Origin of the sequence: Vibrio anguillarum (genome assembly GCF_001989995.2) — a bacterium.
Lineage (GTDB): Bacteria > Pseudomonadota > Gammaproteobacteria > Enterobacterales > Vibrionaceae > Vibrio > Vibrio anguillarum.
In genome coordinates, this window is record NZ_JAHGUP010000001.1 from 1 (window position 1) to 57671 (window position 57671).

Genomic DNA, 57671 nt, shown 5'->3' on the forward strand with positions numbered 1-57671 from the left:
AGAAGGCGGATTTTTACTTGAGCAAAATAGCATTTTATTTTTTATCACTCTCAGGACAGTCGTGTGGTAGCTACACTTTGTTCAATCTATTCTTATTCTTTTCGGTCTCTATGTCTTAGGTATAAAAAAGCCGATGTATTAAACATCGGCTAGAGATACATGGTTCAGGAGATTTAGCTACGCAAAGCGGCTTTGGCTGACAGTGCTTTTTTATCTGAGTCTGAAAGAAAGGCTAATTCTAATCCGTTAATTTGCGCTTGTCTGATCTGCTCTTGAGAAAGACCCGCTTGAGGTGCTGCAACTTCATATTCATATGGAAGTTCAATACCTTCAACCGCTGGGTCATCAGTATTTAAACAAGCAAGTATCCCATGCTCTAAAAACTGTTTTATAGGATGATGAGCAAGAGAGTTTACTGTGCTCGTTTGGAAGTTTGACGTTAGGCAAGACTCAATGCCAATACGGTGTTTGGCAAGATAATCCATTAGCTTAGGGTCATGGACGGCTTTTACTCCGTGTCCAATGCGTTCTGCACCTAGCTCTTTAATTGCTTGCCACATACTTTCTGACCCCGCCGCCTCTCCAGCATGTACTGTAACTCTTAGTCCTGCATCTCGTACTTGTTTAAAGTGAGAAATAAATCGCTCGCCCGGTTGCCCAAGTTCATCGCCCGCCAAGTCGACTGCAACAATGTGCTGCTTTTGAGTCAAAATAGCGTCTAGCTCCTGCTGACAAGCATCGGTGCCAAAAGTGCGGCTCATAATTCCTATTAGGTTAGCCTGAATACCGAAGTCTCGAACGCCCGCTTGTACCCCATCAACTACAGCCTCAACAACGCCAGCGATAGGCAGTTGATGTTTCATAGCCATATAGTAAGGAGAGAACCTCAGCTCGGCATAATCAATTTGAGCATTTAAGGCATCTTCGACATTTTCGTAGGCGACTCTTCGGCAAGCATCGAGATCACCCAATACGGCAACTCCCCAATCAAGTTTTGATAGAAAGGCGACCAATGATGGTTCTGCTTCGACGATTTGTACATGAGGTGTGAGCTCTTCTATGTTGCCAGCTGGCAGCGCTACACCAAATCGTTGCCCTAGTTCTAAGATAGTTTTGGTTCGAATGTTGCCGTCAAGATGGCGATGCAAATCAGTAAGCGGTAGGTTTTTAGTTATCATTATGTTTTTCCGAAAGTGTGTATGGCATCAAGTATAAAAATCAATGTGGCCAGTGTCAGCTAGCAAAGAGTATTAAATCACCCAATTCTGTTTATTTGGCTTTTATGTTTACCATATCTGTTGACCATTCGTTAAAAGGGATGGCTTTACTAAACAGAAAGCCTTGTCCCTGGGTGCAGTTAAGCATGGTTAGGAGATGGACTTGCTCTTTGGTTTCAATACCTTCTGCTACAATTTCGACATTAAACCCACGAGTCATGTTGATGATTGCCGCAACGACTGAGCTACTGAGATTTGTCTGTTCGAGCTGCGATACAAACGCCCTGTCTATTTTTAGACAATCGAATGGAAGTTGATGTAAATAAGAAAGGGAGCTGTATCCGGTACCAAAATCATCTATCGCGATATGGATGCCCAGCTCTTTGAGTTTGTTCATGTTTGCTAAAATAACTGGGTCGTTATCAACAATTCTTGATTCTGTGATCTCTAAAGCGAGGTTATTGGGTTCAAGCCCCGTTCTTTCCAAAGTCGCTTTGAGTTCATGAACAAACTGAGGTTGAGATAGCTGGTTCACTGAGAGGTTGACGTGCATTTTAAACGTCGATCCCCATTTACCCATCTTGATGCCTTGCATTGTGTCAAAACACGCTTGATACAAGATTTGCTCACCAATCAGGCCAATGAAGCCGCTTTCTTCAGCGATAGGAATGAATTCCAAGGGGGGAATGATATCACCGCTTGGTGTCACCCAGCGTGCCAAGGCTTCAGCTCCGATGATATCTCCCGTTGATAAGTTTACAATTGGTTGATAATGCGGAATATATTCTTTGTTCTCGATGGCAAGCTTAATTTGAGTGAGCATTTGCGTACGTTTACGAGAAACATCGTCCATCTCTGGAGAGTAATAGCCGATCCTTGAGCGCTCTTGCTTGGCGTGGCTGAGTGCGATGCTACCATTACGTAACCATAGCGCCATAGTATGGAGTGTGTCATTAGGGAGTACGATGCCAATGGAGGCATTGACGACCACTTTTTCATTATGCATTGAGAATGGGACAGCAAACATTTGTAATATGCTGTTAGCCGCGGATTGGGCTTCATTCTTTTGTTGTAAAGAGGGGATGTAAATAGCGAATTCATCACCACCTGTACGAGCAATACATGAGGTGCTTGCAAATAGTGTACGTAATTTTTCAGCAATAGTTTGTAATAGTAAGTCACCTTGCTGATGCCCCAAGCTGTCATTAATATCTCTGAATTTATCGATGCCGATAAGCAATAGGCTGCCATTAATTTGATTTGATTGGCTAAAGTTATCAATTAAACCTTCACGGCTATAGAGCTTGGTTAGGGAATCGTAGATCAATTGGGAATGCAGTGCCTTAAATGAGGCTTTTAGGTTATTGGCCATTTCATTGAATGAATAAACAAGTAAACTCGTTTCATAAATATTACCAGCTTTCGGCATGTTACTTTCCCAATCCCCTTTTGCTAGATGCTGAGCAGCCGCCGCGGTAGCGGTAATTGGAGTGGTGATTCGATTAAAGGCAATGAGCCCTATACCGATGCCGATAAGGCTGACAATACCGCCAATAATCCAACTGTTTTGTTGGTTTTCTGGCAATCGACCAAGTAGATCGGTTTCTGAAATCGAGACGCCAATAAACCATTCGATGCCATGCTTATCTTTAAAGGGAGTGAGATGATTAAAATAGCGGGTGCCATCAACTACCGTTTCGAATTTGTTGAGTGTTGCTGACAGCATTTTGTCATGGTTATCAATATAATGTGCACTGGCTTGGATCACTGGGTTGGCATTTTCGATAGCCAGTAGTCGCTCTCCTTTTGCCGACAGTTCGGTCCCCCAAGAGACAACGGTGCTGGTATTGGAGTGAGCTACCAATCTTTTTTCTGGATCAATAATATACACGTTGGCATGAGTTTTCTGTTGCAGTGAGGCCAGAAACGCATTGAACGTATCGATTTTCACATCAGTCACCAAAACACCGATGAATTTGTTCATAGAGAAAACGGGTGCTAAAGCAGAGAGCGTGATCTCTTGGCGTTCATCAACATTAGTGTAGATTGGCGACCAACTTGGGCTTAAACTTTGTGCAACTGGAGTATACCAGGGGCGAGTTCTTGGATCATAATCGGCAATGGTGGAGCGAATATCTTGATTGATGGTTTTTCCTGAGTAGATCACCAAGTTTTGCTGAGTTCGATTATCTTTCACCATCAAGGTAAAACTATCACCAATCTCTTTGCGAAAGCCCACGTACTCCGCCTGTTCGCCACCAAATCCGATCACATCAATTTGTTCTAGTGGTCGATAAAGCGTTTCAAAACTGGCAAGCAGATATCCTTCTATTTTACTGACATCGTCCGCAGAATAGAACTGACTAAAGCCGATCGTGTGGCTTAAAGCGAGGCTGGCTTGAAAAGGTTCATCGAGAAAACTGATCAGTCGCTGCTCTACATTGGCATTTAATGATGAAAGCTGTTTGCTGCTAATGTCATCAACCATCTCTTCATAACTGTATTTTTGTACACCCACAATCACTCCAATCGTTATGAGGAAAATCATAACAAATGGTAGAACAACGGCTGTTTTCAACGTTATTTGATTCGTAAATGACATGTCGTGTCTTCTGCATCCATACAAATTATCGGTAAAACACGCAAGGTGGTGGGTGATTGCATTGTGCCAGAAAGTGAATCACTACACCTGATCATTAAAAAATTCTCAGTAAAGTTCTTTTAACTTCCTTGTCAACGTATTGCGCCCCCACCCAAGCACCTTAGCTGCGTCTTGTTTGTGACCATTGGTGTGATGAAGTGCTGCTTCCAAAAGTATACGTTCAAATTCAGGAAGTGCATAAGAAAGCAGCTCTGTTTCTCCTGAAGCTAATGAAGATTTAGCCCAACTTGCGAGTTGTTGTTGCCAACTTATAGCACTATCAAAGTCACTATTTTTCTTTTCCGACAATAATTCGGAAGGAAGATCACTGGGTAGCACCTCGCTGCCACTGGCCATTACAGTTAACCAGCGACACATATTTTCAAGTTGTCGTACGTTTCCCGGCCACTCAAGACGATTCAAAATTTCAATGCTCTTAGGATGCAGCGTTTTCATTTCTACGCCTAATTCTTTTGCTGCAGAGGCGAGAAAGTGCTTGGTCAGTTTTTCTATATCTTGGCTTCGCTCACGCAGTGCTGGGATATGAATACGAATGACATTGAGACGGTGAAAAAGGTCGTCACGAAACTTTCCTTGATGAACGAGCTTTTCTAAGTTTTGGTGAGTAGCGGCGACAATGCGTACATCCACTTTGATTGCTGAATGCCCTCCTACACGGTAAAACTGACCATCGGCTAAAACACGCAGTAGCCGAGTTTGAATGTCGAGCGGCATATCGCCAATTTCATCTAAGAATAGGGTGCCACCATTGGCCTGCTCAAAACGCCCTTGGCGGACACTGTTTGCACCAGTGAATGCTCCTTTCTCATGACCAAACAGTTCTGACTCGATGAGATCTTTTGGAATTGCGGCCATATTGAGGGCAATAAACGGTTTTTGGGCGCGTGGGCTATGGCGATGAAGCGCGTGAGCGACTAACTCCTTCCCGGTTCCTGATTCACCATTGATCAAGACTGAGATTGAGGAACGTGATAAACGGCCAATCGCCCGAAATACCTCTTGCATTGAAGGGGCTTCTCCAATGATTTCCGGTGTACTATCAACGCCAATCTGTTGATTGGATTGTTCTTTGCGCTGCTCCTGACTATGAGCAATGGCACGTTCAACCAAGGTGAGGGTTTCATCGACATCAAAAGGTTTAGGCAGATACTCAAAGGCACCCTTTTGATAGGCATTCACCGCGGCATCAAGATCTGAGTGGGCAGTCATGATGATGACGGGCAACTCAGGAGATCGTGAATGAACTTGGTTTAGCAGCTCAATACCATTCATGCCCGGCATGCGAATATCGGAAACGAGCACATCGGGCGTTTCTCTTTCTAGCGCCAGTAACACACTTTCGGCATCGGAAAACGTTTCGCATTTTATGTTGGCTGATGAGAGCGTTTTTTCCATCACCCAGCGGATCGAACTATCATCGTCCACCACCCAAACGTATCCTTTACTCATAATGTTTATTCCTTAGCAGCAAACCCAATCTGACATCGGTCAAATGGGTAAATAAATAGTAAATGTGGTTCGACCTGGCCAGCTTTCAACATCGATTTTTCCATTGTGCTGATCGATCAGGTTTTGTGAGATAGAAAGACCCAGCCCCGTTCCACCTTCACGGCCGCTGACCATGGGGTAAAACAGTGTGTCTTGTAATTCGGTAGGAATGCCTGGGCCGTTATCGCTGATTTCTATGCGTGCCACTAACTTATGGCGCTGTCCGTGAATATTGGCTTGGTGCACTGTTCTGGTGCGAAGTGTGATTTTACCATGCGGATCATGAGATAAAATCTGCGCCGCATTGCTGACGATATTCAGTAATGCTTGCTCGATTTGATCGGTATCCATCAAAATATCGGGCAAGCTGGGGTCATAATCTCGTTCAATCACCAAGTGTGTGCTGGCTTCTAGCTCAACCAATTGGCGGACTTTTTCCAAAATTACATGGAGATTTTCAGAGCACTTCTTGCCCGGTTTTTGTGGGCCGAGCAAACGATCAACGAGCGCGCGCAGTCGATCGGCTTGTTCAATAATAATTTGGGTGTACTCAGTGAGACTGTGGTCCGGCAACATCTTTTCTAGCAGTTGCGCCGCGCCGCGTAGCCCACCTAATGGGTTTTTAATTTCATGCGCCAGCCCGCGAACTAAGAGTTTTGCCGCTTGCTGTTGGGCGTGCTGATTGAGCTCTTGTGTTAACCGTCGTTGTTGACCAATTTTGCGCATTTCGACCAAAAGCATCAGCTCGCGTTGCCAAGATATAGGGCTCACAGTCACTTCCAGCATCAGTGGCTTACCATCGACCACAAACGTAACATCGCTATCAGTAATACTTTGGCCACTTTGCAACGGCTGAGAAAGCAGCGCTAAGTCTAGAGAAGCGTGCTGGATGAGTTTTGACAGTGGTTGGTTGATAATTCGCTTAGCACTTTGGGAGAAGAGTTGTTCAGCCGCTGGATTGGCATAACGGATACAAAGAGACTCATCGAGCATCAAGGTGGCGGTAACGATATTATTTAAAATCGTTTGGCTTAGCTCACAATTCACGTTTTCATCCTTGTCCGTGTTCCCAAATGATGCAACGCACAACTTTGGTGCATTGCATGGCTAAGTATGGCGCATCGGTGTCAGAAGAAAAAGTGAAACCTGTTGTTATATCGAGCTTATTGGCGAAGAGTTCATCACTTGATGCTGGCTCGATGTAAATGCACCGTCACAGGGTTAGACGATGCAATAATCTTGCCGTTTACAACTACTTGAATTAAAAAGCGATGCGTTCCTCTATCTAGATTTTTCAGCGTCCAAGTAGGTTGAGTGGCGGGGGCGCCATAGGCCTTGTCATTCATGACCAATTGCAACTGTTCATTGACGGTTAAGTTGCGATTGAGTTCGGCGTTGATTGAAATAACGCCCGCATTGCTGCGTAAGGTTTCATCGTCAGCCGGAGAGCGAATTGCAATGGTCAGCGGTTCTATTTTGTTGACATGGGTTGCGGATTTTTCCAGTGGCTGCTCTTTGGTAAGGTTAGTGACGGGGTGAGAGGTTTCAAAGGTTGGCTCAGGCGCATCGGCCTGAAAATCAGGAATCGAAATTTGCTTTGCTCCCTTATCTTGTGGGACATCGCTAAGATGCAACACGCCGTTCGCATCCACCCACGTATAGACGTTTTGTGCAATTGAAGTCGCGGAATAAAGCATGATGATTGTTAGGAGTAAAGTTCGGATCAGATTCACAGTCATCCCCCTATATAGAGATGTTTTCACGTTAAGGGTATCGGCTTTTGAGTGCCGTTATTGTTGTAACGCTAATGTTACGACGTCCGGAATTAACCCCAAATATGAAAAAGGCTCACCTGCGAGGCGAGCCTAATAAATCCGTAACCTAAGTTACATTTTGTACTAAAGCTAAGAATTATACCGAGTAGTACAATTCAAATTCTAGTGGGTGAACGGCCATGTTGACGCGTTCTACATCTTTTGCTTTTAGCGTGATGTATGAGTTGATGAAATCATCAGAGAATACGCCGCCAGCGGTCAGGAATTCACGATCTTCATCCAGTGCTTTCAGTGCCACTTCAAGTGACTCGGCTACTTTTGGAATCTCAGCGGCTTCTTCTGCTGGTAGGTCGTACAAATCTTTATCCATCGCCTCTCCTGGATGGATTTTGTTCTTGATACCATCAAGACCAGCCATAAGAAGAGCGGCAAACGCTAGGTATGGGTTCGCTGCTGGATCTGGGAAACGAGCTTCGATACGACGTGCTTTCGGGCTTGGTACCACTGGAATACGGATAGACGCAGAACGGTTACGAGCCGAGTAAGCTAGCATTACCGGTGCTTCAAACCCAGGGACAAGGCGCTTGTACGAGTTTGTTGATGGGTTAGCAAATGCGTTGATGGCACGCGCGTGCTTGATGATACCGCCAATGTAGTAAAGCGCTAAGTCAGATAGACCGCCGTACTTGTCACCAGCAAATAGGTTTACACCATCTTTTGCAAGAGATTGGTGAACGTGCATACCTGAACCGTTGTCGCCAACAAGAGGCTTAGGCATGAAGGTCGCTGTTTTACCAAAGGCGTGCGCAACGTTGTGCACCACGTATTTGTAGATTTGGATCTCATCGGCTTTCGTGGTTAGCGTATTAAAGCGAGTGGCGATTTCGTTTTGACCTGCGGTCGCTACTTCATGGTGGTGAGCTTCAACGACGAGGCCCATCTCTTCCATGATCAAACACATGGCTGAACGGATGTCTTGTGATGAGTCAACCGGTGCAACAGGGAAATAACCACCTTTCACACCAGGGCGGTGACCTTTGTTACCACCTTCAATTTCAGCGCCAGTGTTCCAAGCCGCTTCGATATCATCAATTTTGAATGAGGCACCAGACATATTGTTGGTGTATTTCACGTCATCAAAAAGGAAGAACTCTGGCTCTGGACCGACAAGAACGGTGTCTGCGATCCCTGTTGAACGCATGTAATCTTCTGCGCGTTTTGCGATAGAACGTGGGTCACGATCGTAGCCTTGCATGGTTGCAGGCTCTAGAATGTCACAACGAATGTTAAGTGTTGCGTCTTCTGTGAACGGGTCAAGAACTGCACTTGATGCATCAGGCATCATCACCATGTCAGACTCATTGATTCCTTTCCAGCCAGCAACGGATGAACCATCGAACATCTTACCTTCTTCGAAGAAGTCTGCGTCGACTTGATGAGCAGGAATAGAGATATGTTGCTCTTTGCCTTTCGTGTCGGTAAAGCGCAGGTCAACAAACTTAACTTCGTTTTCTTGGATCAGCGATAGAACGTTTTCTACTGACATCTTGGATAACCTCCAGTGTTATTAAAGCGGTAATGGCCCGAATCGAATTGAAACTAGCATTGATTAATTTCATTCTAAACTTATTAATCGATGCTGTTTCTAATAAAGCTAAATTCGTGCCAATTAAATTAATCCTTTAATTTCAATTGCTTTGGTTGTTCTTTGTCGAATTTTAATGCTTCTCTGCACCAAAAAGATCCTTATTTGCACTATTTTGGTGCCTTGAGTTTTATGTTGCACCATTAACTACCAAAGCGCACACTATTCAGCCTAGGTTTACTAGGCTTGTCAATGCTGATTTAGTCCATTTTGATGCAATTTGTTTTAAAGCAAGTAGCGGACTAAGCTTGTGGTGAGCGAAAATCAGCGCGATAGATCACATATTTCTAGGTTTTTCGCCAAAATCTGGTACATTATTGACCGTTTTTTTAATCAAGTTCTATGCTCGTTGCGGCCTCATGCCGAAGCGAGTTACTCCCTTAATAAGTGAAGCAAAATCCATGGCTACTCCACAGATTGATAAATTAAGAAATATCGCGATCATCGCACACGTTGACCACGGTAAAACAACGTTGGTTGATAAACTGCTGCAACAGTCAGGTACGTTAGAGTCTCGCGGTAATACGGAAGAGCGGGTCATGGACTCGAACGATATCGAGAAAGAGCGCGGTATCACTATCCTTGCAAAAAATACAGCCATTAACTGGAATGATTTCCGTATCAACATCGTAGATACTCCAGGACACGCCGACTTCGGTGGTGAAGTTGAACGTATCATGTCAATGGTTGACTCTGTTTTGCTGATTGTTGATGCGGTTGATGGCCCAATGCCACAAACTCGCTTCGTAACACAAAAAGCTTTTGCTCACGGTTTGAAACCAATCGTTGTTATTAACAAAATTGACCGTCCTGGTGCTCGCCCTGATTGGGTTATGGATCAAGTGTTCGACCTGTTCGACAACCTTGGTGCAACGGATGAGCAGCTCGACTTTAAAGTGGTTTATGCTTCTGCACTGAACGGTTGGGCGACACTTAACGAAGGTGAAGTTGGCGAAAACATGGAACCTTTGTTCCAAGCGATCGTTGACAATGTAGAGTCACCACAAGTTGACCTTGATGGCCCACTACAAATGCAAGTTTCTCAACTTGATTACAGCTCTTACGTTGGTGTTATCGGTGTTTGTCGTGTGACTCGTGGTAGCGTAAAAGCGAACCAACAAGTAACAGTCGTCGGCGCTGATGGTAAGAAACGTAACGGTAAAGTTGGTACAGTTCTGGGCTATCTTGGCCTTGAGCGTAACGAAGTTGAACAAGCTAACGCTGGCGACATCATTGCGGTAACAGGTTTAGGTGAACTGAAAATTTCAGACACCATTTGTGACCAAAACTGTGTTGAAGCTATGGTGCCGCTATCCGTTGATGAACCGACAGTGACCATGACTTTCCAAGTCAATACTTCACCGTTTGCAGGTAAAGAAGGTAAATACGTGACTTCACGTAATATCCTTGAGCGTCTGCAAAAAGAGCTTGTTCATAACGTAGCATTGCGTGTTGAAGAAACCGACAACCCAGATCGCTTCCGCGTTTCAGGTCGTGGTGAACTTCACCTATCAATCCTGATTGAGAACATGCGTCGTGAAGGCTTTGAGCTTGCAGTTTCTCGTCCTGAAGTTATTTTGAAGGAAGAAGACGGCCAGAAAATGGAACCGTTCGAAACCGTAACAATCGATGTGATGGAAGAGAGCCAAGGCGGCGTGATGGAGAAAATCGGCCTGCGTAAAGGTGAGCTGACGAATATGACTCCAGACGGCAAAGGCCGTGTGCGTCTTGATTTCATGATGCCTTCTCGCGGTTTGATTGGTTTCCAAACAGAATTCATGACCTTAACCTCAGGTTCAGGTTTGCTTTACCATACGTTTGATCATTACGGCCTACACAAAGGCGGTAACATTGGTCAACGTAACAACGGCGTGTTGATTTCTAACGCGACAGGTAAAGCGTTGACTTACGCTCTGTTCAACCTACAAGAGCGCGGTCGCCTATTTACTGAGCACGCAGATGAAGTGTACGAAGGCCAAGTGATCGGTATCCACAACCGTTCTAACGACCTAACAGTGAACTGCTTGAAAGGCAAGCAGCTGACAAACGTTCGTGCTTCTGGTACTGATGAAGCGCAAGTATTGTCACCTGCAATCAAGTTTACACTTGAGCAAGCACTTGAGTTTATTGACGACGATGAACTAGTGGAAGTGACCCCACAGAGCATTCGTATCCGTAAACGTCATTTGACTGAAAATGATCGTAAACGTGCAAGCCGTGGCTAATACCGTCATGGTATAAGTTAACGAGTTAATCTAAGGGCGAGGAGTGTACTTCTCGCCTTTTGCTTATCTGCAATATAGTCAGTTTTAGGTATAGAATGGTGATTGATGATAAAAATAAGCAGGGAGAAGGCATTTGAAAATCAAAAAGCTTGGCAAACAATGTTTACTGTTTACGCGTTATTTACTCAGCCGGATGGATCATGACCGCGTCAATGTTAATGCGGGCTATTTGGCTTATATCACGTTGTTGTCGATCGTGCCTATGCTTACCGTGCTGTTATCAATTCTCTCCTCATTTTCTATTTTTGCCAATGTCGGTATGGTTATTCAAGATTTTTTGATCACCCATTTTGTGCCTGCCGCAGGCGATGTAGTGCGAGAGGCGTTGCTCGAATTTATCGCGAATACAGGTAAGATGACGGCCGTGGGCGGGGTATTTTTATTCGTTGCAGCTTTAATGCTGATTTCTAATATTGACAAGAATTTAAACTACATTTGGCGAGTTAAAGATAAACGGCGCATGGTGCTCTCTTTTTCAATGTATTGGATGGTTCTTACGCTCGGGCCAATTTTAGTCGGCGCGAGTATTGCGGCAACCTCGTATATTACCTCACTCAAGATTATTGACAGCGAAGCACTCTCTGGTGCTTATAATTTGTTGCTGCGCTGGCTACCTTTTATTTTGTCATTCTCTGCTTTTGTCGGTTTGTACCTGCTGGTGCCGAATAAAAAAGTGCATCTTTCACACGCCTTGGTCGGGGCAATGGTGGCGGCTATTTTATTTGAGTTCAGTAAAAAAGGGTTTGCTGCTTATATTACTCAGTTTCCCTCCTATCAACTGATTTACGGCGCACTGGCGGCGATCCCTATTCTGTTTGTGTGGGTCTACTTATGCTGGATGATTGTGCTCGTTGGGGCGGAGGTGACGGCGACTTTGGGTGAAAAAGAGCACTGGAGCAATGAGCAAGAAATGCTAAACTCATTGCCTATCTCCGAGCAAATGATAAAGGGAAATCAGAGTGATAGCGTTGATCCAGAGAGTGAGTGAAGCGGCGGTACGTGTTGATGGGGAAGTGGTTGGCGAAATCAATCAAGGCTTACTGGTGCTACTTGGGGTCGAAAGAGATGACGATGAGGCAAAGGCCAAACGTCTAGTCGAACGTGTGACTCAGTACCGCGTGTTTGAAGATGAAGAGGGAAAAATGAACTTGAACGTGCAACAAGTGAACGGTCAGGTTTTAGTGGTGTCTCAATTTACATTGCCAGCCGATACCAAAAAGGGGACGCGTGCCGGATTTTCAAAAGGTGCACACCCTGCTGATGCTGAGCGTCTGTATGATTACTTTTCGGATTTGTGTGAGCACATTTTGCCAACTCAGCGTGGCCGCTTTGCACAAGATATGAAAGTCTCGCTGATTAATGATGGCCCAGTGACATTCTGGCTTCAGGTTTAATAAAGAAATGGATAGAGCCTCCTTCGTTGGGATCATGCGGAGTATGAGAGGCTGTGATTTAGGGATAACCAAATGTTTAAACTGATTACGCCAAGTACCGACAACCAACTGAATAAATACTACCATTTTCGCTGGCAAATGCTGCGTGAGCCATGGCATTTACCGATCGGCTCGGAGCGCGATGAGTATGATGGCATGAGCCATCACAGGATGATTGTCGATGGTCGTAACCGACCGATTGCCATTGGTCGCTTGTACATTACGCCAGATTGCGAAGGGCAAATTCGCTATATGGCGGTTAAAAGTAGCCGTCGCAATAAAGGTATGGGTTCTTTGGTGCTGGTGGCGCTAGAGTCGCTGGCTCGTCAAGAAGGTGCAAAGCGCCTAGTCTGTAGCGCCCGTGAAGATGCGATTGCATTTTATGAAAAGAACGGTTTTGAACGCCGGGGCTCGCTCAATGATGAACGCGGTCCGGTTCGACATCAACAAATGGTCAAACCGCTTGATCCCATGGCCAATGTGATTCGCAAACCTGAATGGTGTACTGAACTGCAAGAACGCTGGGCCACGCACATTCCTATCAGCGAAAAAATGGGCATTAAGGTGACTCAATATACGGGCTACCAATTTGAGTGCAGCGCTCAGCTCAATCCGAATTTGAACCCACACAACACCTTATTTGCAGGCTCGGCATTTACCCTTGCCACCTTGACCGGATGGGGAATGGCATGGTTGCTGATGCGTGAGCGAAGCCTGAATGGCGATATTGTTTTGGTTGATAGCCGCATCCGCTATCGTCACCCTGTGGTGCATAACCCTTTAGCCTTCACTTCATTGGATGGCATCAGTGGCGATTTAGATCGTTTAGCCAGTGGACGTAAAGCGCGTATCGTCGTCAATGTCACTATCACCAGTGGCGGTAAACCCGCCGTTGAATTTACGGGAACCTATATGTTGATCCCCAATTACAAGGCATTGTTAGCTGCCGCATCATCGGCTGAGTAAGTGTCGGTTTCTGGATCACACGAATAGATGGTGTGCTGTGTGTTGTGGAGCAGTTCGAAGTGCATCTCACGGCACATCTGTTGGAGGTTAAGGTTAAGTTGTCCTTTCTCCAACTTGACCAAATCCACGTGACCATCAAGGTTTGCCTTGAGCGTCTTTCCAACCAGCGGCGTTGTATTAATCATCATCCGCCCTCTGTCTGAGTGAATGACTAAACCTTCGAGCGTAAAAGGCTCATGGCTGAGGTTTTGCTCAGGATCGCTTAGCGTTAATATGCCTTGTCGAATATTGAGCGTTGCTTCACCTGTGAGGGAGTGGGCGAAGGTGGCGTAGTCTCCGGCGAGGCCGTTGACCTGCGCTTCCAATTCACTGATACCCTCTATGGTAAAGGGAAGCTGGGTGACTTTATTGAGCACCGCTAGCGGTAGCCCATCGGCATGAATGTTGACTTGCCAAGGCTGACTTAACGTTTGGAAATTCCAACGCGCAGTGGCATCGATATAGCCGTTTTCTAACGGCATGAATAAACGATCTAGGTACCATTGGCCTTGCTCGCTGCGCATCTCAACGACGCTTTGTGTGCTCAATAGTGAATCGTAGCTGGCGCTGTTTGCGCTGATATTGAGCGTGCCTTGCCACAATCCCAAGCGTTTCTCTTTTACGAGAGTTAGCTGCTTTCCTTTGGCATGGACACCAGACAATTGCCAATAAGGTGGCGCAAACAATTGAATGAGTTGGCTATTGGCGATGGTGAGTTGCTCGATGGTGAGGTTATCAACCCACGGCCAATGCTGGCTCAGCGACGTAAAATCATCTTTGCTTTCGCTCACCCATTTTACACCGCGAATAGTGAGCTGTTGCAGCGATGCTGAGGTTGGGGTGATAACACCCGCCCATTGAATATCACCTTGCTTAAACTCACTACTAAAATCCTCAATAATCAGTTTACCTGGCTCGGTGCGCAGGCTAAAGGTCGGCTCCACCCACTGCTGACCTAGCCAAGTTGCATCGTCGGCTCGCAGCGATAATTTACCTTGTTGCTGCTGCCAAATATTGCTGTGTGGATAAATGTTCTCCAGCGAAATATCGACGTTACGCAAGCTGATATCCGCAAGCTCGATCTGACTGTTTAAAATATCTAAGCTATTGATATGGTCTATTTTGTCAAAGAGCTGAAACCAACCCGATTGGCGTAAGGAATGACTCATATCTCGGCTAAGATTGAGTTTTTCCAGTGTCACATTGATCAGCGACCAACCTTGAGGATACTGCTCGGCTTGACCTGAAATAGCCGCGCCGCGCCATGACAACGAGAGCCCATAGACGGTGCTGTTGGCAGGTTTGTAATCCATATCGAGCAGTAGGTTATTCAGCGCTTCTCCTTGCCAATAAAATTGTTCAGCTGAGAGTTGTATCTCGCCGAAAGGCAGAGCTGTTGGAGCATCCGGCCAATGTGGATTTTTAATCTGTAGGTTAACACCGCGCGCTAGCCAACCTTGTTGGGCGATGTCGGCGTGATTGAGCGCGATTTGGCTCACCGAAATGGGCCATGATCGCAAATCGGTAGGAAGGCCATTTTGTAGACTGATACCACTAAGTAGCACGCTATCAACGGCGATTTTTTGGTCGCGAATGAGCTGTGGGCTGAGCCAAATATCGGCTTGCTCTATCGGGATGTACTGCTTATTTTGCCGCAGTGTTAATTGGTTGAACTGAAAATGCAAAGGATACTGGTATTGAAGAGATTGAAACGTCACGTTTCCTTTCAAAAGTCGTTCAACGAGAGTTTGAGCAACGGGAGTAGCATAAGAGGTATGTAGCAGTGCAAACATACCCAGCATGAAAGTGAGAAATAGCGCGATGATCGCAATCAGCAATGCCAAAGCCTTGTTCATGGTGTCCTTACTCGTAAATCGTTACCTGCGACAGAGTGAAACAAATTACCTCACGCAGCAACAAAAAAAGCCCCTTATCAAAGGGGCTTGCTACTGACTTATCAGTTTTAGTCGAGTTGTGGGCCTGCGGCCACTAATGCTTTACCTTCTGCGTTATCAGTATACTTGGCAAAGTTATTGATAAAGCGCGAGGCGAGATCTTCAGCTTTGCTTGTCCATTGTAGAGGATCCACATAAGTATCGCGTGGGTCGAGAATGGTTGGGTTCACACCAGGTAGTGAGGTTGGCACTTCAAGATTGAAGATTGGAATATGCTTGGTTGCTGCCTTCTCAATCGAACCATCTAAGATAGCGTCAATGATGGCGCGGGTATCTTGAATCGAGATGCGTTTACCGCTGCCGTTCCAACCAGTGTTGACTAGATAAGCTTCAGCACCAGCTGCTTCCATGCGTTTTACCAGCACTTCGGCATATTGTGTTGGGTGGAGCGTTAAAAACGCTGCGCCAAAACAGGCTGAGAAGGTTGGTGTTGGTTCGGTGATGCCACGTTCAGTACCCGCTAGTTTTGCCGTAAAGCCAGACAAGAAGTGATACTTGGTTTGTTCTGGAGTCAATTTAGAGACTGGTGGAAGCACACCAAATGCATCCGCAGATAGGAAGATCACTTTATTGGCGTGACCACCTTTCGATACAGGCTTAACTATGTTTTCGATGTGGTAGATAGGATAAGAAACACGAGTATTCTCGGTTTTAGAACCATCATCAAAGTCAATCGAACCATCGCTACGTACTGTGACGTTTTCCAGTAGCGCATCACGGCGGATCGCGTTGTAGATGTCAGGCTCGGCTTCTTTGGAGAGCTTGATGGTTTTCGCGTAGCAACCGCCTTCAAAGTTAAACACGCCATCATCATCCCAGCCGTGCTCGTCATCGCCGATTAACGCGCGTTTTGGATCGGTAGAGAGTGTGGTTTTTCCTGTGCCAGATAGGCCAAAGAAAATCGCCACATCGCCATCTTTAGCCATGTTGGCTGAGCAGTGCATTGAAGCAATACCTTGCAGTGGAAGGAAGTAGTTCATCATTGCGAACATCCCTTTCTTCATTTCACCGCCGTACCAAGTACCGCCGATCAACTGCATTTTTTCCGTTAAGTTAAACACAGTGAAGTTTTCTGAGTTCAGACCTTGCTCTTGCCATTTGTCATTGGTGCATTTGGCACCATTCATGACCACAAAATCAGGTTCGAAGTTAGCTAGCTCTTCTTCTGTTGGGCGAATGAACATGTTTTTGACGAAGTGCGCTTGCCACGCCACTTCAGTAATGAAGCGCACGCAAAGGCGCGTATCTGCGTTAGCACCACAGTAACCGTCAAGAACGAATAGACGTTTAGCGGATAGTTGACGACCCACTAGTGCTTTTAGATCATTCCATACTTCTTGGTTAATCGGTTTGTTATCGTTTTTCGCTTGTTCAGATGTCCACCATAGGGTATCGCGTGTGGTGTCATCTTTGACAATGAATTTATCTTTTGGTGAGCGGCCTGTAAAAATGCCAGTATCAACGGCAACAGCGCTAAGTTCAGTGACGACGCCTTTTTCGTAGCCTTCAAGGTCTGGGCGAGTTTCCTCGGCAAATAACAGTTCATAGCTTGGGTTGCGAACCACTTCGACTACGTTGGTTATTCCGTATTTGGTCAGGTCTAGTTGTGCAGCCTTTGTATGTTCCATAACGGTCATAGGTGCTCCTTGTAAGAGATTTTGTAGGGATTTTGTAATAATGTTTGTAATTGTTATCTGCTCACCATGCTAGCAACGGGTGGGGGATAAAACAGGGACACAGTTCAAAAATTGCCCATGACACTCCTGTGGTTTTAGGTGTCCCGTCACATATTGGCGCAACTATTTTATCGCGTACGCAAACCTTTGCGCTAGATCAATAAGATTAATACTTTTAAAAAAATAAGTACGACATTCTGTTTGTTTAAAGCTTGATTTTACTGGGTTTTGATCACAAAAAAAGCCAGCGTAAAGCTGGCTCTGATACGTTTTCTTCGTGCTTGTTAATTCATGCAAATTAATGAATTGTGTCGCTTCCTGAGGAGGCTTGTGCGTAGAGTGTTGCGATCTCAGCCTCTTCAAATGAGTAGTTGGTGCCACAGTAATCACAATGTAAAGAAACGGATCCTTCAGACGATAAAATGTCGTAAATTTCCTCTTTGCCTATTGTGATGATGGCCGCCCCACTGCGTTCACGTGAACAACCACAATGGAATTCCACGGGTTGTGGGGTGAACAACTGAACTTTCTCTTGGTTATACAGGCGATACAACAGATCAGTGGCTTCTAAGGTGAACAGCTCTTCGTTTTTTACGGTGTTAGTTAACTGCTCTAAGTGCTCAAAATCATCGGGCGTACCCGTTCCGTCCGGAATGGTTTGCAGTAACATGCCAGAGGCACAGGCTTTTCCATCTTGCGTACCAATGCGTATCCAAAGGCGTGTTTTCAACTGTTCAGAGCGGATGAAGTAACCTTCCAGCACTTCCACTAAGTTATCACCCTCTAAACCGACCACACCTTGGTAGCGCTCGCCTTTCTTGGGCTCGATAGTGATAACTAAATGACCTTTACCCATCAAAGTGTGTAGGTCGGCATCATCGGCAATATCGCCTTTCCAGCGTGCGACACCACGCACTTTCTGTTCATTATCACCATTGATAACGACTAAGGAAACTGGGCCATTGCCTTGCAATTGCATGGTAATTGAGCCTTCAAACTTCAGCGTTGCGGTTAGCAAGGTCGTTGCGACGAGCAGTTCGCCCAAAAGTTTTTGTACTGGGGCTGGATATTCCTGGCTCGAAAGGATGTGTTGATACGCGTCGTCTAATTGTACCAACTCGCCACGTACGGATAGATCTTCAAATAAGTAGCGATTTAAAATGTTATTTGCCATTTAGCTATTTCCTCGGAACATGGTCCAGCTTTTATTGATGTTTAAATTTAATGATGTCACGACGCTCTTTTTTGTCTGGTCTGCGTTCGGGGCTTGGGTTGTGTGCGTTGAGCTTACGTTGCTCGGCATGATGGGCACGTTTGGTGATGCTTGCTGCGGTTTCCGAATACAGGGTTTGTGCTTCTGGCGCGCTGCGCCTTTGCCCTAACAGATTGATCACAGTGACGATTTTCTCTTCTTGGCCTTGGCGCAAGGTAATCGTTGCTCCAAGCTCGACAATTTTACTTGGCTTGGTGCGTTGGCCATTATAATGGACTTTACCACCATCGACCATACTGCGTGCGATCGACCGCGTTTTATAAAATCGTGCTGCCCATAGCCATTTATCCAATCTTATTTGCTCTGTCGCAGAACTCATACTACAAATGTGCCTCAAAGGGAGTTAGTCTTGTACGTTTTATGGCCTTTACAATGGTGTTTTGGTTCCAGATTTTCAAGCTACCCGACAAAATAATGTCAGTAAAAATGACGAGAATGTCTCCTATGATATATTAATGTGTTTTTGTAGCGCGATCTTCGCGGTCTTATGTATCTGTTCCATTTAAATGGAAGCATAGTTTAAATGAAATGGAAGTATAGTTTGAGGCCAATCCGCCGGTTTTCGTCTGGCTAACGGCTCATGAATGTGAAATATCATGGTTGAAGTAAGAAAATATCAGTAAGGACATCTTTTGAGGCGAATCGATTTTAGCAGTATGACCTCATCTCGCTTATGGCAAGCAGGTTTGCTACAAAAAATACCGCAATGGCAGAAACCAATCAGCCAATTTCTTACCTTAGTATTGCTGGTCACGTCGGCTTGGATTCTAGGAAAAATGGTGTGGCTGATTCAGCAAAACGCGGTTGATATAACGCCTTGGTCTCCAAGAGCAATCGCATCAACGCCGAATGCGGCGCGTTCGCTTGATCTCTCTTCTTTACAACAAGGAAGTTTATTTGGTCGCTATAGCGAGCAGAAGGTCGAAGCCGCACAGCCTGTGGTCAAAGATGCACCTAAAACCAGCCTTAGCTTATTATTGGTTGGGGTGGTGGCGAGCAATGAACCGAGTAAGAGTCTAGCGGTAATCGCAAATCGTGGCAGTCAAGCGACCTATGGTGTTAACGAAGTCATCGAAGGAACCCGTGTCAAATTGAAAGCGGTGTTCAATGATCGCGTTATTATTGATAACTCAGGGCGCGATGAAACCTTGATGTTGGATGGAATTGACTATCATAAACCGAGTGTGGCAACGCCTGAGCGCGTTGTTGCGTCGAATGTGCGTGGTAATAACCCAGCGTCTGCAGAAGAGAAGTTGGATGACATTCGCGCCGCTATTGCCAGCAATCCGCAAGAAATCTTTAAATATGTACGCCTGTCGCAAGTGAAACGTGATGACAAAGTGCTTGGATACCGAGTGAGCCCCGGGCAATCTCCTGAGCTGTTTGAGTCGGTAGGGCTACAAGATGGCGATGTCGCAATCGCGTTAAATGGTCAGGATTTAACGGACCCAGACGCCATGAATAAGATTTTTCAGTCAGTCTCTGAGTTAACCGAAATGAACTTAACAGTCGAAAGAGACGGGCAATCCCATGACATTTATATCCAATTTTAGACAGACTGATGCATGAGCATGAGTTTAGGGAGTAAGACGTGAAGCATTGGTTAAACAAAACGACGTGGTTATTGATGGGTGGCTTGTTGTCATCGCCGTTAGCCATGGCAAACGATTTTAGTGCCAGCTTTAAAGGCACCGATATTCAAGAATTCATCAATATCGTGGGCCGTAATCTTGAAAAAACAATCATTGTTGATCCTTCAGTTCGAGGGAAAGTCGATGTCCGCAGCTATGACACGCTTAATGAAGAGCAATACTACAGCTTCTTTTTGAATGTATTGGAAGTGTATGGTTTTGCCGTGGTGGAAATGGACAACGGCGTGCTCAAAGTGATCAAGTCGAAAGATGCCAAAACGTCTGCGATTCCTGTCGTTGGCGATGAAGGAAAAGAGAACGGTGATAGCGTGATCACGCGCGTTGTTGCGGTGCGGAATGTTTCGGTACGAGAGCTTTCACCTTTGCTGCGCCAGTTGATCGATAACGCAGGAGCGGGCAACGTAGTGCATTATGATCCGGCGAACATTATTTTGATTACAGGTCGTGCTGCGGTCGTCAACCGTTTAGCCGATATCATCAAACGAGTTGACCAAGCTGGTGACAAAGACATCGAGGTTGTGGAACTAAGTAATGCATCTGCCGCTGAAATGGTGCGTATTGTGGAGGCATTAAACAAAACCACGGATGCCAAAAATACTCCAGAGTTTTTGCAGCCTAAGCTGGTGGCCGATGATCGTACCAATTCGATTTTGATCTCAGGTGATCCTAAAGTCCGTGAACGTCTAAAGCGATTGATCACTCAGCTTGATGTTGAGATGGCAACAAGAGGCAATAACCGCGTCATTTATCTAAAGAATGCGAAAGCGGAAGATTTGGTTGATGTGCTGAAAGGGGTGTCTGACAACTTGCAGGCCGAAAAACAGTCTGGGCAAAAAACGGGGCAAAGTTCACAACGCACCGAAGTGATGATTTCAGCACATGCACCGACCAATTCCTTAATTGTTACCGCTCCGCAAGACATCATGAAAGAACTAGAAGATGTGGTTGCGCAGTTGGATATTCGTCGCGCTCAGGTATTGATTGAAGCGCTGATTGTTGAAATGGCAGAAGGGGATGGCATCAACTTAGGCGTGCAATGGGGCTCACTCGATAACGGCTCTGTGATTCAGTATGGCAACGCGGGCGCGCCAATCGGTAAGGTAATGATTGGTTTAGAAGAAGCCAAAGATAGCGTTGAGAAAAAACCGATTCGAGATAGCTCAACAGGCGCAATAAAATACTACGAAGAAACAACGAAGAAAGGGGATTACTCTACTTTGGCGTCAGCGCTCGGTGCGGTCAATGGTGCAGCCATGAGCTTAGTGATGGGCGACTGGACGGCCCTTATCAGCGCCGTGTCGAGTGACTCCAACTCGAACATCTTGTCATCACCGAGTATTACGGTGATGGATAATGAAGAAGCCTCCTTCATCGTGGGCGAAGAGGTGCCTGTTTTGACAGGTTCGAGCGCGGGCGCAAATAACGATAATCCTTTCCAAACCGTAGAACGCAAAGAGGTCGGTATCAAGCTGAAAGTGGTACCACAAATCAACGAAGGCGACTCAGTTCAATTGAAAATTGAGCAGGAGGTATCCAACGTATTAGGAGCGAATGGTGCCGTCGATGTCCGTTTTGCAAAGCGTCAATTAAACACATCGGTCATCATTCAAGACGGGCAAATGTTAGTTCTGGGGGGGTTGATTGATGAGCGCGCGGTCGAAAGTGAATCCAAAGTCCCACTATTAGGCGATATACCGGTTTTAGGCTATTTGTTCAAATCGACCAGTACCCAAGTTGAGAAGAAAAACCTGATGGTCTTTATTAAGCCGACCATCATTCGTGATGGCATGACGGCCGATGGCATCACTCAGCGTAAGTACAACTACATTCGTGCAGAGCAGCTTTATAACGCTGATCGCGGTTTGAAGTTGATGGCGAACGACAATATTCCTGTGCTGCCTAAGTTTGGCGATGAGCGCAACCATTCTGCGGAAGTACAAGCCTTTATCGAACAAATGGAAAAACAGCAATGACCGAAGTTTTGTCGCAACCTCACTACCGTCGTTTACCGTTTAGCTTTGCCAATCGTTTTAAATTGGTATTAGAGCTGGTAGAAGACAACGAGCTACCGACGTTATTTTATGTCGCTCCGCTGGCTATCGAATCATTAGTCGAAGTGAAACGAGTCGTGAAACAGCCGCTCAACTTGGTTGAAATTTCACTGGCCGAATTTGAAAGTAAGTTAACCCAAGCTTACCAACGAGACTCGTCAGAAGCGCGACAGTTAATGGAAGATATCGGTGCTGACAGTGATGATTTCTTCTCATTAGCCGAAGAGCTGCCACAAAATGAAGATTTGTTAGAGTCAGAAAACGATGCGCCCATCATCAAATTGATCAACGCCATGCTTGGCGAAGCGATCAAAGAGGGCGCGTCGGATATTCACATTGAAACCTTTGAGAAAATCTTGTCGATTCGTTTTCGTGTCGATGGAGTACTGCGTGAAGTGTTAGCGCCGAGTCGTAAATTAGCGCCGTTGCTGGTTTCACGCGTCAAAGTAATGGCTAAGCTTGATATCGCTGAAAAACGTGTACCACAAGATGGACGCATTTCATTACGCATTGGCGGCCGAGCGGTCGATGTTCGCGTGTCCACCATGCCTTCGTCTCACGGTGAGCGTGTGGTGATGCGTTTGCTAGATAAAAACGCCACGCGCTTAGATCTGCACAGTCTAGGAATGACGGCCGCCAACCACGAAAGCTTCCGTCAATTAATCAAACGACCACATGGCATTATTTTGGTGACGGGTCCAACCGGTTCAGGAAAATCCACCACCTTGTACGCTGGCCTGCAAGAACTCAACAGCAACGAGCGTAATATTTTAACCGTGGAAGACCCGATTGAGTTCGATATTGATGGTATCGGCCAAACTCAAGTCAATCCTAAAGTGGACATGACTTTTGCACGAGGATTACGTGCTATTTTGCGTCAAGACCCGGATGTGGTCATGGTTGGGGAAATTCGTGATTTAGAAACCGCGCAGATTGCGGTGCAAGCGTCTTTAACTGGGCACTTGGTGATGTCGACTTTGCACACCAATACCGCCATCGGTGCGATAACACGTTTGCGCGATATGGGAATTGAACCCTTTTTGATCTCATCATCGCTGCTTGGCGTATTGGCACAACGCTTAGTGCGTACCTTATGTCCCGATTGCAAAGAGGCCTACCAAGCCGACAATGAGCAGAAAAAACTGTTCAATTGTAAGAAAAAAGAGTCGCTGACACTGTATCGTCCGAAGGGCTGTGACAAATGTAATCACAAAGGGTATCGAGGCCGAACGGGCATACATGAATTGTTGCTGATTGATGATGAGGTACAAGCCTTAATTCATAGCGAAGCCGGAGAGCAAGCGATTGAAAAAGCGGTGCGGGCGAAAACACCGAGCATTCGTGATGACGGGCTTGATAAAGTGCTGAAAGGCATTACCTCACTTGAAGAAGTGATGCGAGTGACGAAGGAAGCATAATGGCAGCATTTGAATATAAAGCGCTCGACGCCAAAGGCAAACAAAAAAAGGGTGTTATTGAGGGGGACCATGCTCGGCAGGTTCGCCAGCGCTTAAAAGAGCAAGGGCTTATACCGATTGAACTCATTGAGACGCAAGCGAAAGCGGCTCAGCGTGAGCAATCGCCTTTGAGTTTTAAGCGCGGTATCAGTACACCGGATTTAGCGCTCATTACTCGCCAGTTATCCACTTTAGTGCAGTCAGGCATGCCATTGGAAGAGTGTTTGAAAGCGGTATCTGAACAATCGGAAAAACCGCGTATTCGCACCATGTTAGCCGCTGTTCGTTCCAAAGTGACTGAGGGTTATACCTTGTCAGACAGCTTGGGTGATTATCCACACATCTTTGATGACCTGTTTCGTTCGATGGTTGAAGCGGGCGAAAAATCAGGCCATTTGGATTCGGTGCTTGAGCGTTTAGCAGACTATGCTGAAAATCGCCAAAAAATGCGTTCCAAGTTACAACAAGCGATGATTTATCCAGTGGTGTTGGTTGTGTTCGCGGTGTGTATTGTGGCTTTTTTGCTGGCGGCTGTGGTGCCTAAAATCGTCGGACAATTTGTCCAAATGGGGCAAGAATTACCGAAGTCGACTCAATTTTTACTCTCCTCAAGTGATTTTATCCAGCATTGGGGTGTCCAATTGCTGGTGCTATTGGTGATCTTGATTTATCTCGTCCGATGGTTGTTAAGCAAGCCGAATTTGCGGTTGAAGTGGGATAAAAAAATCATCGGCATGCCGTTGATTGGCAAAATCACTCGCGGTCTCAACACCGCGCGTTTTGCGCGAACTTTGTCGATTTGTACCTCCAGTGCGATTCCTATTTTGGATGGGATGCGTGTAGCGGTGGATGTGATGTCCAATAAATACGTCAAGCAACAAGTATTGTTGGCGGCTGACAATGTTCGCGAAGGGTCGAGCTTGCGTAAAGCGCTTGAGCAAACCAAGTTATTTCCACCGATGATGCTGCATATGATCGCCAGTGGAGAACAAAGTGGTGAGCTCGAAAGTATGCTGACGCGCTCGGCCGATAACCAAGACGCGAGTTTTGAATCGACGGTCAACATCGCATTAGGTATTTTTACCCCGGCACTGATTGCATTGATGGCTGGGTTGGTACTGTTTATCGTGATGGCGACCTTGATGCCGATTTTAGAAATGAATAATTTAATGAGTCGTTGATCATGACTGAATTCTGCAATGATAACGACCAAACTATGTTGGAGATTGGAATGAGAACAAAAACAAATAAACAGTCGGGCTTTACTTTGCTTGAAGTGATGGTGGTTGTGGTTATTTTGGGTATTTTGGCGAGTTTTGTGGTGCCTAATTTGCTCGGTAATAAAGAAAAAGCTGACCAACAAAAAGCGATTACCGATATTGTCGCACTCGAAAATGCGTTGGATATGTATAAATTAGACAACAGCGTGTACCCAACGACAGATCAAGGCTTAGAAGCGCTAGTGACCAAGCCGTCGAATCCTGAGCCACGCAACTACCGCGATAACGGTTATATTCGCCGTTTGCCAAATGACCCTTGGGGCAACCCTTATCAATACTTAAGCCCTGGTGATAACGGTACGATTGATATCTTCACGCTGGGTGCTGATGGTCAAGAAGGCGGCGAAGGCGCCAGTGCCGACATAGGCAACTGGAACATGCAAGATTTCCAATAAGAGAGAGGGCGGCCTTAGCCGCCCCATTTATCTGATGCTATCTCAACGCGGTTTTACCCTACTCGAAATACTGCTGGTGCTCGTGCTGCTCTCGCTCAGTGCTGTGGCCGTTATATCGACGCTACCTAGCACGAACAACGATGATGCGAAACAGTACGCGATGAGCCTTTATCAGCGTCTACAACTGAGCAATGAAGAAGCCATTCTCAGTGGCAAAGATTTTGGTTTGCGGGTCGATGAAAAAAAATCGCATCTGGTTTTCCTATCGATGGAGGACAAGGGATGGCAGCCGCTAGAGAGCAAGACAATGGCTTCACAGCTCCAACTGCCTGAGGGATTATCTCTCCAGTTTGAGCTGGGAGGAAGTGCATGGAAAAACGACGATCGACTCTTCAAACCGGGCAGTCTGTTTGATGACGATAAGTTTGCTGATGAAGGCGAGCAAAAAAAACAATTACCACCACAGGTGTTTATTTTATCGAGTGGTGAGCTGACCCCTTTTGTCCTGAGCATCCACCTTAATCAGCAAGATGCAGAGCAAGGCTGGCGAGTGGTAGTGAAAGAAAACGGGGAAATCACGCTGTTCGCTCCGGGAGATGCGATTGATGGGTAAACAAAAAGCGATGACGCTGTTAGAAGTCTTGGTGGCGCTGGCTATTTTTGCCACCGCTTCCATCAGTGTGATCCGTTCGGTCAGCCAACACATCAATACCGTGAGTTATTTGGAAGAAAAAGCGTTTGCCGCCATGGTGGTCGATAACCAGATGGCGCAAGTGATGCTTACTCCTCAAAACGTACAAGCGAAAAATGGCAGTGAGGTATTGGCGGGCCGAACCTGGTATTGGAAAGTCACTTTAGTACCTACTGCGGATAATTTATTGAAAGCTTTTGATGTCAGCGTGGCTAGTGAAAAAGAAGGATCACCTTTGGTGACAGTGAGAAGTTATGTCGCCAAATAAACAAAACAAAGGCTTTACCCTGATTGAAGTGCTGGTGGCGATTGCGATTTTCGCTAGTTTGAGCGTTGGTGCTTACCAAGTATTGAACCAAGTCCAGCGCAGTAATGAGATTTCAGCCCAACGTAGCCAACGTTTGAACGAATTGCAGCGCGCCATGGTGTTAATGGATGGCGATTTTCGGCAGATGGCAACGCGTCAATTTCGCACCAATGGTGAAGAGCCAAGTCAACAGATGCTGATTTGGAAAGAGTACTTGCTCGACTCCGATCAAAAAGGAGTGCTGTTTGCACGATTAGGTTGGCATAACCCACAGCAGCAATTTCCACGCGGGGAAGTCACTAAGGTCGGCTACCGAATTAAAGAGGGCGTGTTAGAGCGTATATGGTGGCGTTATCCTGATACTCCTGCAGGGCAAGAAGGGATCATCACGCCATTGTTACATGATGTTGAGTCACTATCTCTGCGCTTTTATAACCAAGATAAATGGAGTGAAGAGTGGAGTGATGCCTTGAAAATCCCACAGGCGGTGGCCGTGAAATTGGCGCTGAAAGATTACGGCGAGATTGAGCGTATCTACCTTACTGCTGGTGGTGGCATCAATTCGACCAATAAAGAGGCTGATAATAATGGCGCACCCTAATCGAGCCCAACGCGGTGTGGCGTTAATCGTTATCTTGCTGTTGTTGGCGATTATGGTGTCGATTGCCGCAACCATGTCTGAACGTTTATTCACACAGTTTCAAAGAGCGAATAATCAAATTAGTTACCAGCAAGCCTATTGGTATAGTGTGGGTAGTGAAGCTTTAGCCAAAGTCGCTATCGAGCAGAGCTACAAAGACAACGAAACGATTAACTTAAGTCAACCTTGGGCGATGAAAGAGCAAACGTATCCATTGGATTACGGCACTCTGAAAGGGCGCATCCTTGATAAACAGGCTTGTTTTAACCTGAATGTACTCTCGAGAGCCAGACCTGCGGCAGGGAGTGTCGAAAAACCCTATTTAGTGCAAGTGTTGCAACGGTTATTGGAAGAGCTTGAGGTCGACAGCTATCAAGCCGAAGTGATTGCCGATTCGGCTTGGGAGTATATTGATGGCGATTCAGATGTGCAGTCCTCTTATGGCGTAGAAGACAGCCAGTATGAATCAATGTCGCCTGCTTATCTGGCGGCGAATAGTTTACTTGCGGATAACAGTGAGTTGCGCGCGGTTCAGCAGGTGAGCGGTGATGTAATGAATAAAATAGCGCCTTATATCTGTACTCTCCCCACTGATGATTGGCGGTTGAATATCAATACCTTGGAACCCGATCATGCCAAGTTATTGGTGGCGATGTTCAGCCCGCACTTAAGTGAAGGGGATGCAAAAAACTTACTCGAGAGCCGACCATTTGATGGCTGGGCTTCGGTAGACAATTTTCTCGCAGAGGCCGCATTGGCTGCTGTGGAGAGCAAAGTGAAAGAAGAAGCGAAACAGTACTTAGCTGTCGATAGTGCTTATTTTGAACTGGATGCTCAAATCTTGGTTGATGACTCGCGAGTTCGTATTCGCAGTTTATTGTTTAGTGATAATAGAGAAACCGCAACGGTCATACGCCGTCGCTTTGGAGGGATCAGTGAGCGAGTTTCTGACCGTTCGGCTGAGTAGTCAACAAGACGCTGAAATACCTTGGCTGGTGTGGTCAACACAGCAGCAAGAAGTGATTGCCAGCGGTGAAATATCCGGATGGGAGCAGCTATCTCAGCTCTCTAGCTATGCGGCTGAACGCGCCACGATTGTGCTGCTCGCTGCCAGTGATTTAGTTCTCACTGAGGTCGCGATTCCATCAGGGGCGGCTCGTCGCTTAGAGTCAATGTTGCCTTATCTAATCGAAGATGAGATCGCACAAGATGTGGATGAGCTGCATTTTTCAATTTTGCATAAAACCGCTTCCACTGCTTACGTTGTCGGGGTGGATCGTGCTTGGTTGCGTACCCGCTTAGATGAGCTCAAAGCCGCGGGTTTTGACGTGAAAAAGGTATTACCGGATGTGTTGGCTATCCCTGCATCAGAGGGGTTGTCGGCACTGCAGATCGGCCAAGAATGGTTAATCCGTAAAGGTGAGTATTTAGGGGTGAGCATTGAACCGCAGTGGTTAACGCTGTTTAGTGCTTCAGAATGGGTCAAGCAAGAGGGGCACTATTTACCGCTAGAGGCGTATACCCCGCTCCCTGAGCTGACATTGGCTGAAGGGCAACATTGGCAACAGGCCGAGCCTCATTTAGTCATGGCGTTGCTGACTCAGCAAGCAATAGCGAGCAAAGTGACTTTACTGACGGGAAGTTTTAAAACCAAGTCCTCGTTTTTGAAGCATTGGCAAGTATGGCAAAAATGCGCATTAGCGGCCGCGGTGTTGATTGTAATTTCAACCAGCCACCATCTTTTGCAAGCTGGGCACTACGAAGCGCAAGCCGATGCTTATCGAGCGGAGAGTGAACGTGTTTTTCGCGCAGTTTTCCCTGATAAACAGAAAATACCCACTATCAGTTACCTGAAAAGACTGATGAATGATGAAGCGGCTCGACTCTCTGGCGGTGGGGCCAATGGTTCGATGTTGGAGTGGTTGTCGAAGTTGCCCAGCAGTATCGGCAGCGTACCGAACATGCAGTTGCAAAGTGTTAAATATGATGGCAATCGGGGTGAAATTCGCCTTGAAGTTCAAAGTAATGATTTTGAAAGCTTTGAACAAGCGCGCCTTAAATTGGAAAAGCAGTTTGTGGTTGAGCAAGGGCAGTTAAACCGCTCGGGTTCTGTAGTTAATGGTACCTTCATACTGAAAAGCCAGTGAGGTTAGTGACATGAAAAATAGCCTGAGTGCACTTCAACAACGATGGGCGGCCTTTTCCCCTCGTGAACAGAAATTACTGTTAGGTGGTGTGTCGCTGTGTGTGGTTGCGATCATTTACTGGGGCATTTTAGCGCCACTTAATCAGAAAACCGAGCTTGCGCAAGCCCGGATTATCAGTGAAAGACAATTGCTTAATTGGGTGACGGATAAGGCCGATGCCATTACTCAATTGCGCGCACAAGGTGGTGGGGTGGCAACGACGCAACCGCTCAATCAAGTCATCTCATCAAGTGTGCAGCGTTTTCAAATTGAGCTTATTCGTATTCAACCGCGTGATGAAATGATGCAGGTTTGGATACAACCACTTCCTTTCTCTAAATTGGTGGATTGGCTTGCTTTTCTAAAAGAGCAGCAAGGTGTCGATGTCGAGTTTATGGACATCAACCGTGCTCAGCAAAGTGGCGTTGTCGAAGTAAAACGCTTACAACTGAAGCGAGGTGGTGAGTGAAAAAGAAATTGCTCTATAGCGGGTTCCTTGTAATGGTTTTTCTCATCAGTGTGGTCGCGCATATTCCGGCCTCCTTGGTGATGAATCAACTCTCCTCTTCCGAAGTCATGCGTGTCACTGGTGTTGACGGTACGGTGTGGTCTGGTAGTGCTCAGCAACTCTTTTGGCAAGGGCAAAATGTCGGCGATCTCAACTGGGACATTCAAGTATCACAACTGCTGATGGCCAAGTTTGAAGTGGCGGTACGCTTTGGACGCGGTAGTGATATGGGAGTTCGTGGCAAAGGCAATCTTGGTCTGGGGTTTTCTGGCCCTTATGCGGACAAGGTTGTGGTTTCTGTCGCGGCTAATAAATTAGCGACGCTGTTTCCGCTGCCTGTACCAGTGACTTTTCAGGGGCAAGTCGAGTTGTCCCTGAACCATTACCGCTATGATAGCCCGTGGTGTGAATCTGCCGAAGGCTCACTTGCGTGGACCCATGGCCGAGTTGACTCACCTTTAGGAGAGCTCTCGCTTGGTCCGGTAGTCGCAGATCTGCAATGTCAAAGCAATCAGATGACATTGAACGGCCAGCAAAACAGTGATCAAATGAGCAGTGAGTTTGCCCTGCAGCTGCAACCAGACATGAGTTACAGTGCGAAAGCATGGTTTAAACCTGAAGCGCAATTCCCACCCGAAATGGCGGAGCAATTACAGTGGATTGGAGCGCCAGACAACCAAGGTAAATATCAGTTTAATTATCAAGGCCAGCTTTGATTGGTTTTTTTACCGTAATCATTTCATACCCCAATAAAAATGCTGAGTCTATTGCTCAGCATTTTTATTGGTAATGGCGTTATGGTTTGACTTGTAAAATGGTATTCCAAGGCAAATCGGCATCCCCTAATACAATAAAGTTGGGGTTTTCTAACGTTTCACGCTCATTGTAGGACAGCGGTTGCAGTTGCGTGTTAAGGATGCGTCCACCCGCCTCTTCTACGATGCATTGCGTGGCGGCGGTATCCCATTCACCGGTTGGGCCGAGACGCAAATAGCAGTCGACAGCACCTTCCGCGACTAAACACGCTTTCAGCGCTGCCGAGCCCAGCGGCACTAGCTCATAATTCCATGCGCTGCTCATGCAACTTGTAATACGGTTAATATCTTGGCGGCGACTGATCGCAATCGCGATGGATTGCCCAACGGTTTCGTGCTTGTGTGTTTCAATACGCAAGCTTTCAGACATATCGGGGATCTTCCATGCGCCTTTGCCTGCGTAGGCGTAGTAGGTCACGCCAGAAACGGGCCCATAGACGACGCCCATTACTGGTTGGTTTTCTTCGATCAGTGCGATAATGGTGGCAAAGTCACCACTGCGCGCAATAAACTCTTGCGTACCATCAAGCGGGTCAACCAACCAGTATCGCTGCCATTGGCTGCGTTTTTCTAGGCTAATGTCCGCCGCCTCTTCCGACAAAACAGGAATATCTGGCGTGAGTTCACTCAGTCGTTCGCAGATCAGTTTATGCGCAGCAAGATCAGCACTGGTGACTGGGGTGTGGTCACTTTTGGTGAACGCTTCGTAGTTTTTCTTCTCATAAATATCGAGAATCAATTGCCCGGCAGAGCGAGCGATTTCAATTACGTCAGGCAGTAAGTAAGATAAATTATTGGCTGTTGGCATCATCAATCCTATAGCTCTACTTTGTTATTTTAGGCTGCGCAGAGCAAGCAGTAGTGCGGTAATACTTCGGGCTTCACAGAAATCGAGGTGAGTCAGTAGCTCTTCTGCTTGGGCCAGAGGCCAGCGAATGACCTCTAAAGGTTCGGGTTCATCGCCTTCCATTACTTCTGAGTATAGATCTTGTGCTAAGAAGAGTGTCATTTTGCTCGAAAAGTAAGAGGGGGCAAGTACCACCTCTTTTAAGGGGGTTAAGGTGCTTGCGCCAAAACCAATTTCTTCTTTGAGTTCACGATTTGCTGCTTGTTGCGGACTTTCTCCTTGGTCAATCAAACCTTTAGGGAATCCGAGCTCATAGCGTTCAGTGCCAGCGGCATACTCTCGAACCAGCAGTAAATCTCCTTGTGCCGTTACTGGCACCATCATAACTGCATGCCGGCCGCTCGGTTTCATTCGTTCATAGGTGCGCTGTTCGCCGTTAGAAAAGCGTAAATCTAATGATTCGATGGTAAACAGGGTCGATTGAGCTGCCGTTCTTTGGGCTAAAATTTCGGGCAGTTTTCTGGTTGGCATACACTAATTCCCGTAAGGCAAATGACTTTTCTAACTATATGAGAAAATGACCTTAATTGAAAAGGACTTGAGCGCGGCAAATGATTTTAAGTATAAAAAAGCCGAGAATCTCATCTCGGCTTCGTTTTTCTGTAATCCACGTATTTAGCGAGTCACTAGTAGTAAGAGTGCTCACCACGATCGTGTTCAGTAGCATCGCGCACCGCGGTTAATTCGCCTTCAAATTGTTGAAGCAGTTCTTTTTCAATGCCTTCTTTGAGGGTGACATCGACCATTGAACAACCGTTACAGCCGCCACCAAAGGCGACAATCGCAATACCATCTTCGGTGATTTCAACCAAGCTGACATGGCCACCATGGCCAGCTAACTGCGGGTTGACTTGAGTTTGAATCGCATATTCCACACGTTCAATCAGGCTTGCGTCATCAGACACTTTACGCATCTTCGCATTCGGAGCTTTAAGTGTCAGTTGTGAACCCATTTTATCAGTGACGAAATCGATCTCTGCGTCTTCTAAAAACGGCAAGCTCAGTTCATCGACATACGCAGAAAAACCTTCAAAGGCAATTTCAGTATCAGTCGCTTCCACTGCCTCGGGTGGGCAGTAAGAGACGCCACACTCTGCATTTTGAGTGCCTGGATTGACTACAAAAACTCGGATGTTAGTACCATCAGGCTGTTGCCCAAGCAACTTGCCGAAATGGGTTTGGGCTGTTTCGGTAATAATAATAGAATTTGACACGACGAATACCTGAGTAAATTTATAGGTTATTACTTGCCATTCTACTCCTGAAACACGGCGGATCCAGTCCTTTTTACGCGCTAAATAAAACCGTGTTGGTTAATCTTTAGGTTCAGGAGTGCGGCATATGCAGTAAATATCAATCCTTTCGACACCGACTTCAAGCAGTAATTGACAGATTTGCTGCACGGTGCTGCCCGTGGTCACGACATCGTCAACAAGTGCAATGTGCTTGTGCGTGGGAAGGTGTCGTAGTGTGAATGCATGTTTGAGATTTTGTTTGCGCTGTAATTTAGAAAGCCCTTGCTGCTGGGGCGTTGCGCGATTGCGTTTGATCAACTGGTTATCGCAGCTAGCCCCCAGTTGTTGACTTAATTGAGAGGCAAGTAGTGCACTTTGATTGAAGCCGCGTTTTAAGCGCCGTTGCCAGTGCAACGGAACGCTAGTGATGAGCGGGGCGGGAGTGTCGATACGTGGCGTCAGTAAGGCACTCAAATGGCGAGATTGCCAAAATTGACCTTCATATTTGAGTTGATGAATGGTGTGACTGAGCGGAAAAATATAGTCGCCGACACAGTATAGGCGTTGCCAAGGCGGAGGATTCGCTAAACATTGCCCACATTGAGGCACGGTAATAAGCGTTGGCAGGCCGCACTGTTGGCAGCGAGGTTGCGGTGAAAAATAGGTTAGGCAGGTCTTACACCAAGCCCCAGTTTGGTGAGTTTCAATCGGTAAACGACACAGTAGACACTGACGGCTTACCAAGCGAGTGATGGTTTTTTGAATCCAATGCGATAACATAACTCAACCAAAGCTGTGAAACGAAGTATGGTTATACTCTTGCAACTTGAATCAGTCTTTGTGTTGACCGTGATTTCAAGTCAGTGAGTGTATGATCGGTATTTTTTCAGCGAAGAAGTGTGAATTTAGTAGGAGAATTTGTGAGCATGGCCACAGCGTTATATTGGCAAGCCTCAGGCGAGGGCGATGATCTTGTCTTGGTGCACGGTTGGGGGATGAATGGTGCAGTATGGCAGCAGGCGGTCGATGTGCTTAAAGGACATTTTCGTGTGCACGTGGTTGATTTGCCTGGTTATGGTCACAGCGCTGCTAGCCACGCCGCTGATCTAGAAGAGATCGCGCAAGCGCTAATCATGCAAGCGCCTAAACAAGCCATTTGGATCGGTTGGTCTTTGGGTGGGTTAGTGGCGACTCATATGGCACTGCATCACCCAAGTTATGTGAGCAAATTGGTCACTGTGGCGAGTTCTCCTAAATTTGCAGCACAGAAACCGTGGCGTGGCATTCTCCCTCAAGTGCTCAGTGCCTTTACTGAACAGTTAATGGACGATTTTCAGGCTACTGTTGAGCGCTTTATGGCACTGCAAGCGATGGGCAGCCCTCAGGCAAAGCAAGATGTCAAATACCTAAAACAAGCGGTGTTATCACGGCCATCGCCGAACCCACAATCATTGTTAGCGGGTTTGGTCATGTTGGCGGAGGTGGATTTGCGCCAGCCGTTGACAGCACTCTCGATTCCCATGCTTCGTCTTTATGGTCGGCTTGATGGTTTGGTGCCGGTTAAGGTGGCGCAAGAGTTGCAAAAAACCTTGCCCAATAGCGAGCAGTACATTTTTGGCAATTCCTCCCACGCACCGTTCATCACTGAACTGGACGATTTTTGCCAGCAGCTCATCGCCTTTGCACGTTAAGGCATTGATACCCATGCAATGTCTTTCTACTTAAAGCTACAGCTGTGTTGGCTCACCTCAATCACATCGTTGATCTCTCTCATGGGGATTCACCCGTTTGCTGTCTTTATCTGTAGCGTCCTGAAACGTCAAGCCGTTGGGTACAAATGTTAAATTAAAAATAAATTTGCTAAAAGTTTGAGCAATCTGGTCGATATAAAGTCTAACCCAGTAGTGCTGAGCGAAAGCAGGTCTATCGGGGCGGGCGATACTGAGGAGGTTTCGGCTATGATGGTGTCACCAACGAACGTAAGTGTGCCACTTATCGCCCCATCGGTTAATGTGCAAACGGAACAGGCCGCGCGTGACAATCGGATCCGCGCCCCTGTGATGCCAACCGTCGAACTGGCTAAAACCAACGCTGAGCGTAAGGTAAAGGCGGATGATAAAAGACGAAAACAGTCGTCATGGGACCCTTCAGAGCATCCAAGCTATGAGGTTGGCACCGAATACGAAACATCGACTTCTTATCAAGAGGAGCAGAAAAGCGAGCTCGAAAGGCTGTTTGACTTGCTCGCTCTCGCCACCTACAGCAAGGATCAAGGTAAAAGCTATACGATGCGGTTTAGGTTACCTAAACACATTATTGATGCTGCGATAACCGAAGGCAAAATGGCGCGCCGGCGAACTGTAATTAAGTACTATTATGGTCACGCGGTTGCACCCAATACGCCTTCTGAAGTGATTGCGGTGTTGTAGGTCGATGAATGCGACTTATCGCGATAAATAAAATCCCCACTTAGGCGTTGGCCACAGTGGGGATTTGTGTTTTTTGCGGCTCTGGTATGAGCGACGCGGTTAGGTGCTTTTCACTGTGATTCGTTTATCCAGTAAGTTACGCATCGCCGCTATTTTTTTGCTTTAGCAAAGGCGGCGGCGAAAGCTCCACCCATCGCAGCGTTTTGTTGTGGCTCTTCACGACGGCGTTGCGGTTGGCTACTATTTTGATGCGAACGCGTGTTGCCACTTGTTGCGCCAGAGCGTTGGCTGCGGTTATCTTGACCCGGCTCATCGTTTAAGCGCATCGAGAGTGCAATGCGTTTTCGCTGCACATCGACTTCCATCACTTTGACTTTGACGATGTCGCCCGCTTTCACCACTTCACGCGGGTCGGCAATGAAACGATCAGTCAACGCAGAGATATGCACTAAGCCATCTTGGTGAACGCCAATATCAACAAAAGCACCAAAGTTGGCCACATTCGATACCACACCTTCCAAAATCATCCCAATTTCCAGATCTTTCATTTCAGTCACGCCGTCAGCAAAGGTCGCGGTCTTAAACTCAGGGCGTGGATCGCGGCCCGGTTTATCGAGCTCTTTGATGATGTCAGTGACAGTCGGTAGGCCAAAATGCTCGTCGGTATAATCGACGGCGTGTAAATTGCGCAAAAACTCACTATTGCCGATCAATGCTTTGATCTCTTTGCTATTTTTTTCGGCGATGGCTTTCACCACTGGATACGCTTCTGGGTGAACCGAAGAGGCATCGAGTGGATTTTTACCATCCATAATGCGTAAGAAGCCCGCACATTGCTCAAATGCTTTTGGCCCTAAGCGCGCGACTTTTTTCAGTGTAGCGCGTGAAGCGAAGCGTCCATTTTCATCACGATAATCAACGATGTTTTGCGCCAGTGCGTTAGACAAGCCAGCCACGCGTGTTAACAGCGCGGCAGAGGCGGTATTCACATCCACGCCCACCGCGTTGACGCAGTCTTCAACAATCGCATCTAAGCGTTTGGCGAGCATCGACTGGCTGACATCGTGTTGGTATTGGCCCACACCGATCGATTTCGGATCGATTTTCACCAGCTCGGCAAGTGGATCTTGCAGGCGGCGAGCAATCGACACCGCGCCGCGTAGCGACACATCCATATTGGGGAACTCTTTGGCCGCCAACTCAGAGGCTGAGTAGACCGAGGCCCCTGCTTCGCTAACAATGATTTTCTGCACTTTCAGGTTGCCGCGCTTAATGACATCAGCGACAAAAGTATCGGTTTCGCGCGATGCGGTACCGTTGCCAATCGCAATCAAATCGACGTTAAATTGGCGTACCAACTGCTCAACAATTTTCGCTGATTTGTCATGTTGGTTATGCGGCTGATGCGGATAAATCGTCTCGGTCGCCAGTACCTTACCCGTGGCGTCCACTACCGCAATTTTCGAACCCGTTCGCAAACCAGGATCTAAGCCGAGAGTGGCGCGTGGGCCAGCCGGTGCGGCCATCAACAAATCTTTTAAGTTGGTGGCAAACACTTCAATCGCTTCGATTTCGGCACGCTCTTTCATTGCGCCCATCAGTTCGGTTTCCATGTGCATTGACACTTTAATGCGCCACGCCCAACTGATCACTTGTTTGCGCCACCCATCGGCAGGGGCGCTGCTTAAGTGAATGCCATAGTGTTGTGCAATCAGCGTTTCGCAATACGATTGGCGCACGCCCTCTTCTTGCTCTGGGTCGGCATTCATGCTCAAGCTTAAAAAGCCTTCATTGCGGCCGCGAAGCATGGCCAATGCTCGGTGTGAAGGCACTTTACTGAGCGTTTCATTATGCGCGAAGTAATCTTTAAATTTCTCCCCTGCTTGCTCTTTGCCTTCGACTACGCGAGAAACCAATTCGGCACTGCGCGTCAAATGGCGGCGCACTTTGTCCAGCAGGTTGGCATCTTCCGCAATGCGTTCCATGATAATGGCGCGTGCACCGTCCAGTGCTGCTTTGATATCACTGATCCCTTTCTCGGTGTTCACATAGTTCGCGGCCTCGGTTTCAGGGTCGGTTTGCGCTTCATTCCACAGCTTGTCTGCCAGGGGTTCAAGCCCTGCTTCAATCGCAATTTGACCTTTAGTACGACGCTTAGGTTTGTAGGGTAAATAGAGATCTTCAAGGCGAGTTTTACTGTCTGCTTGGTTGATCTCTTGTGCTAGCTCAGCGGTGAGCTTGCCTTGTTCTTGAATCGATTTCAGAATGGTTTGGCGGCGATCATCGAGCTCGCGCAGATAGGATAAACGGCTGTCTAAGGTACGCAGTTGGGTGTCGTCTAGCCCACCCGTGACCTCTTTACGGTAACGGGCGATAAAAGGAACGGTGTTTCCGTCATCAATAAGTGTGACAGTCGCTGTCACTTGCTCAAGACGCACATTTAGCTCTTGTGCGATCAATTTGCAGATAGCTTGGCTCATCCGTGGTTTCTCTTTTGTAGTTCAGTAGCACCACCACTCAGGGTGGTTTGAATAGGGTAACTATTGGGGCACGTTAGACTTATTTCTAGTCTAACGGCGCGCTGTTATGAGATTAGTGAGATAACCTTCTACCCGATTGTGCCGAAGAGGTCACGTAACGCGTGTGATTTTGATGTCATTTTTCAGCGTTGGCAGCGCTAAAACTGAAGATGAGTTTGGTGGCTAAAGATAAGTTCAGTCAGTTGGTGCCGAGCGAAAATGACAGTATAGTAGCAAGCCATCGTGATGAATGTATAACCCGCGGCTACCTTGAATGTGCGGCGCTGTGTAATGGAAAAAGATCTTGAAGACCAAACTGATTACCCGTGAGGGCTACAATAAATTAAAGGCAGAGCATGACCATCTTTGGCATGAAAAACGGCCAGAAATTACCAAAATAGTCACTTGGGCTGCTGGCCTCGGGGATCGCTCTGAAAACGCAGACTACACCTTTAATAAGCGTTTACTTCGCCAAATTGATCGCCGAATTCGTTTTTTGAGAAAATTTTTACCGGAAGTGACGATAGTTGATTATTCGCCTCAACAAGAGGGGAAAGTGTTTTTCGGTGCTTGGGTGGAAATTGAAAATGAAGCGGGTGATGTAAAGCGCTTTCGCATTGTGGGCCCAGAAGAGATTTACGGTGACGCGAAAGATTACATCTCCATCGATTCACCGATGGCGCGTGCTCTGCTGAAAAAAGAGGTTGATGACGAGGTGCAAGTGCCCACGCCCACCGGTATCAAAGAGTGGTTTATTAACTCGATTGAGTATGAAAAAGGGCAGTGAACGGAGTATTCGGTTATCCAAAATATTCCTCGGTCGCTCATTTTTCTCACCTCACTTGCTTCGCAACGCCTCTAACGGCTTTTTCAACACGGCGGGTAGCGAGTAGAGCAGCAGTAGCCGTAGGGCGTGGTTGATCATCACAAACGCGGGTTCCATGCCCAGCAGTAGGGCGACGGCGGTCATCGCTTCTACACTGCCGGGGACCCAAGCTAGAAGTAATACCACCCAAGATTTATCCAGCAGTAACGCAAACAAGCCAGACACGGCGACGGCGACCAGCAGACCAATCAGTGTAACCATGACACCTGCGCGCGAATAAGCCATGGCTTCGCGCAATGTGGTATCGGCAAGGCGTGCGCCAATCAAAATACCCAGCAGTGCGGTGGCGAATACCACCATCCATGTTGGAAGTTGTAGCGCAATGCCTGTCGAAAAACTATTGAAACTGGCCGTGACCAGCAGTGCCGCCAACATATAGGGCGCGGGAATGCCGAGCAAGGTCGAGCCTTTGCCCAGCAGTAGACTAAGCAGCGCAAGCGCAAAGAAAATCAACCACGCGTAAATCGTCAAACTGCTCTCAACGGGGGCAACGTCGGGCGTACTATTGGAGATGAAAAGGGCCAGTAGAGTGAGGATCATCAAGCGCACCGAGTGCGAATAAACCACTTTGGTTGAAGGAGTCTGGCTTGATTCGCTGATCACCAAAATCGCTGCCATCGCGCCCGGTACCGCACCGAGTAGAGATTCAAACGGTGACCAACCTTCTCTTTTGCGGAGCCAAAGAAAGCTGCTGGCGATCTGCAAGCTTAAGCAGCAAACCAAACCGATAATCACCGGTAGGGTTAAGGTTTCGCCCAGTTGACTTAAACTGATGGTCGCCCCAACGCTGATGCCGAGCACAATTTGCACCGTCAACAATAACCCGTTAGGAACGCGAATGGATAAGAGGCGTTTTTTATGCAGCACAATGACTAAAGCTGCGGCAATAAACATTTCAGAAAGCGGAATGGCGAGCAGGCTTCCCACACTCGCCGCAATGTGAATAAACAGAGTAAAAGAAGCTCTTTCGAACATTATGCCTTTCCTTAATAAATTGTGCAGCGTAAATGCCATCGCTCCTCTAGCACTTCACGTTGTAGTGCTTGCGTTTGGCTTTCTCCCGTATCGATATGACCGTCGGGGGATGATGATTTAGGCCATCGCAGGGTTTAAACGTGTCCAGCTTACTAACAATAATGCAGCGAATGCCAACCACACCAAAGTGGCACATACCAGTGTGCTGGTGAGAGGTAGCCAATAACTGAAGTAGTATACTGCCAACAGATATGCCGCATACGGGATAAGCGAGTAAAGGCCAAACAACGCGGTGGTGCGCAGGTCTTCCATCGTGCGTTCGGTGCCTACAATGTAATGCGCAATCAGAGCGAAGGTAGGAAACAGCGGTACAAGACCAGCAATAAAAAAGCTTTTGCTTTTGGAGAGCAGGGCGATGATCAACACGGCAAGCGCACCAAGCAGGCACTTGAAAAACAGAGCTGCCATGACATTTCCTTTTGTCAGAATAGATTAAGTGTTGCTCACTATAAATCACTGACAGGTTAACTAGAAATGTTCATTGATGGGTTTGTTATTTTCTATGCAACATTTCTTCAAATCCAAGTAAAATGGCCGCCACTCTTTTTATTCGGCGGCGTGTTGTATCATGCGGCTTGGTTGGGCAAAGATGAAATTAGGAAAACGGCTCACGCAGTTAGTACAGCAGATCAACCGCCACTACGATCATATTTGGGATTGCTGCTGCGATCACGGTTTGCTTGGCGCGGCGTTACTGAAGCGCTGTCCAAATAGTGTGGTGCATTTTGTAGATATTGTGCCAGCGTTGATTGAAAAGGTGACGCTTGATTTAACGCGCTATTTCCCTGCAACGGCGGCGTTACCGCGCTGGCGTACACATTGCCTTGATGTGCGCGATTTACCGCTTGATAGCCATTCTGGCTCGCATCTACTGATCATCGCTGGGGTTGGCGGTGATTTAATGAGTGAATTTATTGCCGCGCTGGTTGAGCGTTATCCGCATCGCTCGTTCGATTTTCTGCTTTGTCCTGTGCATCACGGCTACACCTTACGTGAACAGTTGATGACACTGGGTACGAGATTACAACAGGAACAACTGGTGGAAGAGAATCGGCGTATCTACGAGCTGCTGAACGTGCAGATTCATCCGCCTGCAGTACGAGGCAAAGAACCAAAATTACCACCCCTTAGTTTGGTTGGCGAATCGATTTGGCAAGTGGACAATGATGAGCAAAAAATGATTGCCCAGCGTTATCTGACGCAATTGCAACAGCATTATCAGCGTAAAGCGCAAGGCGGTGATGTTAGCGCGCAAAAGTGTTGGCAAGCCTATCAGCCGATTAATATCACTTGTCATGGAAATTTTAGCGATGGAAATAGCCCAATAGGCGGAGAATATGAAAGCACTTAATGATCTGAACTTGTTTGTCGAAACCGCACGCCAAGGCAGTTTTTCTAAGGCGGCCAACAGCGTATCGCTGACCACGGCCGCGGTCAGTGCCGCCATTCGCCGCTTAGAAGAGCAGGTGCAGTTTCCGCTCTTTGTCCGCTCGACACGTCATATGCGCTTAACCCAAGAGGGGGAGATTTTCCTCGCCAAAACTCAGACAGCCCTTGCCACGTTGCAAGAAGGGCTAGATCAGATAGCATGCGCGCGCGGTCAACTAGCGGGGAAGCTGCACCTCAGTGCCCCTTCGGATTTGGGGCGCAATTTACTGCTGGATTGGATCGATGAATTTATTGCCTTGCACCCGAACGTCATCGTTAAACTGGATCTCTCTGATCGCTTAGCGGATATGTATGCTCACCCGATGGATATTGCGATTCGTTATGGCCATCCTGCTGATTCCAATTTGGTTGCGATGCCGCTGTGTGAATCAAACGAGCGCGTGTTGTGCGCCTCGCCAGAATATTTGGCAACGCATCCACCTATCCTCCATCCTGACGATCTGCAACATCACAATTGTCTTTGTTATATGCTGGCCGACACGCTGCATAATAAGTGGGTTTTGAGCCGAGAGGGCGAAACGCAGAGTGTGGTAGTGCAAGGAAACCCCGCATGCAACGATGGTGACGTGGTACATCGATTGGCTGTTAAAGGCAAAGGCATTGCCAATAAGTCATTAATGGATATCAGTCAGGATATTATTGATGGGCGCTTAGTACGCATTTTACCGCAATGGGAAAGTGGGCCAGTGCCAATTTATATCGTGTGCGCAGACCGACGTTTGATCACCCCAACCATTCGCGCTTTTCAGGAATTTATTCGTGGAAAAGGCTGCCAGCAACGACAAGCGGTACTGACAGCCATCAAACAGCGTGAGGGTTAATCCCGCATTAGCCAACAAACGTTAGCGGGCGGATTTGTAGGTATTCCAATGCCTCTTGCTCGCTAAGCTGTTGTTGAAAGTGCTGAAAATGCGCACTCTGCTGGTGTTGTTGCAAGCTCTCCTCTGAGCACCAAATCTCCTGCATCAAGAATAACCCGTCAATCGAGTTATCACGATAGAGCTCATATTGGCAGCAGCCTGTTTCGTTGCGGCTTGGTTCAAGCAGCGCTTCAAGCATAGCTTGCACTCGCTCTATTGAGTCGGGAAGGGCTTTGATTTCGGCTAATAAGTGGATCATGACTTATAACTCAGTAAAGACGGTTTGCTCTGGCCAGCGAGATTTCGGCAGCTTGGCGTTAAAATCTTCTTCGCTGTGGTAACCGAGCGGTACAATCACTAAGCTGGTGAACCCTTTTTCAGTCAGGCCAAACTCTTGGTTGAGCACCTCGGCATCAAATCCTTCAATGGGGACAGCATCAATGCCCATCGCAGCCGCTCCGAGCAGCAGTGTTCCAACATTTAAATAAACTTGTTTTTGCATCCAGTGTTCGGCGTCATTGAGCGTTTCTCGATGCAAGTTAACAAAATAGCTGCGTCCGCCGTGCATGCCTGTTTTGGCTTCTTCATTGGCAAAGCGGCCATCTTTCTCTTCGTTTTCCAGCAGCGTCAATAAGTAGTTATCATCAATATCGGTTTTGGCGCAAAACACCATCACGTGAGACGCATCCAAAATTTTGCGTTCGTTAAAGGAAAATTGACCTTGCGCCGCTTTGGCGATACGCGTTTTGCCTTCCTCGCTAGCCGCCAAAATAAAATGCCAAGGCTGCGAATTGACGCTAGAGGCGCTCATGCGTACCAGTTCTTTAATATCAGCGACTTGCTGTTCAGTCAGTTTACGGTTGGTGTCAAACGCTTTGGTGGAATAGCGCGCTTGCGATGCTTGAACAATATTCATTTTTCCCTCCTAGGGAAGATAACATTCGAGATGGCGCTAAGATAACGGACTGAGTCCAAACAAGAAACCGCCTCTTGCTTAATTCATTTTCAAAAAAAATTTGATAATCCGAATTTGAAAACGCCCTAGCTTGCGGAAAAAGTTAGCACTATCTCATGATATTTCTGAATTAGCGCATACACTTAATGTGTACGGTAGATCATCATTAAGGGATATGGTCACTCACTAAGCGTTAATGATTGTCTAATATATTCAAAAGGTTACTTTGGCCGGAGAGTATGCATGACGGAGTGTAAGTGCGTTTGTTGGTTTATTCTCTTTTCTCTTTCCATCCCCTCGGCGTGGGCGGACATTGACTACGGGCCTGCGCAAAGCTATGTGCAATCGCCACTGCATACCAATAGCCTTTTTGCACAACTTCGCTCCGGCTTTTCGATGCAAGAGGAAGAAGTGGAGCTCTACACCAGCGCGACTATCGCCAGCATTTGGGCGATCACTCCCCACTATAGTTTGGATTATTACCAGAATCAGCTTGCAATGGGCGGTAAATGGCAGCTCACTTCGAAGTGGCAGGTTGAGTTTAATTATCGTTGGAACTTTGCTGCCAATAATCATTTAGATGGCTTAACACTTGCTTTTCATGACTGGTTTGGCATTGATCAAAATGGGCGTGAGGATGTCGATAACGATCGCTTCATCATTCAAATGCCAGAGTACGGCATTGATCAGGAAGCGTTCCGAGGCGAGACATTGAGCCGTGCGTTGACCAGTTATTTACAGTACCAGCTGGTGGATAAGTCTCATCACGGTTTGTCATTGGGAGTTTCACTCTATTACAACGATCCACACCATGGAATATTCAACCTATCCGAGTTTGAACAAGCGGTGCAGCTTAATTATGGCTACCGAAGAGGTAAGCATGCACTTGATACGCTGTTGGCTATCACCTTTCGCAACCCGACCAATGTACCAGGCCAAACACAGTATCATTCGAGTACTTGGTCGATGGGTACCAGTTATCGATATCAGTGGTTAGAACGCCATTATCTGATTGGGCAGGTCTCATTCTATCAAGGCCTTTCAACGGGGGAGGATGACTTTTCTAAACCATCGACCGAGTTTATTTTGGGGTATCGTTATCAAATGAGCCATTCAGCGATTGAAGTTACTGTGGTCGAAAATATGTTTAATGCCAACAACAGCACCGATATTGCCTTTGGTTTAGGCTATCGCTATCGTTTTGGCCGCTTTGATAAAGAGCCGAACTGACAAACGATGTCATCCGCTTAATGTCTAACAACGAAGCGCGACAAAAGACATAAACGTTAACAATTCTTTGCATGATTTTAGCCGCAACGGTGTTACATTTTACTCGCTCGGTTTGATATTGGCTGAAGCTCAGAATTAGGTGGGATCTCAGATGCAAGAAAACTATAAAATTTTAGTGGTGGATGATGATGCGCGTTTACGTGCATTGCTTGAGCGTTACTTGTCAGAGCAAGGTTTTCTGGTGCGTAGTGTCGCCAATAGCGAACAGATGGATCGCCTGCTCACTCGTGAAAACTTCCACTTAATGGTGCTTGATTTGATGTTGCCGGGTGAAGATGGTTTGTCTATTTGCCGCCGCTTGCGTAACGCCAATAACATGTTGCCGATTTTAATGCTGACCGCTAAAGGCGACGAAGTGGATCGTATTGTTGGCTTGGAGGTGGGTGCGGATGATTACCTGCCCAAACCGTTTAACCCGCGTGAACTACTGGCGCGAATCAAAGCCGTGCTACGCCGCCAAGTGATTGAAGCCCCCGGCGCGCCAAGTGCTGAAGAATCGGTGGTTGAGTTTGGTGAGTTTCGCCTGAATTTAGGTACCCGAGAAATGTTCCGTGGCGATGAGCCGATGCCGCTCACTTCCGGTGAATTTGCCGTATTGAAGACCTTAGTCACCAATGCGCGTGAGCCAATGTCGCGCGATAAGTTGATGAATATGGCAAGAGGGCGTGAATACTCCGCAATGGAGCGCTCGATTGATGTGCAAATCTCGCGTTTACGTCGCATGCTTGAAGTGGATCCAAGCAAACCACGCTACATACAAACGGTGTGGGGCTTAGGTTACGTCTTCGTTCCAGATGGTAAAGAGTCTTAAATTTCAATCAGCTCCTGTCGGTTAACCGACAGGAGCTTTTTTATCGCCTTTTTGATAGTACGTTCATCGCAGGTTTTCCTATGCGCATTCGCAGTTCCTTTACTCAATCGATTTTGCTCTTCTTTTCATTGCTGATCGCCAGCCAAGTGTATTCTTATTACGCCGTATTTAACTATGCTTTGATGCCCAGTTTGCAGCAGTTCAATAAGATTTTGGGCCATGAGATCAACCTAATGCTGGATGATGCGGCGAATAATACGTCAGCTCTGGGGATAGATGCTTTACAGCGTCGCCGAGTGTTAGAGCAGTTGGGTGTCACCATTCATGGTGAAGAGAGTGAGATGGCTCAAGAGTATCACGACGCCATCAGCATTGATTTGATGAGCGAGGAGATGAGCAATGAGCTCGGCTCGCCGACTGATGTGCGGATGATTTTGGGTAAAGAGAGTTATATTTTATGGATGAAAGTGGAGTCTTTCCCGGGTTCATTAATCCGCATTCCTCTCTCTGAGCTGCAAAAAGAGGATTTTGCGCCGCTATTTCACAATAGTTTGGTGATGGCGTTGCTGATCGTATTGGGGGGGTGGCTGTTTATTCGTCTGCAAAATCGTCCCTTAATTGCCTTAGAAAAAGCCGCCAAAGCCGTTGGCCGAGGTGAGAACCCGCCGCCATTGCCGCTCAAAGGCGCTTCTGAAATTCGCGCGGTGACGTTGGCGTTTAATCAAATGTCGAAAGGGATCCAAGCGCTTGAAGAGGATCGCTCATTATTGATGGCGGGGATCAGCCACGACTTACGTACACCGCTGACTCGTATTCGCTTAGCTACGGAAATGATGTCTCCAGAAGAGAGTTATCTAGCCGAAGGGATCATCAGTGATACGGAAGAGTGTAACGAGATCATCAGTCAGTTTATGGACTACCTTAAACCCGTCAATAAACAGACCTTTACCGCCGTTGATCTCAATGAGATCGCCAATGATGTCGCGACTGCCGAAGGGGGCTACGAGATCAAAATCGATGTCGCGCTGCATTTACCAATGCAGCCAGCCTTTGGCAATGCGATTGCCATTAAACGCGCGGTGAGCAACTTAGTGGTGAACGCCATTCGTTATGGTAATGGTTGGGTTAAGGTGAGCACGGGCAGTACCGCAGATAACAAAATGGCTTGGGTTTGTGTGGAGGATAATGGCCCGGGTATTGATCCTAGCCAAGTGAGTAAAGTGTTTGAACCTTTTACGCGTGGTGATACCGCGCGCGGCAGTGAAGGCACAGGACTTGGTTTGGCGATAGTGAAACGGATTGTTAGCCAGCATCATGGCAGCGTTGTGGTGAGTAACCGCAGTGAAGGTGGACTCAAAGCGCAACTGAGCTTCCCGACCAAATAGGGGCTTATTCACTAAATAACACAATGGGCTCAGTTGAGCCCATTGTGTTTGCGGTTTATGTCTTTTCGGCTGCTGACCGAAGTTTTTGGGCCCATCCATGCAATCAGTTGGTTTTGAGCTCTTCGAGTTCTTCTTCTTCGCGTGGCAATTTTTCTGGCAGTAGCAAGTTGAGCAAAATGGCGGTGATACCGCCAGCCGCTACGCCGGATGAAAAAATGCTCTTAATGAACTCGGGCATAAATTGCAGAATCTCTGGCTTTTGCGCAATGCCTAACCCCATCGAAAACGACAGCGCCATGATTAAAATCGCGCGGCGGTCGAGATCCACACGGGAAATAATACGCACACCCGCGGCTGCAATGGTGCCGAACATGACGATGGTTGCACCGCCAAGTACCGGTTCAGGAATCAATTGTACAAAGCTTGCCACGCCCGGGAACAGGCCGAGCAACACCAGCATGGCGGAAATAAAGTAACCCACATAACGGCTGGCAACCCCGGTGAGCATAATTACGCCATTGTTTTGGCTAAAGGTCGAGTTGGGAAAACTGTTAAAGACCGCCGCCAGCGCTGAGTTCAAACCATCAGCCAGCACACCACCTTTAATGCGCTTCATGTAAATCGGCCCTTTGACGGGCTCGCCCGACACTTCAGAAGTGGCGGTGATATCACCAATCGCTTCCAATGCGGTGATCAAGAAAATCAGTACCAGAGGAATAAAGAGTGACCAATCAAAACCTAAACCAAACTGCATCGGTATTGGTAGGGCAATCAGGGCAGTTTCACTCAGTGAATCAGTGTTCACCATCCCCATCAAGTAGGCCATGATGTAACCGATGAACATCGCAATCACAATCGATGCTACGCGAATGTATGGGTTACTTGAGCGGTTGAGCAGCACGATAAGTCCAAGCACGGTTCCCGCCAATGCCAGTTTGTCTAAGCTGCCAAAAGTGCCATCGCTGAGCGCAGCATAGCCGCCACCCATAGAAACTAAACCAACTTGTACCAGTGTTAAGCCTATCAGGGTGACCACAATGCCCGACACCAGCGGCGTGATCACGCGGCGCGCGTATTGCAGCACTCGTGATAATAGGATTTCAGCAAAAGAAGCGACTAAAATGGTGCCAAAGATCGCCGCCATCATAGTGCTTATATCTGCACCACCTGCTTTTAATGACAAGCCTGCGCCAATAATTGGCCCAAGAAAGTTAAAACTAGTGCCTTGGATAGAAAGTAAACCGGAGCCAATCGGGCCAATGGTGCGGATCTGGATAAAGGAGGATAAGCCAGATGCAAACAGCGACATGCTGATGATGGTGTTAGTCTGTTCGGCAGAAACACCAAGTGTTTGGCAAATAATGAGCGAAGGGGTGATAACCGCAACAAACATGGCTAGCAAATGTTGTAAAGCGGCGAAAATGGTTTGGGGTAGCGGTGGCCTATCGTTGAGTTGATAAACCAAATCAGACTTACGCGAAGCGTTGTGGATAGTCATACTGTTTTCCTAATGGTGCGTTGTTGTCTTAGCGTTCGCTGAGTGGGAGCACTAAGTGGAGCAGACACGTCATCTGTGATTGCTGTTAATCAGAATCTGCTCGGACTGGATAAGTGAGTAGTTCACTAAAAAAATTGGCGAAATTATAGAGGGTTTACGCAAGAAAGCAAACGTTTGCTTTGCTGTGTAAGGGAGAGGGGAATACAGAACGAACAATCTTATGCTTTGGCGTAGATGTCCTTCTCTCCTAACCAGCGATCGATAATGGCGGTCGCGTGGCTTGGATAATGGTCGTGTAAGTAGCGAGCAATGCGCTGTACTTCAGGAATTAAACGTTGGTCACGGACTAAATCCGCAATTTTGAAATCCGCGAGGCCGGTCTGTTTGGTACCAAGCAGCTCACCCGGACCGCGAATTTCTAAGTCTCGTTGGGCAATCACAAAACCGTCATTGCTCTCACGCAGTACACCCAAGCGTTTTTGCGCGGTTTTCGATAGTGGTGCATGGTAAAGCAATACGCAATGACTGGCGACAGAGCCTCGCCCTACGCGGCCGCGTAATTGGTGCAACTGTGCTAAGCCCAAACGCTCAGGGTTTTCGATGATCATCAAGCTCGCATTCGGCACGTCAACGCCAACCTCAATCACCGTTGTGGCAACCAGCAAGTGCAGTTCATTGTTTTTAAAGGCTTGCATCACCGCTTGTTTTTCGCTCGGCTTCATTCGGCCATGCACCAAACCGATTTTGACATCGGGCAGAGTGCGTTGTAGTTCTTGCGCTGTGTCGGCGGCGGCTTGCGCTTCTAGCACCTCAGACTCATCAATCAAAGTACAGACCCAATAAGCCTGTTTTCCTTCACTCAAACAGGCATGACGTACGCGCTCGACGATATCATCACGCTTTGTATCTGGGATTGCGACAGTTTGAATGGGCGTTCGTCCCGGTGGCAGTTCATCAATAACGGAGGTTTCTAAATCAGCGTAAGCAGTCATCGCTAAAGTTCGTGGGATCGGCGTTGCGGTCATGATTAACTGGTGCGGATACGCGCCTTGCTTCGCTCCTTTCTCACGCAGTTCTAAACGCTGGTGGACGCCAAAGCGGTGTTGTTCATCAATGATGACGAGCGCAAGGTGATGAAATTCAACTTGTTCTTGAAAAAGAGCGTGAGTACCCACTATCATTTTTGCCTCACCGCTGGCAATGCGAGCCAGTTCTGTTTCTTTCGCTTTGCCTTTTAATTTACCCGCCAGCCAGCCGACTTGGATGCCCATTGCTTCAAACCAGTTGGCAAAGTTAATCGCGTGCTGCTCGGCCAGCAATTCCGTCGGTGCCATTAATGCTACTTGATAGCCATGTTCGATAGCTCGTGCGGCGGCTAATGCCGCGACCAAGGTTTTCCCTGAGCCCACATCACCTTGTACTAAACGCATCATGGGGTGAGCTTGTGCCAGATCGGCTTCGATCTCTGTCACAACACGTGTTTGCGCTTTAGTGGGAGAGAAAGGCAGTTGTGCAAGCAGTTGTTGTTTGAGTGTGCCAGACCCAGCCAGTGGCAATGCGATATCTTGCTGGCCTTGATGGCGTACAGCCAGCATGGAGAGGTTTTGCGCCAACAGCTCTTCCATAATTAAGCGAACCTGCGCCGGGTGTTTCCCCTCATCAAACAGTTGCAGGTTAATGCCCGGTGGCGGCCGGTGAATGATGTGCAGCGCTTCAGAGAGCGTAATTTGGTGATCATATAACCCAGCAGGTAGCAGTTCTTGTACGGCGGCTTTGTCGAGTAAACTTAATGCTTGATCAGTGAGTGTGCGTAGCGTGAGTTGGCGCAGGCCATCGGTTGTTGGGTAAACGGGTGTTAAGTTAGCTTCGACATCTGGCTGTTGCTGAGGAGCATAAAATTTATAATCAGGATGAACAATTTCAAGGCCGAATCCACCACGCTTAATTTCACCGTAAGCGTGCACTAACTTACCTTCAGCAAAATTGTTTTTCATCCCAGCCGTAAAGTTAAAAAAACGCAGCGTAATGGTGCCGTTACCATCGCTTATTTTTACTGTGAGCATTTTGCGTTTGCCAAAAACCGTATCCACCGCCATGACTTTACCTTGCACGGCGGCCCAAAGCCCGGGATGCAATTTAGCGATAGGGTAGATCCGTGTGCGGTCCTCATAACGTAAAGGGAGATGGAACAGCAGATCTTGCACACTGATTAAGCCAACCTTTTCCAGTTTTTCAGCCACTTTAGCGCCCACGCCAGAGAGTGAGGTGAGAGGAATCGCGGACAGTAGCTGTGACATAACAGGGCTCATTAACAGTATCGTTATGTATTATTCAACCATCGAACTGTTTTTTTGTACAGCATAAAATCATGTAATGGTCGATAAGCGGCAGGCCATCGGCTAATTTGAATAGTGACGCCTAAAATGCAAGATGAGGTAGGGTATCGGAAAATAAAAAACCCCATGAGTGGTTAGCCGCAAGGGGTTTTATTTATTTGGATAGTTTAATTTTTCCGGCGTCGCACTTTCAGTGCATGAGGCATCACACGAATTTTTTTCATGATGTTTGCTAAGTGAATGCGATCTTTGGTGGTCAGCAGCACAGTAACAGTATACAAACGTCCATCACGCTCCTCGGTGGAGAGGCCATGAATGTTGGAACCTGTTTTCGAGATTACATTGGTCAGTTCCGCTAACGCACCTTGGTGGTTTTGCATGTCCACTTTCAGTTCGGTGATGAACTCTTGGTCGTAATCTTTAGACCACTCAACCGCCATGTAACGATCCGGCTCTTTTTGGTAGCCACGAACATTAGGGCAGGTTTCACGGTGCACCACTAAACCACGGCCCGGAGATACATGTGCAATGATGTGATCGTCTGGGATGGGGTGGCAGCAGTTAGCAAACGTGAGCAAAATACCTTCAGCGCCGCGGATCGGCAGTTTCTTTTTCGGTTTGCCATCATTGCTTTCCACTTCGGTCAGCTCATCAGCATCGCCAAGCAGACGACGCGCAATGACAATACTCATCAGTTCGCCTAAACCAATCGCGGCCAGCAGATCATCGACCGTGGCCATTTTAAGCTCACCAATCACATGCTTAATGTTCTCGTCACTGATGTCACTGAGTGAAAGATCACCCAGCGCGTGATTGAGCAAACGTCTACCAAGTGTGATCGATTCCTCACGGCGCATGGTTTTAAGCACTTGACGTATCTTAGTACGAGCGCGAGACGTGACCACATAGTTGAGCCAAGCGGCATTAGGGCGAGCCCCAGGTGCGCTGATGATTTCAATCGTTTGGCCGTTTTTCAGTGATTTACTTAACGGATAAGGGTTTCGATCAACACGAGCTCCAACACAGGTATTACCGACATCGGTGTGTACCGCGTAGGCAAAATCAACCGCAGTTGCCCCGACAGGCAGCTCAACGATGCGGCCTTTGGGGGTGAAGACGTAGATTTCATCAGGGAAAAGATCCGACTTAACGTTCTCAATAAACTCAAACGAGTTGCCAGCGCTTTGTTGTAGCTCAAGTAGGCTTTGCATCCAGCGCTGTGCTTTAATTTGCGCGGTGGTGCCAGTGCGTTCGCCATTACCTTTGTAAGACCAATGAGCAGCAACACCTTTGTCGGCCATCTGTTCCATGTCTTCAGTGCGGATCTGCACTTCAACTGGGACGCCGTGTGGGCCGACCATCGAGGTATGCAAAGATTGGTAGCCGTTCGCTTTGGGCACGGCGATGTAATCTTTCATTCGCCCCGGGCGAGGTTTGTACAAGCTATGAACTTGGCCTAATGCACGATAACAGGTATCTGCAGTGTCGACCACGACTCGAAAAGCGTAGATGTCCATAATGGTATGAAAGCGCTGCTCTTTGGTTTTCATCTTGTTATAGATGGAGAACAGGTTCTTTTCACGGCCGACCACGCGTGCTTTCAAACCGAAATCTTGCAAGCGGCCTTCAATTTCACTGTGGATGCGTTGGATCATCTCTTTGCGGTTACCGCGAGCGGATCTTACCACTTCTTTCAATACGCGATAACGATTTGGGTACAATGCTTCAAAGCCAAGCTCTTCTAGCTCAGTCTTGATGTTATGAATCCCTAAGCGGTGGGCAAGAGGCGCGTAAATCTCTAACGTTTCACGGGCAATACGACGCTTTTTATCCGGGCGCAATGCGCCAAGGGTACGCATATTGTGTGTGCGATCAGCAAGTTTGATGAGAATAACGCGAATGTCTTGCACCATTGCCAGCACCATCTTACGAAAGTTCTCGGCTTGGGCTTCTTTACGATCACGAAATTTCAACTTGTCGAGTTTAGAAACCCCGTCTACCAATTCCGCCACGGCGTGACCAAATTGCGCTTCAAGATCGTCTTTAGTGACATCGCAATCTTCGATGACATCATGTAATAACGCTGCTTGTAGCGTTTCCAAATCAAGGCGCATATCAGCCAAAATTCGAGAAACCGCAACAGGGTGAATAATGTAAGGTTCGCCGCTAGAACGGGTTTGCCCTTCATGGGCTTCACGTGCGACCACATAAGATTGACGCAGAGCCTCAATTTGAGGCTCTGTTAGGTATTCTTGGACAACGTCTTTAAGGCTATCAAATAGATACAAATTATAGGCCCGGAAGGTTGTTGAATTTGAATGGCAGAATTAACGGTTGTGAGCGATGCTGCTTACGGCGGCCAATTCTGCGGCTTCTTGCTCTTTCTGCTCTTGGCGCTCACGAGCATCAAGCACATCTTTCGTGATAAGACCTTCTTCGATTTCGCGCAGAGCGATAACGGTTGGCTTATCGTTCTCTTCTGGCACCAATGAATCTTTACCGCCAGTTTGCATTTGACGAGCGCGGCGAGCCGCAATCAGAACTAGGTCGAAACGATTGCCCACTTTTTCAACAGCGTCTTGAACAGTTACGCGTGCCATGAGAACTCCAAATAGTTAACTAAAAATTTTTAAATGACGAGAAAGTATACAGTCTAATCTTTGTTTATACTAGCGATAGACTTTGCCTTGTTTGAGCGGGTGATTATTCCGCCAGTAGCGCGTTGAGCATGCTGTTATATTTAGCAGCTTGCTTGTCTTGCTTCAATCGTTCAGCACGTAAAATAGCTCTGAAATCCATTAATGCCACATCGAAATCATCATTTATGATGACATAGTCGTATTCGGTGTAATGCGAGATTTCAGCTTGAGCTTCATTCATACGTTTAGCAATGACGGCTTCACTGTCTTGACCACGAGCATTCAAGCGGCGTTCCAATTCTTCTTTTGAAGGAGGAAGGATAAACACACTTTTTGCATCCGGCATTTTGTCGCGTATTTGACGCGCGCCTTGCCAGTCAATATCAAGAAAAACGTCAATGCCTTTGTTGAGGTTATTTTCAATCCATACCTTAGAGGTGCCGTAGTAGTTGCCAAATACTTCAGCATGTTCGAGAAATTCACCTTTAGTAATCAACTCTTCAAACAGCTCTTTTTGCACAAAATGGTAGTGAACACCATCTTGTTCGCCCGGGCGCATGCCGCGTGTGGTATGTGAAACAGAGACTTTCATCGCATAGGTTGGGTTGGTTTCCAACATCGCAGAGATCAAGCTTGATTTGCCTGCACCACTGGGTGCAGAGACGATATAAAGAGTACCTTTGCCCATCTGTTCTGTTCCACGTTAGGTTAGGATTGAATACTGATATTTGCGTCTATCAGCATGTTAAAAGATAGCACTGACCCAGAGAGTTTCATCCTAGAAAATGAAAATAAGGCCAGAAAAAATGGAGGCGAAGAGTAGCACGTTCCCATGGATGTCTACAACAAAAAGGTCGGCCTTTAGCTGTGAAAGGGAAATTTTAAAACGGTGATATTTTCTTCAATGGGTAAACGTTTGCTCTTATTTCAAGGCTTGTCGAGGAGAGGGATTGCTGTATAATCGCCCGCCGCTGAGCTCGTGATTTGGATATGATCGCGTGGTAAGCCTATAAATTAATGCAAGACTAATTCTTCGATTTGGGTTCCCTCGCCCCCAAAACAAACTAAAAAGGTACACAATGAGTTACTTTACCCTTGCGCAGCAGCGCAAAGCTTTGGCACTTTTAGTGCTATTTCATTTGATCATTATTGCATCAAGCAATTATCTGGTTCAGCTTCCCTTTACTGTATTCGGTTTACATACCACTTGGGGCGCATTTACTTTCCCATTCATTTTTCTGGCAACGGATCTCACTGTACGCATTTTTGGTGCAGCGTTGGCTCGTAAAATCATTTTCTTAGTGATGTTACCGGCTTTGATTGTTTCTTATGCACTCTCGGTGCTATTTTTTGAAGGTCAATTCCAAGGGCTTGCTCAGCTTCATGAGTTTAATCTGTTTGTTGCTCGTATTGCGATTGCCAGTTTTATGGCGTATTTGCTAGGGCAAATTATGGATGTGCATGTGTTTAATCGTCTGCGCCAGATGAAGCAGTGGTGGGTTGCGCCAACATGTTCTACGTTATTTGGTAATGCATTAGACACGGTCGCTTTTTTTGCGATTGCTTTCTATCAAAGCCCCGATCCATTCATGGCTGAACATTGGACCGAAATTGCCTTGGTCGATTATGGTTTTAAACTGGTGATCAGTTTAGGCCTGTTTGTGCCGATGTACGGTGTGCTGCTCAATTACTTGATCCGGAAGCTGACAGCGGTCAACCCTGATTTTCGAACCGTTGGGATCAATGCTCAGTAGTTGAAATGTTCAGTAGTGGAGTAGCAAGCTATTATACTAAGAAGATAGAAAATCAAAGCCCGAGCAAGTGCTGCTCGGGCTTTTTTATGTGTCTGCATCTTATAACTATGATGGGTCGATAATGAGTGGCCAACCAATGTCGCTTTGACGGTTTGCTTCAATATCCAGCTCGGCGGTGGTGAGAGGATTGGCCGCTAACCATTTGGCGGATAACCGAAGAGTCAGTTGGTCACCTTGAGCTTGCAGTGTAAATTTAGGCTGTAGTGCCTCGTTACGACGATGGCTGAGCAATACGGCAAGGCGCAGTAAACGTAACACCCGTTTGGCGCTGTTGCCCGACAGAGCGTACTGCTCTGGCAATGAAGAGAGCTGCTCGCGATAACGACGAGCAATTTCGCCTAGAAAGTGTTTCTGTGCACGGGTATAGCCGGGTAAGTCGAGGTTTTGTAACAGGTAGGCGCTGTGTTCACCGCCTTTTTTTAAATCAATCGCTAACCCTATTTCATGCAATTGTGCAGCGGTAGTGAGCAGCATTTCAGCTTGCGGTTCCGCAATCCAATCTTCCCCCCCACACTGTTTGAGCAGCGATTGGGCAAGTTGAGCCACTTGCTTGGCGTAGTCAACATCAATTTGATATCGCACCTGAACGCTATTGATGGTACGCGTTCGAATGTCATCTTGGCGCAGCTCTTCGACCATTTCATACACTAAGCCTTCACGCAATGCGCCGCCAGCTAAAGTCATCGATTCAATCTCGAGCAGTTCAAAGATGGCAATTAAAATCGATAGGCCACTTGGGAAAACTAACGCTCGCTCTAAAGTTAAGCCTTCAATATCAAGCTCTTCCAAGTGATCGGCGAGCATCGCTTGTTTTTGCAAGCGTTTTAGTTTGGTATGAGTGATCACCTCATCCATCCCTTGCGCTAACATAATTTCTTGCAACGCTTGTACTGTGCCACTGGCACCCACGCACACATCCCAACCTAACTGTGTGTACTGCTCAAGGATAGGCGCTAACGTCTGTTTTGCCGCATCGATCGCTCGATTAAAGTTAGCCGCGTTAAGCTGTCTGTCTTTAAAATGGCGCTCAAGCCAAGTGACGCAGCCCATTTTTAAACTGGTTAACGCTTTGGCATCGAACCCTTCACCAATGATGAGTTCAGTACTGGCCCCACCAATATCGACAACCAAGCGTCGTCCTAAGCCACCCGAAGTGTGAGCCACTCCTTTATAGATAGTTGCCGCCTCTTCTTCACCGGAAATAACCTGAATGGGGTGGCGGAGTATTTGGTTGGCTTGAGTTAAAAACAGCTCAACGTTGGTGGCTGTACGCAGTGTGGCAGTGCCAACAATACGGATATTGCTGGCGGGTATATCTTGTAGTCGTTCCGCAAATAAACTGAGGCAGTCCCATCCTCGCTGCATCGCTTCTTGGCTAAGAGCGTTGTTATCATCTAACCCGGCGGCCAAGCGTACTTTGCGCTTTATTTTGGCCATCGTTTGTACACTGCCATCAATATGACGCACGATGAGCATATGAAAACTGTTCGACCCAAGGTCGATGGCAGCGTAGAGCGGCGAGGAGACGGCTTTACTCATAAATGGATTACGAACCCTTATTACTTTGATGCGGTTGACGTGGGCGACGATTTTGTGGCTTACGGTTGCCAGTACGAGGGCCATTGTTATTAGTACGGCGCTGCTGAGGATTACGAGAACGCAGACGAATTGGCGGTGGTAAGTCTTCAATCAACGCCGATGCATCGTAATCAGAAACAGGAACCGCGTGCCCGGTATACTCTTCAATCGCGGTTAGGTTAATGGCGTACTCTTCACAGGCAAAACTAATCGAGTGACCACTCTCTCCTGCGCGACCTGTACGACCAATGCGGTGCACGTAGTCTTCACAGTCATCAGGTAAGTCGTAGTTGAATACGTGTGTGACTTGAGGAATGTGTAAGCCTCGCGCTGCCACGTCGGTTGCAACAAGAATGTCTACATCACCGGTAGTGAATTGCTCAAGGATCTTTTCACGTTTCTTCTGTGGTACGTCGCCCGTTAGCAAGCCGACACGGTGCCCATCTGCAGCTAAATGACCCCAAATAGAGTCGCAGCGGTGTTTTGTGTTGGCAAAAATGATGGCGCGATCTGGCCAGTCTTGTTCTATCAGTGTCTGTAATAGCGCCATCTTATGTTCGTTAGACGGGTAGAACAGCTCTTCTTGGATGCGATGGCCAGTTTTTTGTTCTGGTTCAACAACCACGTGCTCAGGGTTATGCATGTGCTCGAACGCCAACTCTTGAACGCGATAAGAAAGCGTGGCTGAAAACAGCATGTTCAGGCGCTCTTTAGGTTCTGGCATACGGCGAAACAGAAAACGAATGTCCTTGATAAAACCAAGGTCAAACATGCGATCAGCTTCATCTAGCACAACTGCTTGAATATTATTCAAGTTAAACACGTGTTGTTTGTAGAAATCGATGATACGTCCTGTTGTACCGATCAATATGTCGACACCATCTTGCAGCTTAGACAACTGCTTATCGTAGCTTTCACCACCGTAAGCCAGCGCGGCTTTGATGCCAGTGTTGGCAATCAGAGGTTCGGCGTCGTTATAAATTTGAATCGCTAACTCACGAGTCGGGGCCATAATAATGGCACGCGGCTGCGTCGGTTTTCGCCCTTCATGTTCAGGGGTTGTTAGTAAGTGGTTAAAAGTAGCAGCGAGAAACGCAAGCGTTTTACCAGTCCCTGTTTGGGCCTGGCCTGCAATGTCTTGGCCGGTGAGCAGTACCGGCAACGCCAAGGCTTGGATCGGGGTACAGTAATCGAACCCTTTTTTTTCCAATCCTTCAACAACTTGAGGATGTAATCCCAAATCGGCGAACTTTTGCTCTGTGATATGTGTCTTTTTCATCGCCATAGAATATCAGCTTAAGCTTGCAATACGAAAGTAAATACATTCCAATAGAGCATCTATTTACTGGTTAGCTTATAATCAGTGCAGAAAAACATATTGGAGTGGAAGATGAGCGATAAGATTTTGCAGCTTACAGATGATGGTTTTGAGAACGATGTAATCAAAGCTGCAGGCCCTGTTCTTGTTGATTTTTGGGCAGAATGGTGTGGTCCTTGTAAGATGATTGCACCAATTTTGGATGAAATCGCTAGCGAGTACGAAGGCAAACTGACTATCGGTAAATTAAATATCGACCACAACGCAGGTACTCCACCTAAGTTTGGTATTCGTGGCATCCCAACCTTGCTGCTGTTCAAAAATGGCAACG

53 protein-coding genes (1 of these 53 running past the window's edge) are annotated in these 57671 nt (G+C 47.1%); 26 read left to right on the forward strand and 27 right to left on the reverse strand.

Translation table 11 applies throughout. The features are described 5' to 3' along the window. Positions 1–173: 173 nt before the first annotated feature. The 6 genes from add to glnA form a co-directional block, all read right to left on the reverse strand. Positions 174–1178: an adenosine deaminase gene (gene add, locus PL85_RS00005; protein ID WP_017049395.1), complete on the reverse strand. Its 1005-nt coding sequence runs from the start codon at positions 1176–1178 to the stop codon at positions 174–176. A 91-nt stretch (positions 1179–1269) separates the two neighbouring features. Beyond that, entirely contained in the window at positions 1270–3819 is a 2550-nt protein-coding gene (gene gepA, locus PL85_RS00010; RefSeq protein WP_459559265.1) for a bifunctional diguanylate cyclase/phosphodiesterase, read from the reverse strand. Between the two features lie 105 nt (positions 3820–3924). Next, positions 3925–5328: a nitrogen regulation protein NR(I) gene (gene glnG / locus PL85_RS00015; protein WP_013855452.1), complete on the reverse strand. Its 1404-nt coding sequence runs from the start codon at positions 5326–5328 to the stop codon at positions 3925–3927. A gap of 39 nt (positions 5329–5367) precedes the next feature. Then, the gene (gene glnL / locus PL85_RS00020) at positions 5368–6414 is read right to left on the reverse strand and encodes a nitrogen regulation protein NR(II) (protein ID WP_026027507.1); all 1047 of its coding nucleotides are present in this window, start codon (positions 6412–6414) and stop codon (positions 5368–5370) included. A 134-nt stretch (positions 6415–6548) separates the two neighbouring features. Further along, positions 6549–7130 carry a DUF4124 domain-containing protein gene (locus PL85_RS00025; protein ID WP_064624153.1) on the reverse strand — a complete coding sequence of 194 codons (582 nt, stop codon included), beginning with the start codon at positions 7128–7130 and terminating at the stop codon, positions 6549–6551. 148 nt (positions 7131–7278) lie between these two features. After that, a complete protein-coding gene (gene glnA / locus PL85_RS00030) occupies positions 7279–8688 on the reverse strand; it encodes a glutamate--ammonia ligase (protein WP_017043509.1) in 1410 nt (469 codons plus the stop codon). Between the two features lie 500 nt (positions 8689–9188). Between glnA and typA the strand changes: the two genes are divergently transcribed. The 4 genes from typA to PL85_RS00050 all read left to right on the forward strand — a co-directional run bounded on the left by typA (position 9189) and on the right by PL85_RS00050 (position 13471). Further along, positions 9189–11012 carry a translational GTPase TypA gene (typA, locus tag PL85_RS00035; protein ID WP_010319743.1) on the forward strand — a complete coding sequence of 608 codons (1824 nt, stop codon included), beginning with the start codon at positions 9189–9191 and terminating at the stop codon, positions 11010–11012. Positions 11013–11145: 133 nt separating this feature from the next. Next, positions 11146–12060, forward strand: a complete 915-nt coding sequence (locus tag PL85_RS00040; protein ID WP_115339438.1) for a virulence factor BrkB family protein — start codon at positions 11146–11148, stop codon at positions 12058–12060. Next, positions 12032–12466: a D-aminoacyl-tRNA deacylase gene (dtd, locus tag PL85_RS00045; RefSeq protein WP_013855445.1), complete on the forward strand. Its 435-nt coding sequence runs from the start codon at positions 12032–12034 to the stop codon at positions 12464–12466. Before PL85_RS00040 ends, dtd begins: the two co-directional genes overlap by 29 nt. 72 nt (positions 12467–12538) lie before the next feature. Then, the gene (locus tag PL85_RS00050; RefSeq protein ID WP_017043511.1) at positions 12539–13471 is read left to right on the forward strand and encodes a bifunctional GNAT family N-acetyltransferase/hotdog fold thioesterase; all 933 of its coding nucleotides are present in this window, start codon (positions 12539–12541) and stop codon (positions 13469–13471) included. Here PL85_RS00050 and PL85_RS00055 read toward each other — a convergent pair. The 4 genes from PL85_RS00055 to hslR all read right to left on the reverse strand — a co-directional run bounded on the left by PL85_RS00055 (position 13432) and on the right by hslR (position 18733). Then, entirely contained in the window at positions 13432–15366 is a 1935-nt protein-coding gene (locus PL85_RS00055) for an AsmA family protein (RefSeq protein ID WP_115339439.1), read from the reverse strand. The genes PL85_RS00050 and PL85_RS00055 overlap by 40 nt on opposite strands. Before the next feature lie 107 nt (positions 15367–15473). Continuing rightward, on the reverse strand, positions 15474–17102 hold the full coding sequence (gene pckA, locus PL85_RS00060) for a phosphoenolpyruvate carboxykinase (ATP) (protein ID WP_115339440.1): 1629 nt from the start codon (positions 17100–17102) through the stop codon (positions 15474–15476). Between the two features lie 337 nt (positions 17103–17439). Continuing rightward, positions 17440–18315, reverse strand: coding sequence for an Hsp33 family molecular chaperone HslO (gene hslO / locus PL85_RS00065; RefSeq protein WP_115339441.1), 876 nt, complete (start codon positions 18313–18315; stop codon positions 17440–17442). Between the two features lie 31 nt (positions 18316–18346). Further along, the gene (gene hslR, locus PL85_RS00070) at positions 18347–18733 is read right to left on the reverse strand and encodes a ribosome-associated heat shock protein Hsp15 (RefSeq protein WP_115339442.1); all 387 of its coding nucleotides are present in this window, start codon (positions 18731–18733) and stop codon (positions 18347–18349) included. 337 nt (positions 18734–19070) lie between these two features. On the opposite strand from hslR, the gene gspC reads away from it, so the two are divergent. From gspC to PL85_RS00130, 12 genes are read left to right on the forward strand one after another with little or no spacing between them, the layout of a single operon-like run. Beyond that, positions 19071–19967 carry a type II secretion system protein GspC gene (gspC, locus tag PL85_RS00075; RefSeq protein ID WP_228209217.1) on the forward strand — a complete coding sequence of 299 codons (897 nt, stop codon included), beginning with the start codon at positions 19071–19073 and terminating at the stop codon, positions 19965–19967. Between the two features lie 38 nt (positions 19968–20005). Continuing rightward, positions 20006–22039 carry a type II secretion system secretin GspD gene (gene gspD, locus PL85_RS00080; protein ID WP_115339443.1) on the forward strand — a complete coding sequence of 678 codons (2034 nt, stop codon included), beginning with the start codon at positions 20006–20008 and terminating at the stop codon, positions 22037–22039. Next, the gene (gene gspE / locus PL85_RS00085; protein WP_019282846.1) at positions 22036–23535 is read left to right on the forward strand and encodes a type II secretion system ATPase GspE; all 1500 of its coding nucleotides are present in this window, start codon (positions 22036–22038) and stop codon (positions 23533–23535) included. The genes gspD and gspE overlap by 4 nt, the downstream gene beginning before the upstream one ends. Next, entirely contained in the window at positions 23535–24755 is a 1221-nt protein-coding gene (gene gspF / locus PL85_RS00090) for a type II secretion system inner membrane protein GspF (protein WP_017045694.1), read from the forward strand. The genes gspE and gspF overlap by 1 nt, the downstream gene beginning before the upstream one ends. Positions 24756–24805: 50 nt before the next feature. Beyond that, on the forward strand, positions 24806–25249 hold the full coding sequence (gene gspG, locus PL85_RS00095; protein ID WP_010319321.1) for a type II secretion system major pseudopilin GspG: 444 nt from the start codon (positions 24806–24808) through the stop codon (positions 25247–25249). 34 nt (positions 25250–25283) lie between these two features. Then, the gene (gene gspH, locus PL85_RS00100; protein WP_115339444.1) at positions 25284–25862 is read left to right on the forward strand and encodes a type II secretion system minor pseudopilin GspH; all 579 of its coding nucleotides are present in this window, start codon (positions 25284–25286) and stop codon (positions 25860–25862) included. Then, positions 25846–26208, forward strand: a complete 363-nt coding sequence (gene gspI, locus PL85_RS00105; RefSeq protein WP_047688027.1) for a type II secretion system minor pseudopilin GspI — start codon at positions 25846–25848, stop codon at positions 26206–26208. Before gspH ends, gspI begins: the two co-directional genes overlap by 17 nt. Then, on the forward strand, positions 26195–26848 hold the full coding sequence (gene gspJ / locus PL85_RS00110; protein ID WP_017048717.1) for a type II secretion system minor pseudopilin GspJ: 654 nt from the start codon (positions 26195–26197) through the stop codon (positions 26846–26848). Before gspI ends, gspJ begins: the two co-directional genes overlap by 14 nt. Beyond that, positions 26835–27854 (forward strand): type II secretion system minor pseudopilin GspK, encoded by a 1020-nt coding sequence (gene gspK / locus PL85_RS00115; protein ID WP_017048718.1) that lies wholly within the window; start codon positions 26835–26837, stop codon positions 27852–27854. The genes gspJ and gspK overlap by 14 nt, the downstream gene beginning before the upstream one ends. Next, complete coding sequence (gspL, locus tag PL85_RS00120; protein ID WP_013855430.1) at positions 27823–29034, forward strand: type II secretion system protein GspL; 1212 nt, start codon at positions 27823–27825, stop codon at positions 29032–29034. Before gspK ends, gspL begins: the two co-directional genes overlap by 32 nt. A 10-nt stretch (positions 29035–29044) precedes the next feature. Next, positions 29045–29542, forward strand: a complete 498-nt coding sequence (locus PL85_RS00125) for a type II secretion system protein M (protein ID WP_013855429.1) — start codon at positions 29045–29047, stop codon at positions 29540–29542. After that, positions 29539–30297 carry a type II secretion system protein N gene (locus PL85_RS00130; RefSeq protein WP_019282844.1) on the forward strand — a complete coding sequence of 253 codons (759 nt, stop codon included), beginning with the start codon at positions 29539–29541 and terminating at the stop codon, positions 30295–30297. The genes PL85_RS00125 and PL85_RS00130 overlap by 4 nt, the downstream gene beginning before the upstream one ends. A gap of 79 nt (positions 30298–30376) precedes the next feature. Here PL85_RS00130 and cysQ read toward each other — a convergent pair whose 3' ends face one another. The 4 genes from cysQ to PL85_RS00150 all read right to left on the reverse strand — a co-directional run bounded on the left by cysQ (position 30377) and on the right by PL85_RS00150 (position 33318). Next, the gene (gene cysQ / locus PL85_RS00135) at positions 30377–31204 is read right to left on the reverse strand and encodes a 3'(2'),5'-bisphosphate nucleotidase CysQ (RefSeq protein ID WP_010319313.1); all 828 of its coding nucleotides are present in this window, start codon (positions 31202–31204) and stop codon (positions 30377–30379) included. A gap of 24 nt (positions 31205–31228) precedes the next feature. Then, entirely contained in the window at positions 31229–31774 is a 546-nt protein-coding gene (gene nudE / locus PL85_RS00140) for an ADP compounds hydrolase NudE (protein ID WP_013855426.1), read from the reverse strand. Positions 31775–31929: 155 nt separating this feature from the next. Continuing rightward, positions 31930–32517: a Fe-S biogenesis protein NfuA gene (gene nfuA, locus PL85_RS00145; protein ID WP_013855425.1), complete on the reverse strand. Its 588-nt coding sequence runs from the start codon at positions 32515–32517 to the stop codon at positions 31930–31932. A gap of 99 nt (positions 32518–32616) precedes the next feature. Then, entirely contained in the window at positions 32617–33318 is a 702-nt protein-coding gene (locus PL85_RS00150) for a phosphoribosyltransferase family protein (RefSeq protein ID WP_115339445.1), read from the reverse strand. Positions 33319–33464: 146 nt separating this feature from the next. Between PL85_RS00150 and bioH the strand changes: the two genes are divergently transcribed. Both bioH and PL85_RS00160 read left to right on the forward strand, forming a co-directional pair. Further along, a complete protein-coding gene (gene bioH / locus PL85_RS00155; protein ID WP_096035901.1) occupies positions 33465–34229 on the forward strand; it encodes a pimeloyl-ACP methyl ester esterase BioH in 765 nt (254 codons plus the stop codon). A gap of 267 nt (positions 34230–34496) precedes the next feature. Then, on the forward strand, positions 34497–34967 hold the full coding sequence (locus PL85_RS00160; RefSeq protein ID WP_026027513.1) for a hypothetical protein: 471 nt from the start codon (positions 34497–34499) through the stop codon (positions 34965–34967). Positions 34968–35116: 149 nt separating this feature from the next. On the opposite strand, the gene PL85_RS00165 is transcribed toward PL85_RS00160, so the two are convergent. Beyond that, the gene (locus PL85_RS00165) at positions 35117–37447 is read right to left on the reverse strand and encodes a Tex family protein (RefSeq protein ID WP_115339446.1); all 2331 of its coding nucleotides are present in this window, start codon (positions 37445–37447) and stop codon (positions 35117–35119) included. Between the two features lie 343 nt (positions 37448–37790). Between PL85_RS00165 and greB the strand changes: the two genes are divergently transcribed. Beyond that, positions 37791–38273: a transcription elongation factor GreB gene (gene greB, locus PL85_RS00170; protein WP_010319306.1), complete on the forward strand. Its 483-nt coding sequence runs from the start codon at positions 37791–37793 to the stop codon at positions 38271–38273. A 51-nt stretch (positions 38274–38324) separates the two neighbouring features. Here greB and PL85_RS00175 read toward each other — a convergent pair whose 3' ends face one another. From PL85_RS00175 to PL85_RS00185, 3 genes are read right to left on the reverse strand one after another with little or no spacing between them, the layout of a single operon-like run. Further along, the gene (locus PL85_RS00175) at positions 38325–39347 is read right to left on the reverse strand and encodes an AbrB family transcriptional regulator (protein ID WP_115339447.1); all 1023 of its coding nucleotides are present in this window, start codon (positions 39345–39347) and stop codon (positions 38325–38327) included. Positions 39348–39358: 11 nt separating this feature from the next. Continuing rightward, on the reverse strand, positions 39359–39478 hold the full coding sequence (locus PL85_RS19065) for an NUDIX domain-containing protein (RefSeq protein ID WP_160117746.1): 120 nt from the start codon (positions 39476–39478) through the stop codon (positions 39359–39361). Beyond that, positions 39465–39815: a GlpM family protein gene (locus tag PL85_RS00185; RefSeq protein WP_017048724.1), complete on the reverse strand. Its 351-nt coding sequence runs from the start codon at positions 39813–39815 to the stop codon at positions 39465–39467. The genes PL85_RS19065 and PL85_RS00185 overlap by 14 nt, the downstream gene beginning before the upstream one ends. 181 nt (positions 39816–39996) lie before the next feature. Here PL85_RS00185 and PL85_RS00190 point away from each other — a divergent pair, with 181 nt between their 5' ends. Next, positions 39997–40758, forward strand: coding sequence for a tRNA (adenine(22)-N(1))-methyltransferase (locus tag PL85_RS00190; protein ID WP_174223814.1), 762 nt, complete (start codon positions 39997–39999; stop codon positions 40756–40758). Further along, a complete protein-coding gene (locus PL85_RS00195; RefSeq protein ID WP_115339449.1) occupies positions 40745–41677 on the forward strand; it encodes a LysR family transcriptional regulator in 933 nt (310 codons plus the stop codon). The genes PL85_RS00190 and PL85_RS00195 overlap by 14 nt, the downstream gene beginning before the upstream one ends. 7 nt (positions 41678–41684) lie before the next feature. On the opposite strand, the gene PL85_RS00200 is transcribed toward PL85_RS00195, so the two are convergent. Next, positions 41685–41975 (reverse strand): putative quinol monooxygenase, encoded by a 291-nt coding sequence (locus PL85_RS00200; protein ID WP_013855414.1) that lies wholly within the window; start codon positions 41973–41975, stop codon positions 41685–41687. 3 nt (positions 41976–41978) lie between these two features. Further along, the gene (nfsB, locus tag PL85_RS00205; protein ID WP_088731492.1) at positions 41979–42632 is read right to left on the reverse strand and encodes an oxygen-insensitive NAD(P)H nitroreductase; all 654 of its coding nucleotides are present in this window, start codon (positions 42630–42632) and stop codon (positions 41979–41981) included. Between the two features lie 282 nt (positions 42633–42914). On the opposite strand from nfsB, the gene PL85_RS00210 reads away from it, so the two are divergent. The 3 genes from PL85_RS00210 (at position 42915) to envZ (ending at position 46157) form a co-directional block, all read left to right on the forward strand. After that, a complete protein-coding gene (locus PL85_RS00210; protein WP_115339450.1) occupies positions 42915–43901 on the forward strand; it encodes a DUF3187 family protein in 987 nt (328 codons plus the stop codon). A gap of 151 nt (positions 43902–44052) precedes the next feature. Then, entirely contained in the window at positions 44053–44772 is a 720-nt protein-coding gene (gene ompR, locus PL85_RS00215; protein ID WP_010319303.1) for an osmolarity response regulator transcription factor OmpR, read from the forward strand. Positions 44773–44852: 80 nt separating this feature from the next. Further along, a complete protein-coding gene (gene envZ, locus PL85_RS00220) occupies positions 44853–46157 on the forward strand; it encodes a two-component system sensor histidine kinase EnvZ (RefSeq protein ID WP_115339451.1) in 1305 nt (434 codons plus the stop codon). Positions 46158–46260: 103 nt separating this feature from the next. Here envZ and PL85_RS00225 read toward each other — a convergent pair whose 3' ends face one another. From PL85_RS00225 to gmk, 5 genes are all read right to left on the reverse strand, one after another. After that, positions 46261–47655 (reverse strand): uracil-xanthine permease family protein, encoded by a 1395-nt coding sequence (locus tag PL85_RS00225; protein ID WP_115339452.1) that lies wholly within the window; start codon positions 47653–47655, stop codon positions 46261–46263. 218 nt (positions 47656–47873) lie between these two features. Next, entirely contained in the window at positions 47874–49952 is a 2079-nt protein-coding gene (recG, locus tag PL85_RS00230) for an ATP-dependent DNA helicase RecG (protein ID WP_026028451.1), read from the reverse strand. 206 nt (positions 49953–50158) lie between these two features. Beyond that, complete coding sequence (gene spoT / locus PL85_RS00235; protein ID WP_017045712.1) at positions 50159–52279, reverse strand: bifunctional GTP diphosphokinase/guanosine-3',5'-bis pyrophosphate 3'-pyrophosphohydrolase; 2121 nt, start codon at positions 52277–52279, stop codon at positions 50159–50161. A gap of 39 nt (positions 52280–52318) precedes the next feature. Continuing rightward, positions 52319–52591: a DNA-directed RNA polymerase subunit omega gene (gene rpoZ, locus PL85_RS00240; protein ID WP_013855406.1), complete on the reverse strand. Its 273-nt coding sequence runs from the start codon at positions 52589–52591 to the stop codon at positions 52319–52321. Positions 52592–52694: 103 nt separating this feature from the next. Beyond that, the gene (gene gmk, locus PL85_RS00245) at positions 52695–53318 is read right to left on the reverse strand and encodes a guanylate kinase (protein ID WP_017044367.1); all 624 of its coding nucleotides are present in this window, start codon (positions 53316–53318) and stop codon (positions 52695–52697) included. 391 nt (positions 53319–53709) lie between these two features. On the opposite strand from gmk, the gene PL85_RS00250 reads away from it, so the two are divergent. After that, a complete protein-coding gene (locus PL85_RS00250; protein ID WP_026028324.1) occupies positions 53710–54384 on the forward strand; it encodes a 7-cyano-7-deazaguanine/7-aminomethyl-7-deazaguanine transporter in 675 nt (224 codons plus the stop codon). 105 nt (positions 54385–54489) lie between these two features. Here PL85_RS00250 and gppA read toward each other — a convergent pair whose 3' ends face one another. After that, positions 54490–55983 carry a guanosine-5'-triphosphate,3'-diphosphate diphosphatase gene (gene gppA, locus PL85_RS00255; RefSeq protein WP_115339453.1) on the reverse strand — a complete coding sequence of 498 codons (1494 nt, stop codon included), beginning with the start codon at positions 55981–55983 and terminating at the stop codon, positions 54490–54492. 7 nt (positions 55984–55990) lie between these two features. After that, positions 55991–57301, reverse strand: a complete 1311-nt coding sequence (rhlB, locus tag PL85_RS00260; protein ID WP_115339904.1) for an ATP-dependent RNA helicase RhlB — start codon at positions 57299–57301, stop codon at positions 55991–55993. A gap of 111 nt (positions 57302–57412) precedes the next feature. Between rhlB and trxA the strand changes: the two genes are divergently transcribed. Then, positions 57413–57671, forward strand: the 5' portion of a protein-coding gene (gene trxA / locus PL85_RS00265; RefSeq protein WP_010319293.1) for a thioredoxin TrxA. The gene runs 68 nt beyond the window's last position; only the first 259 of its 327 coding nucleotides appear in the window; it begins with the start codon at positions 57413–57415; the stop codon falls past the right edge of the window.

Excerpts from the sequence above, each read along its gene's own strand:
- add (WP_017049395.1), bottom strand. The coding sequence starts at position 1,178 with ATGATAACTAAAAACCTACCGCTTACTGATTTGCATCGCCATCTTGAC.
- gepA (WP_459559265.1), bottom strand. The coding sequence starts at position 3,819 with ATGTCATTTACGAATCAAATAACGTTGAAAACAGCCGTTGTTCTACCA.
- glnG (WP_013855452.1), bottom strand. The coding sequence starts at position 5,328 with ATGAGTAAAGGATACGTTTGGGTGGTGGACGATGATAGTTCGATCCGC.
- glnA (WP_017043509.1), bottom strand. The coding sequence starts at position 8,688 with ATGTCAGTAGAAAACGTTCTATCGCTGATCCAAGAAAACGAAGTTAAG.
- typA (WP_010319743.1), top strand. The coding sequence starts at position 9,189 with ATGGCTACTCCACAGATTGATAAATTAAGAAATATCGCGATCATCGCA.
- PL85_RS00050 (WP_017043511.1), top strand. The coding sequence starts at position 12,539 with ATGTTTAAACTGATTACGCCAAGTACCGACAACCAACTGAATAAATAC.
- PL85_RS00055 (WP_115339439.1), bottom strand. The coding sequence starts at position 15,366 with ATGAACAAGGCTTTGGCATTGCTGATTGCGATCATCGCGCTATTTCTC.
- pckA (WP_115339440.1), bottom strand. The coding sequence starts at position 17,102 with ATGACCGTTATGGAACATACAAAGGCTGCACAACTAGACCTGACCAAA.
- hslO (WP_115339441.1), bottom strand. The coding sequence starts at position 18,315 with ATGGCAAATAACATTTTAAATCGCTACTTATTTGAAGATCTATCCGTA.
- hslR (WP_115339442.1), bottom strand. The coding sequence starts at position 18,733 with ATGAGTTCTGCGACAGAGCAAATAAGATTGGATAAATGGCTATGGGCA.
- gspC (WP_228209217.1), top strand. The coding sequence starts at position 19,071 with ATGACCTCATCTCGCTTATGGCAAGCAGGTTTGCTACAAAAAATACCG.
- gspE (WP_019282846.1), top strand. The coding sequence starts at position 22,036 with ATGACCGAAGTTTTGTCGCAACCTCACTACCGTCGTTTACCGTTTAGC.
- gspF (WP_017045694.1), top strand. The coding sequence starts at position 23,535 with ATGGCAGCATTTGAATATAAAGCGCTCGACGCCAAAGGCAAACAAAAA.
- gspG (WP_010319321.1), top strand. The coding sequence starts at position 24,806 with ATGAGAACAAAAACAAATAAACAGTCGGGCTTTACTTTGCTTGAAGTG.
- gspH (WP_115339444.1), top strand. The coding sequence starts at position 25,284 with ATGCTATCTCAACGCGGTTTTACCCTACTCGAAATACTGCTGGTGCTC.
- gspI (WP_047688027.1), top strand. The coding sequence starts at position 25,846 with ATGCGATTGATGGGTAAACAAAAAGCGATGACGCTGTTAGAAGTCTTG.
- gspJ (WP_017048717.1), top strand. The coding sequence starts at position 26,195 with ATGTCGCCAAATAAACAAAACAAAGGCTTTACCCTGATTGAAGTGCTG.
- gspK (WP_017048718.1), top strand. The coding sequence starts at position 26,835 with ATGGCGCACCCTAATCGAGCCCAACGCGGTGTGGCGTTAATCGTTATC.
- PL85_RS00125 (WP_013855429.1), top strand. The coding sequence starts at position 29,045 with ATGAAAAATAGCCTGAGTGCACTTCAACAACGATGGGCGGCCTTTTCC.
- cysQ (WP_010319313.1), bottom strand. The coding sequence starts at position 31,204 with ATGCCAACAGCCAATAATTTATCTTACTTACTGCCTGACGTAATTGAA.
- nudE (WP_013855426.1), bottom strand. The coding sequence starts at position 31,774 with ATGCCAACCAGAAAACTGCCCGAAATTTTAGCCCAAAGAACGGCAGCT.
- PL85_RS00150 (WP_115339445.1), bottom strand. The coding sequence starts at position 33,318 with ATGTTATCGCATTGGATTCAAAAAACCATCACTCGCTTGGTAAGCCGT.
- bioH (WP_096035901.1), top strand. The coding sequence starts at position 33,465 with ATGGCCACAGCGTTATATTGGCAAGCCTCAGGCGAGGGCGATGATCTT.
- PL85_RS00160 (WP_026027513.1), top strand. The coding sequence starts at position 34,497 with ATGATGGTGTCACCAACGAACGTAAGTGTGCCACTTATCGCCCCATCG.
- PL85_RS00165 (WP_115339446.1), bottom strand. The coding sequence starts at position 37,447 with ATGAGCCAAGCTATCTGCAAATTGATCGCACAAGAGCTAAATGTGCGT.
- PL85_RS00175 (WP_115339447.1), bottom strand. The coding sequence starts at position 39,347 with ATGTTCGAAAGAGCTTCTTTTACTCTGTTTATTCACATTGCGGCGAGT.
- PL85_RS00185 (WP_017048724.1), bottom strand. The coding sequence starts at position 39,815 with ATGGCAGCTCTGTTTTTCAAGTGCCTGCTTGGTGCGCTTGCCGTGTTG.
- PL85_RS00190 (WP_174223814.1), top strand. The coding sequence starts at position 39,997 with ATGAAATTAGGAAAACGGCTCACGCAGTTAGTACAGCAGATCAACCGC.
- PL85_RS00195 (WP_115339449.1), top strand. The coding sequence starts at position 40,745 with ATGAAAGCACTTAATGATCTGAACTTGTTTGTCGAAACCGCACGCCAA.
- PL85_RS00200 (WP_013855414.1), bottom strand. The coding sequence starts at position 41,975 with ATGATCCACTTATTAGCCGAAATCAAAGCCCTTCCCGACTCAATAGAG.
- nfsB (WP_088731492.1), bottom strand. The coding sequence starts at position 42,632 with ATGAATATTGTTCAAGCATCGCAAGCGCGCTATTCCACCAAAGCGTTT.
- PL85_RS00210 (WP_115339450.1), top strand. The coding sequence starts at position 42,915 with ATGACGGAGTGTAAGTGCGTTTGTTGGTTTATTCTCTTTTCTCTTTCC.
- ompR (WP_010319303.1), top strand. The coding sequence starts at position 44,053 with ATGCAAGAAAACTATAAAATTTTAGTGGTGGATGATGATGCGCGTTTA.
- envZ (WP_115339451.1), top strand. The coding sequence starts at position 44,853 with ATGCGCATTCGCAGTTCCTTTACTCAATCGATTTTGCTCTTCTTTTCA.
- PL85_RS00225 (WP_115339452.1), bottom strand. The coding sequence starts at position 47,655 with ATGACTATCCACAACGCTTCGCGTAAGTCTGATTTGGTTTATCAACTC.
- recG (WP_026028451.1), bottom strand. The coding sequence starts at position 49,952 with ATGTCACAGCTACTGTCCGCGATTCCTCTCACCTCACTCTCTGGCGTG.
- rpoZ (WP_013855406.1), bottom strand. The coding sequence starts at position 52,591 with ATGGCACGCGTAACTGTTCAAGACGCTGTTGAAAAAGTGGGCAATCGT.
- gmk (WP_017044367.1), bottom strand. The coding sequence starts at position 53,318 with ATGGGCAAAGGTACTCTTTATATCGTCTCTGCACCCAGTGGTGCAGGC.
- PL85_RS00250 (WP_026028324.1), top strand. The coding sequence starts at position 53,710 with ATGAGTTACTTTACCCTTGCGCAGCAGCGCAAAGCTTTGGCACTTTTA.
- gppA (WP_115339453.1), bottom strand. The coding sequence starts at position 55,983 with ATGAGTAAAGCCGTCTCCTCGCCGCTCTACGCTGCCATCGACCTTGGG.
- rhlB (WP_115339904.1), bottom strand. The coding sequence starts at position 57,301 with ATGAAAAAGACACATATCACAGAGCAAAAGTTCGCCGATTTGGGATTA.